53 protein-coding genes (2 of these 53 only partly in view) are annotated in these 57671 nt (G+C 54.5%); 23 read left to right on the top strand and 30 right to left on the bottom strand.

From position 1 onward, the window contains the following. Positions 1–1180 carry the 3' portion of a TonB-dependent siderophore receptor gene (locus tag ACS603_RS02890; protein WP_474943731.1) on the top strand. 923 nt of this gene lie to the left of the window's left edge, so the window shows 1180 of its 2103 coding nt (coding positions 924–2103); its start codon lies beyond the left edge, outside the window; the stop codon is at positions 1178–1180. A gap of 459 nt (positions 1181–1639) precedes the next feature. Here ACS603_RS02890 and ACS603_RS02885 read toward each other — a convergent pair whose 3' ends face one another. Beyond that, positions 1640–3325 carry an alpha,alpha-trehalase gene (locus ACS603_RS02885; RefSeq protein WP_474943730.1) on the bottom strand — a complete coding sequence of 562 codons (1686 nt, stop codon included), beginning with the start codon at positions 3323–3325 and terminating at the stop codon, positions 1640–1642. Between the two features lie 355 nt (positions 3326–3680). Between ACS603_RS02885 and ACS603_RS02880 the strand changes: the two genes are divergently transcribed. Continuing rightward, entirely contained in the window at positions 3681–5039 is a 1359-nt protein-coding gene (locus tag ACS603_RS02880) for a glycoside-pentoside-hexuronide (GPH):cation symporter (protein WP_315686018.1), read from the top strand. A gap of 97 nt (positions 5040–5136) precedes the next feature. Continuing rightward, positions 5137–6519: a carbohydrate porin gene (locus ACS603_RS02875; protein WP_474943729.1), complete on the top strand. Its 1383-nt coding sequence runs from the start codon at positions 5137–5139 to the stop codon at positions 6517–6519. Between the two features lie 13 nt (positions 6520–6532). Here ACS603_RS02875 and ACS603_RS02870 read toward each other — a convergent pair whose 3' ends face one another. Continuing rightward, positions 6533–7489 (bottom strand): AraC family transcriptional regulator, encoded by a 957-nt coding sequence (locus tag ACS603_RS02870; protein WP_474943728.1) that lies wholly within the window; start codon positions 7487–7489, stop codon positions 6533–6535. A gap of 116 nt (positions 7490–7605) precedes the next feature. Between ACS603_RS02870 and ACS603_RS02865 the strand changes: the two genes are divergently transcribed. Further along, a complete protein-coding gene (locus tag ACS603_RS02865; protein WP_315686015.1) occupies positions 7606–8796 on the top strand; it encodes an MFS transporter in 1191 nt (396 codons plus the stop codon). Positions 8797–8933: 137 nt separating this feature from the next. Here ACS603_RS02865 and gap read toward each other — a convergent pair whose 3' ends face one another. From gap to hpaX, 4 genes are all read right to left on the bottom strand, one after another. Next, the gene (gene gap / locus ACS603_RS02860) at positions 8934–9944 is read right to left on the bottom strand and encodes a type I glyceraldehyde-3-phosphate dehydrogenase (RefSeq protein ID WP_182061435.1); all 1011 of its coding nucleotides are present in this window, start codon (positions 9942–9944) and stop codon (positions 8934–8936) included. A 78-nt stretch (positions 9945–10022) separates the two neighbouring features. Next, positions 10023–11003 carry a GlxA family transcriptional regulator gene (locus ACS603_RS02855; protein WP_446493381.1) on the bottom strand — a complete coding sequence of 327 codons (981 nt, stop codon included), beginning with the start codon at positions 11001–11003 and terminating at the stop codon, positions 10023–10025. 52 nt (positions 11004–11055) lie between these two features. Beyond that, positions 11056–12252 carry a DUF2235 domain-containing protein gene (locus ACS603_RS02850; RefSeq protein ID WP_474943727.1) on the bottom strand — a complete coding sequence of 399 codons (1197 nt, stop codon included), beginning with the start codon at positions 12250–12252 and terminating at the stop codon, positions 11056–11058. A gap of 138 nt (positions 12253–12390) precedes the next feature. Next, complete coding sequence (hpaX, locus tag ACS603_RS02845; RefSeq protein ID WP_315686011.1) at positions 12391–13779, bottom strand: 4-hydroxyphenylacetate permease; 1389 nt, start codon at positions 13777–13779, stop codon at positions 12391–12393. A 265-nt stretch (positions 13780–14044) separates the two neighbouring features. Here hpaX and ACS603_RS02840 point away from each other — a divergent pair, with 265 nt between their 5' ends. The 17 genes from ACS603_RS02840 (at position 14045) to catA (ending at position 27945) form a co-directional block, all read left to right on the top strand. Next, complete coding sequence (locus ACS603_RS02840; RefSeq protein WP_014070613.1) at positions 14045–14518, top strand: MarR family winged helix-turn-helix transcriptional regulator; 474 nt, start codon at positions 14045–14047, stop codon at positions 14516–14518. Between the two features lie 333 nt (positions 14519–14851). Further along, the gene (locus ACS603_RS02835; RefSeq protein ID WP_474943726.1) at positions 14852–15976 is read left to right on the top strand and encodes an amidase; all 1125 of its coding nucleotides are present in this window, start codon (positions 14852–14854) and stop codon (positions 15974–15976) included. A 99-nt stretch (positions 15977–16075) separates the two neighbouring features. Beyond that, entirely contained in the window at positions 16076–17203 is a 1128-nt protein-coding gene (locus tag ACS603_RS02830; RefSeq protein ID WP_474943725.1) for an acyl-CoA dehydrogenase family protein, read from the top strand. A gap of 22 nt (positions 17204–17225) precedes the next feature. Beyond that, positions 17226–17585 carry an IacB protein gene (locus tag ACS603_RS02825; protein WP_166715748.1) on the top strand — a complete coding sequence of 120 codons (360 nt, stop codon included), beginning with the start codon at positions 17226–17228 and terminating at the stop codon, positions 17583–17585. Between the two features lie 11 nt (positions 17586–17596). Next, on the top strand, positions 17597–18109 hold the full coding sequence (locus ACS603_RS02820; protein ID WP_315686006.1) for a nuclear transport factor 2 family protein: 513 nt from the start codon (positions 17597–17599) through the stop codon (positions 18107–18109). A gap of 19 nt (positions 18110–18128) precedes the next feature. Continuing rightward, a complete protein-coding gene (locus ACS603_RS02815) occupies positions 18129–19442 on the top strand; it encodes an aromatic ring-hydroxylating oxygenase subunit alpha (RefSeq protein WP_474943724.1) in 1314 nt (437 codons plus the stop codon). Further along, entirely contained in the window at positions 19442–19921 is a 480-nt protein-coding gene (locus ACS603_RS02810) for an aromatic-ring-hydroxylating dioxygenase subunit beta (RefSeq protein ID WP_315688708.1), read from the top strand. Before ACS603_RS02815 ends, ACS603_RS02810 begins: the two co-directional genes overlap by 1 nt. A gap of 10 nt (positions 19922–19931) precedes the next feature. Beyond that, the gene (locus ACS603_RS02805) at positions 19932–20666 is read left to right on the top strand and encodes an SDR family NAD(P)-dependent oxidoreductase (RefSeq protein ID WP_474943723.1); all 735 of its coding nucleotides are present in this window, start codon (positions 19932–19934) and stop codon (positions 20664–20666) included. A gap of 9 nt (positions 20667–20675) precedes the next feature. Continuing rightward, complete coding sequence (locus ACS603_RS02800) at positions 20676–21608, top strand: PDR/VanB family oxidoreductase (protein ID WP_474943722.1); 933 nt, start codon at positions 20676–20678, stop codon at positions 21606–21608. A gap of 10 nt (positions 21609–21618) precedes the next feature. After that, positions 21619–22113, top strand: a complete 495-nt coding sequence (locus tag ACS603_RS02795) for a flavin reductase (RefSeq protein WP_166715737.1) — start codon at positions 21619–21621, stop codon at positions 22111–22113. 29 nt (positions 22114–22142) lie between these two features. Further along, positions 22143–23456 (top strand): MFS transporter, encoded by a 1314-nt coding sequence (locus ACS603_RS02790; protein ID WP_474943721.1) that lies wholly within the window; start codon positions 22143–22145, stop codon positions 23454–23456. Continuing rightward, positions 23453–24136 carry a 3-oxoacid CoA-transferase subunit A gene (locus tag ACS603_RS02785; protein WP_474943720.1) on the top strand — a complete coding sequence of 228 codons (684 nt, stop codon included), beginning with the start codon at positions 23453–23455 and terminating at the stop codon, positions 24134–24136. Before ACS603_RS02790 ends, ACS603_RS02785 begins: the two co-directional genes overlap by 4 nt. Continuing rightward, positions 24133–24795 (top strand): 3-oxoacid CoA-transferase subunit B, encoded by a 663-nt coding sequence (locus ACS603_RS02780; protein WP_474943719.1) that lies wholly within the window; start codon positions 24133–24135, stop codon positions 24793–24795. The genes ACS603_RS02785 and ACS603_RS02780 overlap by 4 nt, the downstream gene beginning before the upstream one ends. A gap of 12 nt (positions 24796–24807) precedes the next feature. Continuing rightward, on the top strand, positions 24808–25587 hold the full coding sequence (pcaD, locus tag ACS603_RS02775) for a 3-oxoadipate enol-lactonase (protein WP_474943718.1): 780 nt from the start codon (positions 24808–24810) through the stop codon (positions 25585–25587). Beyond that, positions 25571–26686 carry a muconate cycloisomerase family protein gene (locus tag ACS603_RS02770; protein ID WP_474943717.1) on the top strand — a complete coding sequence of 372 codons (1116 nt, stop codon included), beginning with the start codon at positions 25571–25573 and terminating at the stop codon, positions 26684–26686. The genes pcaD and ACS603_RS02770 overlap by 17 nt, the downstream gene beginning before the upstream one ends. Positions 26687–26695: 9 nt before the next feature. Continuing rightward, positions 26696–26983 (top strand): muconolactone Delta-isomerase, encoded by a 288-nt coding sequence (gene catC / locus ACS603_RS02765; protein ID WP_182061420.1) that lies wholly within the window; start codon positions 26696–26698, stop codon positions 26981–26983. A 35-nt stretch (positions 26984–27018) separates the two neighbouring features. Next, a complete protein-coding gene (gene catA / locus ACS603_RS02760) occupies positions 27019–27945 on the top strand; it encodes a catechol 1,2-dioxygenase (protein WP_474943716.1) in 927 nt (308 codons plus the stop codon). Between the two features lie 161 nt (positions 27946–28106). On the opposite strand, the gene ACS603_RS02755 is transcribed toward catA, so the two are convergent. Both ACS603_RS02755 and ACS603_RS02750 read right to left on the bottom strand, forming a co-directional pair. Continuing rightward, positions 28107–28427 (bottom strand): AzlD domain-containing protein, encoded by a 321-nt coding sequence (locus tag ACS603_RS02755; RefSeq protein WP_182061411.1) that lies wholly within the window; start codon positions 28425–28427, stop codon positions 28107–28109. A gap of 1 nt (position 28428) precedes the next feature. Beyond that, the gene (locus ACS603_RS02750; RefSeq protein WP_446493366.1) at positions 28429–29169 is read right to left on the bottom strand and encodes an AzlC family ABC transporter permease; all 741 of its coding nucleotides are present in this window, start codon (positions 29167–29169) and stop codon (positions 28429–28431) included. Between the two features lie 120 nt (positions 29170–29289). Here ACS603_RS02750 and ACS603_RS02745 point away from each other — a divergent pair, with 120 nt between their 5' ends. After that, positions 29290–29604, top strand: coding sequence for a cupin domain-containing protein (locus tag ACS603_RS02745; protein WP_474943715.1), 315 nt, complete (start codon positions 29290–29292; stop codon positions 29602–29604). 17 nt (positions 29605–29621) lie between these two features. Here ACS603_RS02745 and ACS603_RS02740 read toward each other — a convergent pair whose 3' ends face one another. From ACS603_RS02740 to nifL, 14 genes are all read right to left on the bottom strand, one after another. After that, the gene (locus ACS603_RS02740; protein WP_474943714.1) at positions 29622–30524 is read right to left on the bottom strand and encodes a LysR family transcriptional regulator; all 903 of its coding nucleotides are present in this window, start codon (positions 30522–30524) and stop codon (positions 29622–29624) included. A gap of 105 nt (positions 30525–30629) precedes the next feature. Beyond that, entirely contained in the window at positions 30630–32918 is a 2289-nt protein-coding gene (locus ACS603_RS02735; RefSeq protein WP_474943713.1) for an FdhF/YdeP family oxidoreductase, read from the bottom strand. A gap of 698 nt (positions 32919–33616) precedes the next feature. Next, positions 33617–35128 carry an EAL domain-containing protein gene (locus ACS603_RS02730; RefSeq protein WP_474943712.1) on the bottom strand — a complete coding sequence of 504 codons (1512 nt, stop codon included), beginning with the start codon at positions 35126–35128 and terminating at the stop codon, positions 33617–33619. A gap of 195 nt (positions 35129–35323) precedes the next feature. Beyond that, on the bottom strand, positions 35324–36337 hold the full coding sequence (locus ACS603_RS02725) for a fimbrial protein (RefSeq protein WP_474943711.1): 1014 nt from the start codon (positions 36335–36337) through the stop codon (positions 35324–35326). A 17-nt stretch (positions 36338–36354) separates the two neighbouring features. Continuing rightward, positions 36355–38856 carry a fimbria/pilus outer membrane usher protein gene (locus ACS603_RS02720; RefSeq protein ID WP_474943710.1) on the bottom strand — a complete coding sequence of 834 codons (2502 nt, stop codon included), beginning with the start codon at positions 38854–38856 and terminating at the stop codon, positions 36355–36357. A gap of 11 nt (positions 38857–38867) precedes the next feature. Beyond that, positions 38868–39545 carry a fimbrial biogenesis chaperone gene (locus ACS603_RS02715; protein WP_182061403.1) on the bottom strand — a complete coding sequence of 226 codons (678 nt, stop codon included), beginning with the start codon at positions 39543–39545 and terminating at the stop codon, positions 38868–38870. Positions 39546–39590: 45 nt separating this feature from the next. After that, positions 39591–40109, bottom strand: a complete 519-nt coding sequence (locus ACS603_RS02710; protein ID WP_182061402.1) for a fimbrial protein — start codon at positions 40107–40109, stop codon at positions 39591–39593. Between the two features lie 107 nt (positions 40110–40216). After that, on the bottom strand, positions 40217–40735 hold the full coding sequence (locus ACS603_RS02705) for a helix-turn-helix transcriptional regulator (RefSeq protein WP_182061401.1): 519 nt from the start codon (positions 40733–40735) through the stop codon (positions 40217–40219). 458 nt (positions 40736–41193) lie between these two features. Next, a complete protein-coding gene (locus ACS603_RS02700) occupies positions 41194–44376 on the bottom strand; it encodes a response regulator (protein WP_474943709.1) in 3183 nt (1060 codons plus the stop codon). Between the two features lie 2 nt (positions 44377–44378). Beyond that, positions 44379–45008, bottom strand: a complete 630-nt coding sequence (gene evgA, locus ACS603_RS02695) for an acid-sensing system DNA-binding response regulator EvgA (protein ID WP_182061399.1) — start codon at positions 45006–45008, stop codon at positions 44379–44381. A gap of 582 nt (positions 45009–45590) precedes the next feature. Beyond that, positions 45591–46100, bottom strand: a complete 510-nt coding sequence (locus ACS603_RS02690; RefSeq protein ID WP_182061398.1) for a nitrogen fixation protein NifQ — start codon at positions 46098–46100, stop codon at positions 45591–45593. Next, on the bottom strand, positions 46100–47506 hold the full coding sequence (gene nifB / locus ACS603_RS02685; protein ID WP_474943708.1) for a nitrogenase cofactor biosynthesis protein NifB: 1407 nt from the start codon (positions 47504–47506) through the stop codon (positions 46100–46102). Before nifB ends, ACS603_RS02690 begins: the two co-directional genes overlap by 1 nt. A 166-nt stretch (positions 47507–47672) precedes the next feature. Beyond that, the gene (gene nifA, locus ACS603_RS02680) at positions 47673–49247 is read right to left on the bottom strand and encodes a nif-specific transcriptional activator NifA (protein WP_182061396.1); all 1575 of its coding nucleotides are present in this window, start codon (positions 49245–49247) and stop codon (positions 47673–47675) included. Beyond that, complete coding sequence (gene nifL, locus ACS603_RS02675; protein ID WP_474943707.1) at positions 49244–50731, bottom strand: nitrogen fixation negative regulator NifL; 1488 nt, start codon at positions 50729–50731, stop codon at positions 49244–49246. The genes nifA and nifL overlap by 4 nt, the downstream gene beginning before the upstream one ends. Before the next feature lie 357 nt (positions 50732–51088). On the opposite strand from nifL, the gene ACS603_RS02670 reads away from it, so the two are divergent. Further along, complete coding sequence (locus tag ACS603_RS02670) at positions 51089–51619, top strand: flavodoxin (protein WP_182061394.1); 531 nt, start codon at positions 51089–51091, stop codon at positions 51617–51619. 87 nt (positions 51620–51706) lie between these two features. Here ACS603_RS02670 and nifM read toward each other — a convergent pair whose 3' ends face one another. The 8 genes from nifM to nifN form a co-directional block, all read right to left on the bottom strand. Continuing rightward, entirely contained in the window at positions 51707–52501 is a 795-nt protein-coding gene (gene nifM, locus ACS603_RS02665; protein WP_474943706.1) for a nitrogen fixation protein NifM, read from the bottom strand. Then, the gene (locus ACS603_RS02660) at positions 52498–52941 is read right to left on the bottom strand and encodes a nitrogen fixation protein NifZ (protein WP_315685964.1); all 444 of its coding nucleotides are present in this window, start codon (positions 52939–52941) and stop codon (positions 52498–52500) included. Before ACS603_RS02660 ends, nifM begins: the two co-directional genes overlap by 4 nt. Beyond that, positions 52938–53195, bottom strand: coding sequence for a nitrogenase-stabilizing/protective protein NifW (locus ACS603_RS02655; RefSeq protein ID WP_074779443.1), 258 nt, complete (start codon positions 53193–53195; stop codon positions 52938–52940). The genes ACS603_RS02660 and ACS603_RS02655 overlap by 4 nt, the downstream gene beginning before the upstream one ends. A 2-nt stretch (positions 53196–53197) precedes the next feature. Continuing rightward, on the bottom strand, positions 53198–54337 hold the full coding sequence (nifV, locus tag ACS603_RS02650) for a homocitrate synthase (protein ID WP_315685960.1): 1140 nt from the start codon (positions 54335–54337) through the stop codon (positions 53198–53200). Positions 54338–54347: 10 nt separating this feature from the next. After that, entirely contained in the window at positions 54348–55550 is a 1203-nt protein-coding gene (gene nifS / locus ACS603_RS02645) for a cysteine desulfurase NifS (protein WP_315685958.1), read from the bottom strand. A gap of 15 nt (positions 55551–55565) precedes the next feature. Then, the gene (gene nifU, locus ACS603_RS02640; protein ID WP_474943705.1) at positions 55566–56405 is read right to left on the bottom strand and encodes a Fe-S cluster assembly protein NifU; all 840 of its coding nucleotides are present in this window, start codon (positions 56403–56405) and stop codon (positions 55566–55568) included. Positions 56406–56612: 207 nt separating this feature from the next. Then, complete coding sequence (locus tag ACS603_RS02635) at positions 56613–57077, bottom strand: NifB/NifX family molybdenum-iron cluster-binding protein (protein ID WP_474943703.1); 465 nt, start codon at positions 57075–57077, stop codon at positions 56613–56615. Further along, positions 57064–57671, bottom strand: the 3' portion of a protein-coding gene (gene nifN, locus ACS603_RS02630) for a nitrogenase iron-molybdenum cofactor biosynthesis protein NifN (protein ID WP_182061387.1). The gene runs 778 nt beyond the window's last position; 608 of the gene's 1386 nt are visible here — the last part of the coding sequence; the start codon falls outside the window, past its right edge — the gene reads right to left on this strand; it ends in the stop codon at positions 57064–57066. The genes ACS603_RS02635 and nifN overlap by 14 nt, the downstream gene beginning before the upstream one ends.

The following is a 57671-nucleotide window of genomic DNA, read 5'->3' as shown; positions in this document are numbered from 1 at the left end:
TGTGGACACGCATCAGCGCAGCGCCTATTCCACCGGGCAGGGAAGTGAAGTGTATGAGCTTAACCGTTTTGCCTATACCACGGATGAAGACCTCCAGAGCTTCAACATGGATAACCAGGTCACCAAAACGGTGGCGCTGGGCGAATGGCAACATCATCTGCTGGCGGGGTTCGATTACCAGAAGCTGAACTCCCACTTCCACTATCGCTACGCCTCCGCTACACCGGGCATCGATATGCGCCACCCGGACTATTCACAAATTCATGAAAGCGAGCTGGGTTTAGATACCGCGCAGAAAAACCGCCTGAGCTATCAGCAGAACGGTTATTACGTGCAGGATCAAGTGGTATTTGGCGGGCTTAACCTGCTGGGCAGCCTGCGCTATGACGATTACCGCTCTGTGACTACCAACTACCTGCAAAACGGGGATAAAGCGTGGGTTGCACAGGATCGTGTTACCAAACGTCTGGGCGCGTTGTATGCCTTCGACAATGGCATTTCGCCGTTTATCAGTTACTCCGAAGGATTTGCCCCGGTATCGCCGCAAGGCACGCTGACGGCCCAGGACGTCAAGCCAACGACCAGTAAACAGGTGGAAGGCGGGGTAAAATATCTGCTGGAGGACTTCGCGACCACGCTGACTGCCTCGGTATTTAACATTCGCCAGAAGAACGTGGTCACAACCGATCCCGGCTTCCTGAACTACCGCCAGACCGGCGAGGTGGAATCTGAGGGGGCGGAGCTTTCAGCTATCAGTCGCCCGACGGACAACCTGACGCTGGTGGCCAACTATGCGTATACCCACGCGATTAACACCGAGGATGATAAGTACAAAGGCAAACGCCCGACCCAGGTGCCGGAGAATGCGTTTAACCTGTGGGGCGATTACACCTTCGACAGCACGCCGCTGAAAGGGGTGAATATCGGTGTCGGGGCACGTTATACCGGGCCAATGGAAATTTCGCCAGCCAACGACGCGGGCAAACTGGGCGGCACCACGCAGTATGATCTGGCGGCGTCTTACCGTATGGGCGAACTCCTGCCGTCGCTTGCGGGACTAACGCTGAAGATGAGCGCGCAGAACATCACCAACAAAGAGACGCTGACCTGCTACGACGCCAGCAACTGCTGGATAGGCCGCGACCGCACCTGGCAGCTGGGAGCAAGTTACAGCTTCTGATGCCCGGTGGTTTTCTCCCTCTCCCTCAGGGAGAGGGTTGGGGTGAGGGGGAACATACGGCTGTGGTGGTCATTCCGTTCACTTTATGTTCCTTGCTACTTTGTTACTACATTACCGGTGAACGTGCCAGGGTGGCTCACCGCCACCACCCTGGCGACCCGGGCTCCCGGCAAGAAAATCGCCGCTTCGCGGATTGTTCGCCCCATCCCTGGGACTCACCCCTTCGGGGCCAGCGCAGGCGCTGTCCAAAATTGCTCCCGGCAATTTTGTCCTCAGCGTTTGCTCCAGGCTAATCGGGGAAGGGCGGATGAAACGTCCCTGTAAAGCCGCCCTCGCCGCGCATCCATGCGCGTCGCCCCGGCCTTCCGTAAACGCTTCGGCGATTTTCAGCCGGACCACGGCACCGCTGTAAGCCTTTTATTTCAATGGCGTAATATCATCGCTGAATAAAGACAAACATTACTGCGCCACATTTTTCGCCGGAGTCGCGACCTTCTCATTTGCCGCAGGCTGATTCTCCGGCACACTCTCGCACGGCTTCTCTTTCGGACACACTAAATCCAGCATTTTCAGTGTCACGCCGTTCGTCCAGCCGAAGCCGTCCTGCAAGGGATACTCTCCGCCGCCGCCACCTGTGCCAGTGGTAGAAACATCATACTTCTCAACCAGTTTCTGCTCGCGATCGTAGGTATGCTGTACATTTTTCAGGAACCGCCAGGTGACATCCATTGCCACCTTGTCTTGCCCGTAATTCTGTAACCCTTCCGTCGCGATCCACTGCAATGGTGCCCAACCGTTTGGCGCATCCCACTGTTGCCCGCTGTCGATTGTGGTCGTCGAAATGCCGCCAGGTTTCAACAGCCGCGCAGAGGCCGCAACTGCCACTTTATCCGCCCGATCCTGCGCCGCTGCTTTCACAAACAGCGGGTAAAGGGCAGCAGCGGTCAGCTGATTACGCACCTTTTTGCTTTTCAGATCGTAATCGGCGTACCAGCCCTCTTTTTCATTCCACAGATGCCCCTCAATGGCTTTCTGGCGTGCGGTTGCCAGGGCGTCATATTTCGTCGCACTGGCTGTATCCCCAGCGTCCTGGCTGGCTTTTGCCAGCAGCTTTTCCATCTTGTACATCAGCGCGTTAAGATCGACTGGCACAATGCTGGTGGTGCGGATCGTGCCAAGCTTTTGCGGATCATCCATCCAGCGGGAGCTGAAATCCCAGCCGGATGCCGCGGCGGAACGCAGATCGCGATAGATCTCCGTTGCCGGGCGGTTGGGATTCTTTTTCGCGGTGGTCACATCATCAAGCCAGGACTCCGGGCGCGGCGTATCACGGTCGTCCCAGTAGCGGTTAAGAATGGTGCCGTCATCCAGTTTCACCACCCGCTTACTGGCTTGACCCGGCTGGAGTGCGTCCACGCCATCCATCCAGTACCGATACTCTTTTTCCATCTGCGGGCGGTATTTTTTCAGCGCATCGCTGTCGTGCGTGGCTAACAACTCAACCATCAGTGCGAAGAACGGCGGTTGCGAGCGGCTCAGGTAGTAGCTGCGGTTGCCGTTTGGGATATGCCCCCAGGTATCAATTTCATAGGCAAAGTTGTCCACCATATCGCGGATTTTGTCCCAGTGGTCGCTTTCTGCTAAACCAAGCATGGTGAAATAGCTGTCCCAGTAATACACCTCGCGAAAACGACCGCCGGGCACCACATAAGATTTTGGCAGCGGCAGCAAAGAATCCCATTTACTGGCTTTGTCAGTGGTCCGCGTCAGAACCGGCCACAGCCCGTCGATATGCGCCCGTAAACTCTGTCCAGACGGTGGGACATACTTTTCACCTTCCGTTGGCAGGGTAAAGTTCATTTCCACAAAATGCCGCAGGTCGAAACCGGTCTGAGTGTGCTGCATCCGGTAATCCGCCAGGATAGTCAGGGGATCGCTTTTAGGAACCGCATCGGCAAAGGTCTTTTGATCGGGAAAGAGTTTGGCACTCTGGACATCGTTAAAAAGGGGCCCGAGCAGTATGTCAGGGGGCGTCGACTGGCCGGTTGCCTTGTCTTCTGCGTAGCCAGATAAGGTGACGCCCAGCAGTGCGCCGCCAAGCGCGAGCGATAAAAGTGTAGGGTGGCGCATATGAGGTTTTATCATCGGTTCTCTCCTGTATTTGCTGAGCAGCGTGACCGCTGTCATCAACCACGTGAAAACCTTAGACGAATATCGAGATATTCGCGTGTCGAATATCCCATTTTTTGCAGACTCAGACAATTTACCGTTGCGTTTAGGTCCACGTCGAATAATTGAAATATTGACCGGGAGAATAATTACGACATTATTTAATATAGAGTGAAGAGCACTCTTGCGGTCATTTCATTATTTTAATTGTCAGGATCACATAAAACAAAAAACATAATCTTGTAGTGAAAAAACATAATGGATAATCGTGCGACTCTCAGCGAAATTATCGCCGACAACAGAAACCGGTTTCATAAAATGAGGTGAATGTATGGCGATGACAGAACGAATTCCAGTAAAAGAAAAAATAGGTTATAGCCTGGGGGATGCGGCAAGTCATATTGTATTTGACTCGTCAGTGGCCATTCTGGCGTATTATTACACTGATATATATGGTCTGCCACCCGCAGTCATGGGGACCATGTTCCTGCTGGTCCGTTTATTAGACGCAATAACTGATCCGATAATGGGTGCGATTGCGGATGCAACGTCAACGCGCTGGGGGCGTTTTCGCCCGTGGCTGTTAGCAATGTGTATTCCCTTTGCAGTAAGTTGCGTGCTGGTGTATTCCATTCCTGATTTTACCGAAACTGGAAAAATCTATTATGCCGTCGGGGCGTATATCTTTATGACCCTGATGTATACCGCCATTAATATCCCTTACTGCTCACTTGGTGCGGCGTTAACCTCCGACCCACGCGAAAATCTCTCGTTGCAGTCCTGGCGTTTTGCCATTACCCCCATTGGTGGCGCGCTGGGAACCGCCTGCATTCTGCCGCTGGCGGATTATCTTTTCCCAGGCGATCGAGCCACCGGCATTCAGGTCGCAATGGGCATTTTTGGCGTGATTGGCTGCCTGATGTTCCTTGTCTGCTTTCTCACGACCAGAGAGCGGGTTCAACCCATTAAAGAAGAGAATCTGAACATCTCCCGAGACGTTAAGATCCTCTTTCGTAACGACCAGTGGCGCATTTTGTCGGTCTATAACTTCATGATGCTGGTCGCGGTGGTGATCCGTGGCGGCGCTGTGGTTTATTTCGTCAATACGGTCCTGAACAAAGGCGCGGACATCATCTCATTCTTTATGCTGGGCGGAATGCTGGCGTCAATGTTTGGCTCAGTACTGGCGCAACCGTTCGGGACTCGCTTTTGCAAGGTTAAACTGTCGTTCTGGATCAATATTCTTAACGCCGCGCTTGGCGTAGCGTGTTTCTGGCTCCCGTTGGAGTTCTGGATTATTCCGTTAATTGCCCACGTCCTGATTCAGATAGTGCAGGGCGGAAATGGCGCATTGCAGTGGTCAATGATTACTGATGCAAATAACTATGGTGAATGGAAAACGCAGCGTCGAATAACGGGTATGAATGTCGCTGCCAATATTTTTGTCATTAAATTGGGTGTCGCAGTTGGTGGGGCAATTCTGGGATGGGTACTGGCCTGGTTCAATTATGAATCAAACAGTGAAGTACAGCCTGAATCCGCAGTGCAGGGTGTTATTCTGTTATTCACTCTCATCCCATCGTTCTTTTATTTGCTTACGGCGCTCTCAATTAAGTTCTATGGTCTGACGGAAAATGTGATGAATGGCGTAGTCCGTGATTTGAATAAAGGTGAATTCGCAAAAGAATAAAATAACAATTGATGTATTAAGCCGGTAATACAGTTGTATTACCGGTATAGGGTAGTACCACTCAGGACGTAATGAATAATTCACGAGGATGGAATCCATGAGAGTTAAGTCTATTGCTCTGGTCATTAGCGCTTTTTGTACCACAGGCGCTTTCGCAGCAAAAAATACCCCGACCCTTGAAGAAAAACTGGCGAAACTGGAAGCTCGCCTTGAAAGCGCAGAAAATCGCGCGGCGCAGGCAGAAGCGCAAATTCAGGTTCTCCAGCAACAGCAGGTTGTGGCCGCGCAGAAACCTGCCAGCGTGAATGTGGAATCAGCGGAGCCAGTAGCCCAATCAGCTGTACCAAAACTGACGTTATCAGGCTATGGCGATATTAAATTCTATGGCGACGTCGAATTTAACATGGATGCGGCCAGCAAAACCGGCAGCCTGACATCAATGAAAACCACGGCCAATAAAGACTGGGCACCTGGCAGCAATGAGCGCTGGGACATCAACGGCCGTCTGTTGCTCGGTTTTGACGGTTATCGCCGGATGGATAACGGCAATTTTGCCGGTTTTTCCGTGCAACCGCTTGCCGACCTGACCGGCAAAATGAACCTTGATGATGCCGTGTTCTTCTTCGGAACGGAAAACGACTGGAAGGTAAAAGTGGGTCGCTTTGAAGCCTATGACATGTTCCCGCTGAACCAGGACACCTTCGTAGAGTACTCCGGCAACACAGCAAACGACCTTTACAGCGATGGCTACGGCTACATCTACATGCTGAAAGAAGGGCGTGGGCGTAGTGACAGCGGCGGAAACTTCCTGCTCAGTAAAACGGTTGATAACTGGTATTTCGAGATCAACACCTTGCTGGAGAACGGCAGTACGCTGTTTGTCGATAAGCAGTACCACGGCGTTGATCTCGATAACGAGAAAAACGTGGCTTATGTACGTCCGGTCATCTCATGGCAAAACGGGGGCTTCTCAACCGCCATCGCGATGGAGAGCAACCTGGTGAACAACGCCTATGGTTATCGCGATGCATCTGGCAAATGGGTGGATCAGTCCGATCGTACCGGTTACGGCCTGACGATGACCTGGAACGGCCAGAAAGCCGACCCGGAAAATGGCGCGGTGATCAACCTGAATACAGCCTACATGGACGCCACGGATGAGAAAGACTTCACGGCGGGTATCAACGGGTTATGGCGCAAGTTCGAGCTGGGTTACATCTATGCGCATAATGAAATCGACAAATTTGACACCGCCAGCTTCAACGCCGACTGTGACAACGACTGCTGGATAACCGATCCGGGCGATTACGATATCCATACCGTTCACGCTTCCTATCTTTTCGATAACGTCATGAAGATGAAGAACTTCAATATCTATCTGGGCGCGTATGCGTCCTGGGTTGAAGCGCATCCAAACCAGGGCGACAATAATAACGACTCCCGATACGGCGGCCGCGTACGCTTTAAATATTACTTCTGATACCCCCTGACAGTCAGACCTCTTCCGGGGTCTGACTGGATTCCCGCAGTGAACCCGGCGCCTGGCCGACAATGCGTTTGAATGCCCGGCTAAACGCGGCAAGTGACCCGTAGCCAAGACGCAGCGCTACCGTTTCGAGCGGTTGATGTTCGTGACGAATATACTGAATGGCCAGCCGCATCCGTAGTTCTGAAAGGTATTTGGCCGGGGTGGTGCCGGTCGCCGACAGAAAACGCTCGGCGAAGACGGAACGTGACGTTCCGGCCTCTTTTGCCAGGTCCGCAACGTTCCAGTTTACCCCCGGCTGTTGATGCATGGCATAAATCGCGCGGCTTAAACGTGGATCGCGCAACACCTGGACCCATCCGGTCGATTTCCCGCATCCGGCCTCCACCCAGCCCCGCACAATCAGCGCGGCCACCACATCGGCAAGGCGTGCCAGAATGCCGGCAAAACCGACCTGCCGGGTCATGGATTCTCGCTCCATTGCGGCGAGCAGCGGATGGATCTCCGGCCACGTGGACATCAGGCGGCTTACCATCATCACTTCCGGCATCGCTTTGATCAGGGGTTGCATCCCGCCAAGCTCAAAATCCATGCAACCACTGAATATTACCGTGTTCTCGCTGTCCGGGCAGGGTTCACAGGTGATAGCGCAGACTGAGTTGCAAATCGGCTCACTCGGAAACGCGCTCACCGGCGTGATGTCGGCATCTTCGTCAGAAAGTAAGGCATGGGCGTTGCCGTTTGGGATGAACAGTGCATCGCCGCCGCTCAGGGCAAACGTCGCGCCACTCTCCATGCGCAGCAGTGCGGAGCCGTGGCTCACAAAATGGAATTGCGCTTTGCCGGGCGCCTGATGAAACGCCACACCAAAGGGGGCGCTGGCTTCAATGCGGCGATATTTCACACCGGAGAGGCGCATTCCACGAAGAAGCTCGCTGATCAAATCGGGTGACGGGTTGCTCATGTCTTCACTTTCGGACGAATAATCAATAATCAAAGATTATATGTCATAGATCGTCCAGGGGGAACTCACTATGCTTTTGCGACAGTTGTCACATTTTTCTAACGGGAGAACAACAGATGAATTCATGTGTCGCGGCGAGAGAGGCCATTGCACCCGCAAAGCCCGCCTGGCGAGCTGTCTATTCACTGGGTCTGGGGGTCTTTGGCCTGATAACGGCAGAGTTTTTACCCGCCAGTTTACTGACGCCGATGGCGGCCAGTCTTGGCGTAAGCGAAGGGATGGCCGGGCAAGCCGTTACCGCAACGGCGTTGGTGGCACTGGTGACCGGGCTGCTGATTACCTCGGCCACCAAAAGTATCGACAGGCGCTGGGTACTGATGTTTTTCTCAGTGCTGCAAATCATTTCCAGCCTGCTGGTCGCTTTTGCGCCAACTCTGCACGTGTTGCTGCTCGGGCGTCTGCTGCTGGGCGTTGCCATCGGCGGTTTCTGGGCAATGTCTACCGCCACGGCGATGCGTCTGGTGCCTGCCGATAAAGTGCCGAAAGCGCTGGCGGTGATTTTCTCCAGCGTGTCGATTGCCACGGTGGTTGCCGCACCGCTGGGTAGCTATCTCGGCAGCCTTATTGGCTGGCGTAACGTTTTTATCCTCTGCATTCTGCCAAGTATCCTGGCGCTGCTCTGGCAGCTGTGGGTTCTGCCCTCTATGAAGCCGGAAAGCAGCGGTAGCCTGGGGACGCTGTTCCGCGTGCTGCGCCGTCCTGGCATGATTGGCGGGATGCTGGCGACTATCCTGATTTTCAGCGGTCACTTTGCCTTCTTCACCTATCTGCGTCCGTTCCTTGAAACGGTAGGACAGGTAAGCGTTGAGAGCATTTCGCTGATCCTGCTGGGCTTTGGCGTGGCGAACTTTATCGGTACGTCGATTGCCGGGCATCTGCTGGCACGAAATCTGCGCCTGACACTGGCATTGGTCCCGTTCGCGATGGGGATCCTGGCGCTGATGATGGTGGCGTTCGGGCACCTGGCGATGCTGGATGGCTTACTGGTGGCGCTCTGGGGCTTTGCGTTTGGGCTGGTGCCGGTAGGCTGGTCTACATGGCTTGCCACCACCGTACCGGATGAAGCAGAAAGTGCAGGGGGGTTGCTGGTGGCATCCATCCAGCTGGCTATCAGTGCAGGTGCGGCCGGCGGCGGCGCGGTATTTGATCTTAATGGGGCCAGTGGCGTATTTGCCGGAAGTGGCCTGCTGCTGGTAACAGCAATGGTGATTGTGTTTATGGGCGTGAGGGTGAAGGCGGAAGAGTAACGCGTCAGCCATTGTAGGCCCAGTAAGCGTAGCGCCACTGGGCTTGCTGGTACGTTCACGCGTATTGTGGTGACAGTGAGGCAAGGAACATAAAGCGAACGGTGGCCCTATGTTCCTTAACCTCAATCACCTGTCACTCACAACCCTTTCTTATCCATCAGCACTGCCAGGTCCACCAGGCGATTCGAGAATCCCCATTCGTTGTCATACCACGCGAGGATCTTGACCATATTGCCGCCAATCACCAGCGTGGAAAGGCCATCAATAATGGAGGAGCGTGGGTCGCCCTGATAATCACTTGATACCAGCGGCTCATCGCTATAACCCAGGATCCCTTTTAGCGGACCGCTGGCAGCGGCTTCGCGGAAGGCGGCGTTAACCTCTTCAGCGGTCACGTTGCGACTCAGCGTTACCGTTAAATCCACAATCGACACTACCGGAACCGGTACACGGAGTGAATACCCCGTCAGTTTGCCATCCAGCTCGGGAATGACCTTGCCAAGCGCTTTTGCCGCACCGCTGGAGTAAGGCACAATCGACAGAGCCGCAGCTCGCGCGCCGCGCAGATCTTTTTCCGGCTGGTCGTGCAGCACCTGGCTGTTGGTGTACGCGTGGGTGGTATTCATCAGCCCGTGTTCGATACCAAATGTCTGATGCAGTACCTGTGCCGCCGGTGCCAGCCCGTTGGTGGTGCAACTCCCGTTACTGACGACAAAATGCTGAGCCGGGTCGTAATTCCCGTGATTAACGCCCATCACCACCGTCAGGTCATCGTTCTTGCCCGGGGCAGAGATGATGACGCGTTTCGCGCCGCCGCTGGTGATATGAACCGCCGCTTTTTCGCGCTCGGTGAAAAATCCGGTCGCTTCGATAACCACGTCTACGCCCACATCACGCCAGCGAATGTTTGCCGGATCACGTTCGCTAAACACCCTGATGCGCTGGCCATCGACCTGCAATGCGCCGTCTGCCGCTTCAACGGATACCGGTAACGTACCGAGCAAGGAATCGTATTTCAGTAGATGGGCGAGGGTTTTGCTGTCCGTCAGATCGTTAATTGCCGCAATCTGAATATCCGGGTTACCCAGTGCAGCGCGTAAGAAATTACGTCCGATCCTGCCGAAGCCATTAATACCGACCTTAACCATGATTAACTCCTTATCTGTGTTGTCTGGAGTCAATGTAGGCTTTAGGTGAAATGGCGTAAATGACAAAAAAGGATCACATTACGCCATCTTGCGACAGTGAAAACGCTGGCGATATTCCCCCGGGGTGAGGTGAAGCTGTTTTTCAAACACCCGACGCAGATTAATGCTGCTGCCAAAACCACTTTTTTCGGCAATGCGATCCAGGGTTTCCGCTGTCTGTTCCAGGAGTTGTCGTGCCGCCGCCAGCCGTGCCTCGGTGACATACCGCGCCGGGGAGGCTCCGGTTTCACGGGTGAATACGCGGGTAAAGTTACGCGGGCTCATGGCGACTTTTTCTGCCAGGTTTTCAACGCACAGGTCGGCAGTGAGGTTTTGCAGGATCCAGCGTTGCAGGTCATTTATCGGCCCGGAAGCGCCAGGCTGATGCAGGTTATAGCGGCTGAACTGAAGCTGCCCGCCGGGGCGGCGCAGGTACATCACCATGTCCTGTGCAACGTCACGGGCAAGGCTAAATCCATAATCATCTTCAACCAGCGCCAGCGTCAGGTCAAAGCCGGAACTAACGCCGCCGGATGTCCATATCGGACCATCCTGAATGTACAGCGGCCCACCTTCAACATTGATTTTAGGGTAGGTGGTCTGCATGGTTTCCAGCAGTCGCCAGTGGGTCGTTGCCCGTCGGCCATCAAGCAAACCGGTCTGCGCCAGCAGCATGGCGCCGCCGCAAATTGATGCCACACGGCGCGCGTGCGGCGCTGCCAGGTGCAGCCAGTCGACCACCGCAGTGCTCTCCAGTTCGTTCATCCCGCGTCCGGTAATGATGATGGTGTCGAGCGGCTCGCGGGGATCAAGCTCTGGCAGGCGGTAGTCCGCCAGCAGGTTTAACCCGGACTGGCCGTGGATCACCTGGTGAGGCTGAGTGGTGGCGATAATAATGCGATAGCAGGGATGTTGCGGGCCTTCCGGGTGCAGCCGGTTGGCCTGCATCAGAATGTCGGCGATACCGGCGGCTTCAAATAACATGCCGCCATCCGGGACGATAATCAGGATCTTCTTCATGTCCTGAAAAGTACCTTTATCGCAAAATAAGTCAAGAGGTGGCAGTGCTTAATCAGGGATGGGTAACAATCCCGTTCAGCGGTTGCCAGCTGGCATTCACATAAGGCTGTATCGACGCCGGGCGATACAGCTGCGCCCCCCACATCCCGGTGTTGTCCTGCACGGGAAGCGGAGTCGGCCAGGCCATTCTCGATACTGCAGAGCTGTGGATAGCAAGGTCCGGGCTGTCGGGACGTCGGAGCTGCCGGACGCCCAGCTTGTAAGGTATCTGGTACCACTCGCAATGGATAGGCCCTTTGAAATCCACGTTAACCTGCACAGGATCCAGATGCACGCCAAGCTGACCCAGCTCGGTGCGGATCCACAGATAAGCGCCGTTCGATAATCCGGTTCCATTATTGGTGCTGCTGTAACCGCCACCGACATCTGCGTGGATCCCCGGAAAATAGATCTGCACGATATTGTCGCGTTTGTCCCAGAAGGTGGGGGTAAAATCCAGACGCATTTCATCAATGGCAATGGCCTGTCGGCCATATTTGACGTGCTCCCCAAGCGCGGTGCTGGCAAATTTAAAGGCATCGATACGGGCGTCTTTAATATATTCAGGAATACCCAATGAGCCCACGGTTTCCCAGACGGTAACGGCTTTAATCGGCACAAAATAGATAATCTTGTTCGGATCAACCTGCTCATGCAAAAACATCGGGGCATCGCGGATAATTCGGTCTAACAGCGAACCGTCAACGTTGGTTTTTTGCCGGTACTGCCGCCATACCGCGGTTCCCAGACGGTAGGCTTCCTCTTTGTCAGTGAGGTCGATTTTGTTTTTATCCAGCAGCCCGCATTCGCCAATCATCCCTGCCAGAGCGCGTGCCGTGTAGGCTCCCCGGCTAAACCCGATAAGAAAGATATCATCATCTCTGTCGTAATTACGGCAGATGAAGGTATATCCACGCACGATGCGTTCAATGATCCCCGCACCAAACACCCCGCCCAGCATTTTATCGAGCCAGTTATTTGAATCCCCCACGCCATGAATGTACTTACTGACCTGCAAAACCACTCCCGATTTATTTCTCAGCGTTTTTTCCTGCTCATTGCGCACAAACATATCGGGAGTATCGGCGGTGCCATCCAGCTCATTAAATAGCCGCAAAACATTTGTGTAATCGGGGATATCGTCCTTGTTATCGTCGTTATTCGGTCCATTCCACGTACCATCTGCACAAAAAATAATGTTTTTACTCATGATGTTTTTTCTCACATAACGGGAACGGGAACACCACCCAATTTTCGGCGTGGTTAACAGGGTTAACCCTCATGAGTATTGATGATCTTTGCGATTAAAACCCGAAACGATACATACCGTTTCGGGTCCGGGACTTGCTTAATGCGCGGGTTGCGCCGCGTTTTTTGCCATTGGGATCGCGGCGATAATCACCGCACCCAGCACCAGGAATCCGGCCACCATAAAGATCCCGGCATTGAAGTTCCCCGTGGTGTCTTTCATCAGGCCCATCAGCAGCGGGCCAAGCGCGGCGCCAGTCATCCCGGTGGCGTTGATCACCGCAATGCCCACCGCGCGGGCGCGCACGGAGATAAACCGGTCAGGTGTCGTCCAGAAAATCACCATTGCAGCAAAGGCGCCAGCAGAGGCCATCACAATCCCGGTGAACTGGAACAGCGGCGTGGTGCTGGTGGCGGTTAACATCCAGCCTGCGGCTGCAAACAGATAGGGGAGCAGGGTGTGAATTTTACGTTCGTTCAGCCTGTCCGAACGCTTACTCCACCAGACCATCGCGATGATGGTACACACCTGGGGAATGGCGCTCAGAATGCCGATGGTCACGTTGCTGCTGGTTTCGTTAATACTGCGCAAAATCAGCGGCGTCCAGACGCTCAGCGCGCTAAGGGTATTGGTCAGGCAGAAGTAAGCCACGGTGTAGAGGATAATGACCGGGGTAAAGAGTTCGCGCGCCAGACTGCGCTGCGCCACAGGCGCGGTATTTGCCGCGAGCTGAGTCTTTCGCACCGCCACTTTGTCCGCCTCCAGCATCTCGTTCAGGCAGGCTTTGTCATCATCCGTTAACCATTTGGCTTTTGCCGGGCTATCGTCCAGCCAGAACCAGACCACCAGGCCCAGCAGCACGGACGGGAACCCTTCCAGCAGGAACAGCCACTGCCAGCCTTTCAGGTTCAGCAGGCCGTCCATATTCAAAATATACCCGGATGCCAGCGAACCCAGCGCCATGGTCACCGGCATCGCAATCATAAACAGCGCGTTGGCGCGGGCACGATAGTGCGCCGGAAACCAGTAGGTTAAATAGAGCAGCAAACCGGGCAGAAAACCGGCTTCGGCAATCCCTACCAGCATTCGCAGCACGTAGAGGCTGTTTGGCCCGGTGGCGAACATGGTGGCGGTAGAAGCAATCCCCCAGATAACCATCAGGATAGCAATCCAGCGGCGCGCGCCGACAATACTCAGCATCACGTTACTGGGGATCCCGCAAATAACATACATCACATAAAACAGGGTGGTGGCCAGGCCAAACATGGTGCTGGTGAGCCCCAGATCTTTGCCCATCGTTAACCCGGCAAAGCCAATGTTGATGCGGTCGAGGTAGGAAAAGACGAACAGAATAAATAAAAAAACAATTAAACGGCGGAACAGCTTTTTGATAACGGCTTGCTGGCGGGGATCCAGCGTGGTATCTCCCGCGGCAGGCGGGGCCAGCGTTCCGTTCTGAGTCTGTTCTACAGAGGCATTATCGTTCATGAAAGCTCCACATTGCGTTTTTTAGTATGAGTGTGCAGGTCGGGTAACGTATAGAAAATCGCCATATGAAGCGTCAAATTAATGTTCAAAAAATGATACGTATTTGTTAATTACATAGCATTTGTGAATCATAATGAGACAGGGATCGCACCCTGAACTCCCCGGAGCGTCGCCAGGGGTTTTACAGGCTGCGATGGTGCTATAGCCGTCACAGATTCGCAGAGTATAATCGCGTTATCTGCCGCTTTTTTTGGTAAGGAAACGCATGAGTAATATAAAAAAAACAGCCGAAGAACAGGCCACCGATCCTGCCTTCCATCGAGAAGAATTTCCCTTCTACTGGATTGTTAATGTCTATGCGCGCTACACACAAATCATGGAAATTACACTGAAAAAAGCGCAGCTGGATGTCTCTGGCTTCCGGGTGTTGATGGTGACGCACCAGTACGGTAAAGCGAGCATTTCACAAATTTCCGAATACGCGATGGCAAAAATGCCGACGGTGACCAAAATCGTCGGGCGGCTGCGGGAGGATGGCCTGGTGACCACCGCCAGTAGCGAAAATGACGCCCGGGTAACGGAAGTGATGCTCACCGACGCCGGGCGGCAAAAAGTGGAAGAAGCCATGGCCCAGGCGGGAAAAGTGTTCGAGAAAGGCTTCAAAGGAATGACCCGAAATCAGGTTGCCAAAATGAACCTCTCCCTGGCAAAAGTGCTCGATAACCTTAACGAGCTATAAGCCAAAAAAACCGAATGACAAATTTGTGACCTGCGTTGAAAATCGATTTAACTCGTTGTAAATAATCACCTTTTATTCAACCACTGTTGCAAGTGATTGCAACAGTGGTTCTCGCCGCTTTCGTCTTTTTTGCTTTATTTTTCATCACTATGAGTGATTGGCCCTGCACATATTATGGTTAATAAAATGTTGCAGTCACGTAAAATTAACGTGAAACATTACTTGAATTTTCATCTAATTCTTCCATGATTGACCTAACGTTAGTCAGGACAAAAAGACAGCAATGACTGTCAGCCTGAATGTGATTCAACATTTCTGGTCAAGGTGTCAATCATGAAGCAAGTTTCAGAGAGCAATGGTTATACTGAGCAGTTCATCCTCGGCGAAGGCGATCTGCGCTTCGCCGTCAAAGACACGCTGGATATCGCCGGATACCGCACTCAGGCGGGTTGCCCGGCGCTGGCAACGTCGCCTGCCGCGCACAGCCATGCAAGCGTAGTGTCGCAATTACTGGAAAACCGTTGCGTACTGACGGGCAAAACCACGCTGCATGAACTGGCCTTCGGGGTAACGGGGATCAACCCGCGCTGTGGTACGCCGGTTAACCCGCGTTTCCCGGCGCTGATCCCGGGTGGCTCATCCAGCGGCTCGGCGGCGGTCGTTGCCTCCGGCGAGGTGGATTTTTCACTCGGCACCGATACCGGCGGCTCCGTGCGGATGCCGGCGGCCTGCTGCGGCGTGATGGGCCTTAAGCCTGGCTATGGCGTGTTAAGCCGTCAGGGCGTTATGCCTGCCGAAAGCTCTCTCGATTGCGTGGGTGTCTTTACCCGTAATGCCGCAGTGCTGCGCCAGGTGATGACGCGCCTGTCGATGCCTGTTGACGCCCCGCTGAATTCCTTGCCGCCGGTAGCGTATGTGCTGGCGGCGGAGCCCGATATCGACGCCTTAATCCTGAACTCACTCTCACAGACCGGGGTTTCTGTGCAGGAAACCACGCTGCCACTGCTGGAAGAGGCGCACCGCGCAGGGTTAACGCTTATCAGCCATGAAAACTGGCTGGCATTAGGCCCGCTACTGGCAAGCGATGACGTATCACCGGACGTGGCGTCCCGTATCCGCGCCGGAGCAGACGTCAGCCGCGAAGCGCTGGAGCAGGCAGAAAAGATCCGCGTGGCCTTTAGCCAACACCTTGATGCCGTACTCGAACAGACGCCGCTGCTGGCGCTGGCCACGCTGCCAGAGCTGCCGCCCACGTTACAGGAAGCACAAGATCCACTCGCTGTCGTCAACCTGACGCGACTGGTACGCCCGTTCAATCTGAGCGGTCATCCCGCACTCACGTTGCCGGTGGGGGAGATCGACGGCCGCCCTGTGGCTCTGCAACTGGTCGCCCGCAAAGGGCATGATGGCCTGCTGGTGCAGGCCGCCGAATGGCTCACGGCGCGACGACGCCACTAGCCACCCCCTGTTTTCATTTTCCTGATTTCTCAGTGAGTACGACTCATTGCGGCCCCGTTCGCCCTCGCGACAGCCGCGGATAACTATTCGGAGGTCGCTATGTCTGCTGTACAGGTTCGTGAAGAGCTGGTTTCGCTGCTGAGTGATGTTGCCGCACGCAGCCCTGATTTTGAGCACCAGCGCCATATTTCTGACGATGTGATCGCCCGTTTCAGAGAGGTGGGCGTATACCGCGCACTGGTGCCGAAAATGTACGGCGGTGATGAATGCTCTCCGGCGCAATTTTGCGAGCTGATAGAACAAATCTCTACCGCCGATGGCTCTGCCGGATGGGTGGCAAGCTTTGGCATGAGCCCGTTTTACCTGGGCGCACTGCCGCCGGATACCCTGAAAGAGCTGTATCGCGATGGGCCGGACGTGGTCTTTGCGGGCGGCATTTTCCCTACCCAAAAAGCCACCCAGGCCGATGGTGGTTATCGGGTGAGCGGTCGCTGGAGCTTTGCCAGCGGCAGCATGGGGGCCACGGTGCTGGGCGTGGGCATTTTGCCGGAAGGCGATCAGGCACTGCCGCGCATGGCGGTACTTCCCCGTGAGCGCGTACAGATTGATCCCGTCTGGGACACCGTCGGGCTGGCCGGTACCGGAAGTCATGACCTGGTGGTAAACGATGCTTTTGTTCCTCAGGAATGGACCTTTATTCGCGGTGGCGCACTGAACCTTGAAGGGCCGCTGTACCGCTATCCGGTGCTTTCCCTGGCGACCCAGGTGCTGTCGGTGGTGGCGCTCGGCGTGGCGCGTGCCGCACTCAACGAGATCTACGCCATCGCTCATCGCCAGCAGTCCGTCACCGGCGCGCCGCGTCTGGCCGACCGGCCGCAGGCGCAGATGCAAATTGCCCGCTGCGAGGCGGAACTGCGCTCAGCGCGCGCCTGGTTTTACGACGCCATCGACGACGTGTGGCAGCGACTGCTGGCGGGCGATGACGCCAGCTGCGAACAAATTAACGCGCTACGTCTTTCCTCAACGCACGTGACCCGCGTGGCCGCCGATGTGGCGCGTCAGGCGCTGGCGCTCAACGGGATGAGCGGCATCACCATGCGTAGCCCGCTGCAACGCTACGTGCGCGACACGATGGTTATTACCCAACACGCCTTTATGGGCGACCTCTCGTACCTCAATGCCGGGACGGTCTTTTTCGGCGGCAAACCGCTGCCGGGTTACCTGTGATTTTTAACGAAAGGAGCAACACATGAGCCAGTCAACCACCTTACGCGTGCTGTTTTGTATTGGGGTGAATCAGAACTTTTTTGACGCCAGCGCGACCGAGGCAAAACAGGTCTGGGCCGCCTTTGGCGTGATGATGAAAGGCATCGACGAGACGCCGGGGATCCGCGTGATCGGCAACATGGATGACGACCAACTGATGGTCGGGCCATCGACCACCGCCCCCTGGACCACCTACGTGCTGGCGGATGCCGAGCGCCTGGAAAACGTGGCTGCCGTCTGCAACCTGTTCCGCACCACGCCGGTAGGCGACAGCGGCAGCAAGCTGTGGAAGTACTGCAAAATCGAAGCCCGCGTGGGCCGTGAACTGATTATCCAGAACTAACGGAGCCCGCGATGAACGCCCAGGATGCGCTGCGTTTACAGCAGCTTGAAGACAGCCAGGCCGCCCGTGTCTGCATTAGCGACTACATGCGCCTGTGCGACAGCCTCGACAGCCCCGAAACCGTGCAGGCCATTGGCGCCTTGTTTACTGCCGATGCCTGCTGGGAGGGCATCGGTGAACCTTATGCCACGCGTCTGGGACGCCATCTGGGGCGCGAGGCCATCGTCACCATGATGGCGGGTTACGTGCGTCAGCCTGCGCACTTCGCCATGAACGCCCATTTTTTGTGCTCAGAGGCGATATGGCATGAGCCGGACGGGCAGTTGAAGGGCCGCTGGCTGATGCTGCAAACCTCGGCGTTCAGTGCCGGTGGAGCGCACCTGAATGCGGCGGAAATCCGCGTCACTTTTGTGCGCGATGCGTACGCCATGGCGATGGCCCATTTCACGACCCGCAATCTGTTCAGCAGGCCGGTTGACCACTGGCACGCGGCGGATGTGCTTCCCGTACCGGATAAAAAATAAGACTTGCAGGAGACTGGACATGCAATGCGATCACCTCATCAACGTGAAGAACATCGATACCACCACGCCAGCCACGCCGACTACGGCGGAGATTGCGGCACTGGTGCAGCACGACCGGGTACACACCTCGCTGTACACCTCGGAAGCGCTGTTCAGCCTGGAGCTGGACAGGATCTTCAGCAAAACCTGGGTGTGGGTCGCCCACGCCAGTGAAATCCCGGACACCGGCAGTTTTAAAACCACCGAGATCGGCACACAGCCGGTGATCGTGGTGCGCGATCGCAAAGGCACGGTTCACACCCTGCTGAACCGCTGCCGCCACCGCGCAGCGACCGTTTGCGAACACCGCAGCGGCAAAACCAACAGTTTTGTCTGCCCGTACCACGGCTGGGGCTATGCGCTGGACGGCAGCCTGCGCGGCGTGCCGCACCCGGAAAGCTACGCCGACCAGCTGGAAAAAGGCGAGCTGGGGCTGGTGTCGTTACGTACCGAACAATATGCCGGGATGATTTTCGCCACCTTTAACGACCAGATTGAGCCGCTGGAGGATTTCCTCGGCGTGGCGAAGAAGTGGATGGATCTGTTTATGAAACAGGGGGCAGGTTACCCGATCAAAACCGGCCCGGCACACCGTTTCCGCTTCCCGGGCAACTGGAAAATCCAGCTCGAAAACACCACTGACGGCTACCACTTCCCGGTGGTTCACCGTTCGTTTTTAAGCTCGGTCGATAAGCAAACAGAAGAGATGCTGAATTTTGTGGATGGCAGCGGCTACGTCGAAGACTTAGGCAACGGCCACAGCGTGATGGTGATGATCCCGGAGCTGGTGGATCTTGACGCTAACCTCGATGCGCCCATCCCGGAGCGCTTTAGAGAGCTGGCAGACGCTCTGCGCAAAGACCACGACGAAGAGAAGGTCCGGCGTATTGTGCGTGCGGTCGGCGGCTCCGGTTTTAACCTCAATATCTTCCCGAACATTGCCTGTTCGATGGCGTTCTTCCGCGTGCTTCAGCCGGTGTCCGTCAACGAAACCGAAATTCACCATGCGGTGATCACCATGGATGGCGGGCCGGAAATCGCCAACCAGGCGCGTCTGCGTCTGCACGAACACTTCCAGGGGCCGATGGGCTTTGGCACGCCGGATGACTCCGAAGCCTGGGAGCGCGTTCAGCGCGGGGCCACCTCGGGCAACGATCTCTGGATCATGCTCAACCGTGGGCTGGCAGGGGAATACCGCTCCGACGATGGCCTGCGCAGTGACGTGAGCGCTGAAACCGGGATGCGCGCCGCCTACCAGCAGTGGAAAAAGCTCATGACGGAGAACGCGCAATGATGACGCCTGATTCAGCACTCTTTACCGCCATGTCGGTAATCAATCTCGAAGGTGATTTGCTCGATCAGGGCGAATTCAACACCTGGCTTGAACTGTGGCAGCACGATGGCCTGTACGTGGTGCCAATTGATCCGGCCGAAACGGATTTCAAAAACACCCTCAACTACGCCTGTGATGACCACCACATGCGGGAAAAACGTGTGAAACGTCTTTACAGCGGGGAGTCGATCTCCACCACACCACGCGCCCGTACCTTGCGCACCCTGTCGCGCTTTCGCGTGCTGGGATCCGCCGAGGACAGCATTGTGGTGCGCGGGGCGCAGTCCCTGTGGGAGCACCGTAAAGGCCACAGCCGCCACTACGCGGCGGACATTACCTGGCACCTCCAGCAGCAGGATGGCCGCTGGCTTATTCAGCAAAAGGTGATCCGCCTGGTGAACAGCGACGATGTGCTGCACAGCATCGGCTACATCCTCTGAGGAGCTGACCATGACGCAAACCGTATTAGTGACTGGCGCTGCCGCCGGTCTGGGACAGGTTATCGCCGCCACACTGCTCGGGCAGGGCTATCAGGTGGTGCTGACCGACGTAGACGCCAGCCGCGCACAGCAGGCGGCAGATGAACTGGATAATGGTAAGGTGCTGGCGCTTGGGCTGGACATCCGCCAGCCGCAGGATTTTGCCCGCGCGCTTGATGCCACCCTCGACCACTTTGGCAGCCTGCAGGTGCTGGTAAACAACGCCGCGCTGACGCTTGCCACACCGGTGATGGAGATCAATGTCGACGAGTTCGACCGGGTTATCTCTACCAATCTGCGCGGCACGTTTATCGGGTGTCAGACGATGGGGCGCTATTTTGCCGGCCGGGGCTATGGCCGAATCATCAACCTGGCGTCCCTGGCCGGGCAAAACGGGGGCACGGCCTCCGGGGCACACTACGCCGCATCCAAGGGCGGCATTTTAACGCTGACCAAAGTCTTTGCCCGCGAGCTGAGCAAATCCGGCGTGACGGTAAATGCCATTGCACCGGGCCCGATGGATCTCCCCACCGTTCACGCGCTGGTCCCGGAAGAGAAGATGGCCGGGCTGCTGCAAATGATCCCGGTGGGCAAACTGGGCGAGGCGGAGTTTGTTGCCCAGGCCGTTGCGTTGCTGGCTTCACCCCAGGCGTCGTTTGTCACCGGGGCGACCTGGGACATCAACGGCGGCCTGTTTATGCGTTGAGGAGTGAACATGCTGACATTACAGGTTATCCGACGCGAGGTGCAGGGCGACGTGGTGTTGCTGACCCTGGCGCATTCTGAGGGCATCGCACTGCCGGCGTTTCGCGCGGGGGCTCATATCGACCTGCATCTCAGCGCCGACCTGGTCCGCCCGTATTCCCTTTGCGGCGATCCGCAGGACCGGCAGCACTATCAACTGGGCATCCTGAAAGAAGGGCGCTCAAAGGGCGGATCTCTTGCGGTACATGCCCTGCGTGAAGGCGACGCCATTGCGGTCAGCGAGCCGCGCAATCTGTTTGAGCTGGAAGACCGCGCGGCGCACACCCTGCTGATTGGCGGGGGAATTGGGGTCACGCCGATGCTGGCGATGGCTGCTGAACTGCACGCCGCCGGACGTTCTTTCGCACTGCACTACTGCGCCCGTTCGCGTGCGCAGGCGGCGTTTGTCCCACAGCTGGAACGTGCCCCTTACGCAGCACAGGTGCAACTGCACTTCAGCAACGAACAACGGCTGAACCTGGCTGCGGTGCTGACCGATGTGCCAGCGCAAACCCACGTGTATGTATGCGGCCCCACGCGGCTGATGGATGCCGTCAGTGAACAGGCGCAAACCCTGGGGTACTCGTCGGGCCAAATCCATCAGGAATGTTTCAGCGCTGAGGTGCAAACCGGCGGCTCGGCCTTTGATGTGGTAGCGGCCACCAGCGGTATCACCGTGAAGGTGCTGGAAAACCAGACCATTGTCGAAGCCCTGGCCCAGGCCGGGCTGAAGGTCAATGTCTCCTGCAAGCAGGGGATCTGCGGCAGTTGTTTAACCGACGTGCTGGAAGGGGATGTGGATCATCGTGACCACTATCTTACCGATGAAGAGAAAGCCGACGGCGATCAAATCCTGCTGTGCTGTTCCCGCGCGAAGTGCGGGCGTTTAGTTATCGATCTGTAAGGGGATACCCATGACTCTGCAAACTGAATTTCGTAATGCGATGGCACAGCTCGGCAGCGCGGTATCGGTGATCACCACCGACGGCCCGGCGGGAAAATTTGGCTTCACCGCCTCTGCCGTGTGTAGCGTGACCGATCAGCCACCAACCCTGCTGGTCTGTATGAACCGCAACTCTTATGCCCACGAACACTTTCGCCGCAACGGGGTGTTGTGCGTCAACGTGCTCTCCAGTAGCCATCAGGAGTTATCCGGCGTGTTTGCCAACGCGAGCCTGCGCTCAGACCAGCGTTTTCTGCATGACAGCTGGCAGGTGATGAGCAGCGGCGCGCCGGTGCTGAGCTCCTCAGTGGCCAGTTTCGACTGCCTGATAGCCGATTGTCATGAAGTTGGCAGCCACTCGGTTTTTTACTGCCAGGTGCAGGCCATTCGCATCAGCGAACAGCCGCGTGGGCTGGTCTATTTTAACCGCCGTTACCATGCCGTCGGGCATGACATTGAGGCTTAGCCTTTTTCCCGAATACAGGGGAGTGCGTAATGAGCAATGTCGTCACAGAAAACAACATCACAACCGGGGTGAACCAGGATGCGGGTCAGATGCGCAAGCTGGTGATCGCCTCGGTACTGGGGAATGCGCTCGAGTGGTATGACTTTTTCCTCTATGGCACCGCAGCGGCGCTGGTCTTTGGGCCGCTGTTCTTCCCGGTCGGCGGCGATCCTCTTCAGGGGACGCTGCTGGCGTTTTCCGGTTTTGCGGTCGGCTTTCTGGCGCGTCCGCTGGGTGGCATCGTCTTTGGGCACATGGGTGACCGCTACAGCCGCAAGATGACGCTAATCATGACCTTAACGCTGATGGGGGCGACCACGTTTGTGATTGGTCTGCTGCCGGTCTATAGCCAGGTTGGCATCTGGGCGCCGCTGACGCTGATTATTCTGCGCTTTTTGCAGGGCGTAGCCTCGGGTGGCGAGTGGGGCGGTGGCGTGCTGATGTTGAGCGAAAATGCACCGGCATCGCGCCGTGGGTTCTACACCGCGTGGAGCCAGATGGGCGTCTCGGGCGGGTTCGTGCTGTCGGCATTTGCCTTCTGGCTGGTTCAAAAACTCCCGGAGTCCGACTTTATGTCCTGGGGCTGGCGTGTACCGTTCCTGCTGAGCATTGTCATCTTTCTGGTCGGGGTTTACATCCGTAAAAACATCCGCGAAAGCAAGGCGTTTACCCAGGCGAAGCCGGAAGATAAACACGAAAAAATCCCCCTGCTGGTCCTGGTGCGTGAACACCCGAAAGCGCTGCTACAGGCCATCGCCCTGCGCCTGCCGGAAAACGGCGCGTCGTACATCTTTTTCACCTTCTCCGTGGTGTATGCCAGGCACATTGGCATCAGCACCGGGGACATCATCAGCGCCGTGACCCTGGCGATGCTGGTGGAGTTTTTCTCCATTCTGTTCTGGGGCGCGTTGTCGGATCGTATCGGCCTCAAACCGGTCTATTACATCGGCGTGATTGGCCTGCTGGTGATGGCCTTTCCGTTTTTCTGGCTGCTTTCAACCGGGAGCTACGGCGCGATCATGCTGGCCATGTTCCTCGGCCTGCCGTTTTGCCACGGAGCGATGATCGGCACACAGCCCTGCATCATGAGCGATCTCTTCCCGGTGCGGGTGCGCTACTCCGGGCTGGCGCTGGGGCATGAGGTGGGGTCGATTTTCTCCGGCGGATTAGGGCCGATGCTGGCGGTGGCGTTGCTTATCGAGTTCGACGCTGCCTGGCCGGTTTCCATTCTGCTGGTGGTCTACGCACTTCTGGCGTGGGTTGCGCTACGTAGCCTGCCGTCTCAACACGAGGAAAAACAATGATTGATAAAAGGATGTCGGACATCGACAGCGCGGTGGCGGACGTGTTCGATGGTGCGGTGGTGATGGTGGGCGGCTTTGGCCCGGCGGGGCAACCGTCGGCGCTGCTGGACGCGCTGATCCGCTGCAAACCCCGGGGGCTGACGCTCATCAGTAATAACGCAGGCAATGGCGACTACGGCCTGGCGGCGCTGCTGAAAGCCGGATGCGTGAAAAAGGTGATTTGCTCCTTCCCGCGCCAGGTGGACTCCTGGGTGTTCGACGACCTCTATCGTCGCGGGGAAGTGGAGCTGGAACTGGTGCCGCAGGGCAATCTCGCGGCGCGGATCCAGGCGGGTGGCTCGGGTCTGGGGGGCATCTTCACGCCAACCGGGTTCGGCACGGAGCTGGCGCAGGGCAAAGAGACTCGCCGTATCGACGGGAAAGATTATGTGTTTGAAACGCCCCTGAAAGCCGACTTTGCCCTGATCAAAGCGCTGAAGGCAGACCGCTGGGGCAATCTGGTGTACGACAAAACCGGGCGTAACTTCGGCCCGATTATGGCCACCGCGGCGGCCTGCACCATTGCGCAGGTGAGTGAAACCGTCGCGCTTGGCGAGCTTGATCCCGAAGCCGTGGTCACGCCGGGGATTTTTGTGCAGCGCGTGGTGCAGGTCTCGACGGCACTTAAGGAGTCTGCGTGAATAAATTAACCCATCAGCAGCTGGCGCAGCGTATTGCGCGCGATATCCCGGAAGGGGCGTATGTCAATCTCGGCATCGGGATGCCCACGCAAATTGCGAATTACCTTCCGCCAGACCGCGAAATTTTCCTGCACAGCGAAAACGGTATTCTCGGCATGGGGCCTGCGCCAGCACAGGGAGAGGAAGACCCCGAACTCATCAACGCCGGAAAACAGCCCGTCACGCTGCTGGCGGGCGGCTGTTATTTCCACCACGGCGACTCCTTCACCATGATGCGCGGTGGACATCTCGATATCTGCGTGCTGGGGGCGTATCAGGTGTCCGAACGTGGCGACCTGGCGAACTGGAGCACTGGTGAACCTTCCTCTATTCCTGCCGTGGGCGGGGCGATGGATCTGGCGATTGGTGCGAAAAAAGTGTTTGTGATGACCGAACACCTGACCAAAAACGGTGCCTGCAAAATCGTCAACGCCTGTACTTATCCGCTTACCGGGATGGCCTGTATTGACCGCATTTATACCGACATGGCGGTAATGGATATCACCGACAGCAGCGTGGTGGTCCGCGAGCTGTTCGGCGATATCACTGCCGACTATCTGCAATCTGTCACGCCCGTTGCACTGACGTTCGCGTTACAGACTGACGAAGCCACGGCGTAACGGAGGGTGGCGATGGATCTCGAATACCGACTGGATGGCGACAGCACGCTGCCGTTACTGGTGCTCTCGAACTCGCTGGGCACCACCTGGGAGATGTGGCAGGCGCAGCTGCCCGCCCTGACAGAGCATTTTCACGTGCTGCGTTACAACACGCGCGGGCACGGCCGTTCGCCGTTAGCGCAACATGACCTCAGCCTGGCCACGCTTGGGCAGGATGTTATTTCGCTGCTCAACCATCTTGGTGTGGAGCGCGCCTTTTTCTGCGGGATATCCCTGGGCGGCCTGACCGGGCTATGGCTCAACCGCCACGCGGCGGGGCGTTTTCATCGTCTGGTGGTGGCGAACACCGCCGCCAGAATCGGTGAAACAAGCGGGTGGTTGCAGCGCGCAAAGCTGGTGCGTGAGCAGGGTATGGCACCTGTGGCCGGCAGTGCTGCCGACCGCTGGTTTACGCCAGCATTTCGACAGGCTCATCCGGCGGTGGTGGAAAACCTGGTGACCGCCCTGGCCCACACGCCCACAGAGGGTTATGCCGCCTGTTGTGAAGCGCTGGCGCGCGCCGACCTGCGCGATGAGGTGCCAGCCATGCAGCGCCCGATGCTGGTGATTGCCGGAGAAGACGATCCGGTAACCACCACGCACGATGCCGAATGGCTGGTGGTGGAAGCCCCGCACGCGCACTACCTGGCGTTGCCTGCTTCGCATCTGTCTAACGTCGCCTGTGCCCAGGCATTCAGTCAGCACGTCATCTCTTTCTTAACTACCGGAGCAGAACATGAACATCACGATTGAATCCATCGCCTGCTGGCTGGTGGATATCCCGACTATTCGGCCACACAGGCTGTCGATGACCACGATGGGCTGCCAGACGCTCGCCATCGTGCGCATGACCTGTGCGCAGGGCGTGGTGGGCTGGGGCGAGGCCACCACCATCGGCGGCCTGAGTTACGGGGCCGAAAGCCCGGAGGCCATTAAATCGGCCATTGAAACCTACCTGGCACCGCTGCTGTGCGGCAAAAGTTTCAGCGGCCCGGCTGTGCTGGCCGAAACCATGAACGCCAGCGTGAAGGGCAACACCTTTGCGAAGTCCGCCCTCGAAACCGCGTTCCTTGATGCGCAGGGAAAAACACTTGGCGTGCCCGTCAGCACATTGCTGGGGGGCGCGCTGTGCGAACGGCTGCCGGTGCTCTGGACGCTGGCGAGTGGTGATACCGACAAAGACATCGAAGAGGGCAAACGCCTGCTGGCGGAAGGCCGACACAACGCCTTCAAACTCAAAATTGGCGCCCGCGAACTGGCAACAGATGTTCGCCACGCCCTGGCGATCAAGGCGGCGCTGGGGGATGAAGTCAGCATTCGGGTGGACGTTAACCAGGCCTGGGATCTCACCACCGCAATGAAAGGAATGCGCCAGTTGCAGGACGGGGGGATAGACCTCGTGGAGCAGCCCATTCCGCTGTGGGACACGCAGGGGTTAATCACCCTCAGCCAGCGCTTTGAGGTGCCGATTCTGGCAGATGAAGCGCTGGCGACTCGCCATGACGGTTACGCCCTGGCGCGTGGCGGCTTCACGGGCGCTTACGCGCTGAAAATTGCCAAAGCGGGCGGCCCGGTGCAGGCGCTGAAGCTGGCACAGGTGGCCCAGGCGGCGGGCGTGGCGCTCTATGGTGGCACCATGCTGGAAGGCTCGCTGGGAACCGTTGCCTCACTCCATGCCTGGTCAACGGTCAGGATGCAGTGGGGCACGGAGATGTTTGGCCCGCTGCTGCTGAAAGACGACATCGTGGTGCGCCCGCTCGATTTCAGCCAGGGGCAGGTGAGCGTACCGCAAGGCCCGGGCCTGGGTATTGAGATTGATGACGATAAATTGCGCCATTACGCGCGTCAGTAAGGGGTTCATATGCTGTTTAAAGTGGAAATGACGGTCAACATTCCCGCCTCACTGCCAAAGGTGCAGGCGGATGAAATTAAAGCCAAAGAGAAAGCCTATTCGCAACGGTTACAGCGCGAAGGCAAATGGCTGCATATCTGGCGGGTGGTGGGGCAATACGCCAACGTCAGCATCTTTGACGTTGCGGACAATCAGGAGCTGCACACGCTATTAACAGAGTTACCGCTCTACCCGTATATGGACATTACCGTACAGCCGTTATGTGCGCATCCGTCGTCGATTGATAACGAAAAATAGTAAAAACCGTACCCTACAATAACGAGGAACATGCAATGTCCAAAAATCCTGCACATCAGTCTGAACTGGAAACCTTACTCGCCATCAGCAGCGGTCTGAATGCCGACGGCGGAAACGATCGTTTTAAGAACATCATGCACCAGCTCCTGAGCGACCTGTGCCAGACCATTAAAAAATTCGACATCACCGACGAAGAGTTCTGGGTGGCGGTGAACTACCTGAACGAACTGGGTGAGCGCAAAGAGGCGGCGCTGCTGGCGGCAGGGTTAGGGCTTGAGCACTATCTGGATATGCGCGCCGATGAAAAAGAGACCGCAGCCGGAACTGAGGTGGGCACCCCTCGCACGATCGAAGGGCCGCTGTATGTGGCCAATGCGCCACTGAGCGAGGGGTTTGCGCGCATGGATGATGGCAGCGAAAAAGCAGAAACCATGTGGCTGCACGGTAAGGTGACTGACCTTGACGGTAAGCCGGTTGCGGGGGCGATTGTCGATATCTGGCACGCCAATACGCATGGCGGCTACTCGTTCTTCGACCCGTCACAAAGCGAGTACAACCTGCGTCGCCGTGTTAAAACCGGCGCGGACGGCCGCTACGCGGTACGCAGCATTGTGCCATGCGGTTATGGCTGCCCGCCGGATGGCCCAACGCAAAAACTGCTGACCGGCCTTGGTCGTCACGGCAATCGTCCGGCGCACGTGCATTTCTTTGTCTCGGCACCAGGCTTCAAACACCTGACCACCCAGATCAACCTCAATGGCGATCAATACCTGTGGGATGACTTTGCCTTTGCAACCCGTGAAGAGCTGATTGCCGACCCGGTGAAAATTACCGACAGCAAACTCGCCCGCAAGCGCGATATCAACGCGCCGCATACGGAGGTGAGCTTTAACTTTTCGCTGGTGCAGGCAGCCGAAAATGCTGAGGAGTCGAGAGGGAAACGCTCACGCGTGAAAGAGTAACACCGGCGGGCAGCATCCCGGTACATCAACCCGTGGAACTCACAGCCCGCTGCGTGCTGCTTGTAAAGCAAGTGCGATACAGAAATGTTTCATGAAATCAGCCCTCTCCTCAAAAAGGAGAGGGCGTTGGCAGTACCTGCATTTTCGCAAGTCACTGCACATCACATCAAAAAATAGCTCAGACCTGAAAACGCCACCATTCCCGCAAGCACCGTCGCGAAAAGGCTGCGCGTCACTATCCCGGCTAATGCAGCAACCGTCGCCGCCAGCAGCGAAATGCTGACCCCGGACGGTGTCAGCGCCGGTTTACCCAGCAGCTCGGCGGTGATAATGGCGGCCATAATGGCGGCTGGAATAAAGCTCAGCCACTGCTGCAACGCCGGAGCAAGACGAAAACGGGAAAGCAGCAGAATAGGCACGGTGCGCATCAGTGCGGTAACCAGCGCAGAGATAAAAATCGCCAGCAGGATATTTCGTTCCATCTTATTTCCCTCCCTTGCTGAAGAGGCGCAATCCCAGGGTGGCAAGCGTGGCCGAAACTGATGCCGCGATAATCACCACCAGGCTGATATCCATCTGGTGGGCGGTCAGCAGCGTAATCACCACGGCGGCGGCGATGCTGAATGTCTCCAGCGCTTTTCGGTGGCTGGCAAACCACAGCATCAGCACCAGTCCAATAAACATCGATACCAGACTAAAGCTCAGGCCTTCCATCAGCGATGGCGGAAGGGCAGAGGCAAGCCAGGCGCCGACCACACAGGCGAGGATCCAGTTCAGCCAGGCGGCGACATTAAGCCCAAGCATCCAGGCAAACGGAACGGTGCTGTGCTGGCTGCCGCGCTGCACGGCAACGCCGAAGGTTTCATCGGTCAGTAACAGGCCACTGATCAGTTTTTGCAGGGTGCTGTGTTCGCGAAAGAAAACGCTCATTGCGGAGCTCATCAGCAGATAACGCAAATTCACCAGAAAGACGCTGAACACCACCGAGGCCACTTCTGCCCCGGCAGCCCACAGTGAATAGAACAGAAATTGTGCCGAGCCGGTATATAGCACGCTTGCCAGCAGTGCGGTTTGCAGAGTGGTAAACCCGGAAAGGGTGCCGATAGCGCCAGCGGCGAAACCAATACTCCAGTAGCCAGGGATCGTGGGCAGGCAGGCGGTGATCCCTGCGCGAAACTCCGCGCCTGCCTCATCTTTGTGTGAGGCCTTTGTTTTCATCAACATCAGTATTTCCTGTACCAGTGCATTAAGTCAGAATCGTGATAATCATTTGATCTATTGATATTTGTGAACATCAAACGGTGAGGTACAACTAACTTATCATGTCCTGGCCGAAGTGTTCCGATGAAAAAGAGTTCAATTTTTAGTGTGGTAGAAGGGCTGCCGCAGTTCTGGCAGTCGCGCATTCTGGGGCAGGTTGGCGATGCCAGCATTAAAGTTATCAGGATGGGCGGAGAGGGGATCCCCCCGGAAGTGCATGACGATTTCGATGAGTGGCTGCTGGTACTGGAGGGTGAATTGCCTCTGGTGGTGGCGGAAAACGTGTTCACCCTGGCTGCCGGAGAGTATATCGTTGTGCCGCGTGGCGTAACGCACCATGTCCCTGCGGGGAGTGTCGGCACGCTGTTGCTGGTGGATATTAACCCACCGGGGCCGTAATGCTCGCCCGCACTCCGCTATTGGTAACTCTCGTTTTCCTCCGTATAAATCTCCTGAGCGTCGGCAAAGCAGCGCAGCGCCAGGGATGACACCGGCTCCTGCTTACGCATAATCAGGCCAATAGGGGCGTCGATATTCGAGTCGGTTATCGGGGTAATCAAAAAGTGGCTGTTTAAGTTCTCAAGCCCGTTATTCAGCGGCATGACGGCACAGCAGATGCCACTTTCTACTGCCTGGATTATCTGAAACGTTGAGTCGCTCTCAAACACATAGGCCGGGGTGATCCCGGCGGACTTAAAACTGACGTCCATATGGTCGCGATAGTGCATCCCTTTGCTCAGGAAACCCAGCGGGAAATTCACCAGGTCCTGCCAGCTGAGCGTTGTCTTATCCATCTGGAAATGGCGGGAGTCGTGCAATAAGCCCATTTTGGTTTTCGGCAGCTGAATAACATTAAAGACGCTGGTGTTAATATTATTCAGATAGCAAATCCCCAATTCCAGCTGATTACTGTTTACTCCTTCGGCGATTTGTTCTGACGACATGGAATACAGGCTAAATTTTAGTTCAGGGTATTTTTGCGTCAGCAGGCGAATAAAGATCATCGGGTCAACGCTTGCCAGCGGAACCATGCCAAGACGCAGTTCACCCACCACTTGCCCTTTGCACAGGGCGGCCTCCGCCTGAAGCCCATCGTGTGCGGCAAGCAGGGCGCGCGCCCAGGCCAGGATCCGTTCTCCCTCAGGCGTAAAGCCCTCAAAGCGTTGCCCACGGACGATCAATACCAGACCCAGTTCCTCTTCCAGGCTGCGAATACGCATGGAAAGCGTCGGCTGAGTGATATTGCATTGCGATGCCGCCTTACCAAAGTGACGGGTTTGATCCAGGGCGATCAAATATTTTAATTGTTTTATGTCCATTATTTTTCTCTGATCGGGCAGGTGCTACGAGTATTACATAAATGCGGAAGGAATTGAGAAATCCCCCTTATTCATTGCCGGAGCGTTGAATAAAGGGGATTGAGATCAGAGCATCCGGATTTCTTTTGAACGCAGGGTCACGCGAACAGGCACGGACTTATAGGACGGAGTACCACTGTCTTTATCGAGATAGTTAAGCGGGACCAGCACGTTAGCTTCCGGGTAGTATGCGCCAACGGAACCCGAAGCAATGCTGTAGGCTACTACGGTAATATCTTCCAGGCGCTGAACACTCCCCGCCAGCGCGGTTTCGATATCCACGCGATCGCCGTGCTCCAGACCCAGACTATCCATATCGCCTTCATTCATAAACAGAATATCCCGGCGGCCAAAGACGCCGCGATAGCGATCGTCCAGCGCATAGATGGTGGTGTTGTACTGGTCGTGGCTGCGAAGCGTAATCAGGCGCAGAACGTTGTCGCCTTCGCCTTTGGCATTCTCATCCACGCCATCGAACACCGAGAACATTGCTTTACCGGTAGCGGTAGGCCAGATGCGCTGGATTGGCGGCAGCGGCATCCGGAAGCCGCCCGGCACACGAATGCGGTCGTTATAGTTGTCAAAACCGGGGATGGTTTGCTCGATTAACTCACGGATCAGATCGTAGTCCGCCACCAGTTCCATCCAGTTTACTTTGGTCTGTTTCAGCGTTGCGCGGGCCATACCCGCAACGATTGCCGGTTCAGCGCGAATCAGCGGGGAGGCGGGTTTCAGCTTACCGGAGGAGGCATGAACCATCGACATGGAATCTTCTACGGTAATGGACTGACGCCCCGTCTGCTGCATATCCAGCTCGGTACGGCCAAGGCACGGCAGGATATAGGTTTCTTTGCCTACCAGCAGGTGAGTACGGTTCAGTTTGGTGCCCACGTGCACACTCAAATCCAGAGTATGCATCGCCGGGAATCCATTCTCGTGATCGGGCATCGCAACCGCAAAGTTACCGCCGAGGCAGATAAGGGCTTTTGCATGGCCGTCGATCATCGCCTGCGTGGCCTGCACGGCATCGTGGCCATGTTTGGCTGGCGCGTCGAAGCCGAAAACGTCCTTAAGGCGTTCAATAAACGCTGCCGTAGGTTTCTCGGTGATCCCCACTGTGCGGTTGCCCTGCACGTTAGAGTGGCCACGAAGCGGACAGATCCCCGCGCCGGGTTTGCCAATATTGCCGCGCATTAACAGCACATCGGCAATCAGCCGCACGTTCGCCGTACCTTTGTTGTGCTGGGTGATCCCCATACCGTAGGTGATAATGGTGGCGTTCGATTTCGCGTAGGCTTCAGCCACGCTTTTCAACGCGTCCGGCGTTAACCCGGACTCGCGCTCAATGGCCTCCCAGGAGGTTTGCGCGATATCGTCAGCAAAAGCAGAAAACCCCTGGGTGTGTTCGGCAATAAATTCACTATCCAGCACGCCACCGCGTTCCTGTTCCATGTGCAGAAGATGTTTGGCGATCCCTTTTAATGCCGCGGCATCGCCACCTGCTTTCACCTGGAAATAAGTCGATGCAATATCGGTGGAGCTGTAGGTGGCCATTTCAATGACGCTTTGTGGGTCGGCGAAACGTTCAAGGGCTCTTTCACGCAGCGGGTTAAAGACGATAATCGGCACATTGCGGCGCGCCAGTTCGTGAAGCGTACCCATCATGCGCGGGTGGTTTGTGCCCGGGTTGTGACCAATGGAGATAACCAGTTCTGTTTTGTCGAAATCATCCAGTGAAACGGTGCCTTTCCCGATACCGATTGAGCGCGGTAAGCCGACGCTGGTGGCTTCATGGCACATGTTGGAACAATCAGGAAAGTTGTTCGTACCGTATTCACGGGCAAACAGCTGGAACAGATAAGCCGCTTCGTTCGATGCTCTGCCAGAGGTATAAAACTCAACCTGGTCTGGCTCAAGCCCGCGCAGGACTTCGCCGATCCGCTCGAAGGCGTCTTCCCACTCAACAGGGCGGAACGTGTCGCTTGCCCGGTCGTAACGCAGCGGGCGGGTCAGACGACCATAGCCTTCAAGTTCGTAATCGGATTTTGCCAGCAGGGAGGTGACAGTGTTTTTCGCCAGGAATTCCGGGGTGACGCGCTTACTGGTGGCTTCCCACGTCACGGCTTTTGCGCCGTTTTCACAGAACTGGAACGTGGATTTGTGCTCTTTATCCGGCCATGCGCAGCCCGGGCAGTCAAATCCATCGGGCTGGTTGGTGCGCAGCAACGTGACGGGAGCGTCCAGCGCATCCATCTGCGTGCGTACGGCTATTGCTGTTGCTTTTAAGGCACCCCAGCCACCGGCAGGCCCGTCATAATGTCTGATCCCGGGAACTGAACGTCTTTTCTTATTCATGCGAACTCCTGACTATTCTGGTCATGACAAAGCGCGGCCAGGTTAACCATAAATAAATTGTGGTTAATTAAGAGGGCCACTAAGGCAGTGGATTGGGGTAATAAACAGAAGCAATGAATAATCGTTGTGTAACTCATTACATAACCGATGATAAATTTCATTTAAAACACACCGTTTGCAGCGGTTAACAAAATCAATGCCTTTGATTTAAAGAAATTATAACAGGAATTTATCATCTTCATAATAAATGTTATCTATCACTTATTAAATTTAACCTATTTGCACTTTACAGCGGATTTCAGAGTCGTATTCAGCGCGCAAAATCCCTTTCTGCAGTCGGGGTGAAATATGAATAAAATCAGCGTTAAGCGATAAAGTCAGGGGATGACAAAATGGCTCTGTTCCGAAAGCCCGAAAAGAGAGCGATGGCGATTTCTCTGCAGGAATTATTATGTGCAGGGGAATATGTTAATTATATTTCAATGTCGGCGCTGAAATCTTACAGTCTGACATAATAAAAGTTCACCAGACCGTGCTTATTAATGGTATTTCCCATTCTGCAATGGAAAGCCGTATTTTCAGTCGGTTTCACTCGCACTTGCCCGGTTTGGTAATGATGTTATTTCCAATGAACTGTGGCAGCGAAATGACCTGTGACTGCGGGATTTAAGTATCGTCACGCTGGTCATTCCTTCTTTTCACAGGGTTGAGTGCTGCAACTTGTCAAAGAAAACTGCGGCCTCAATGGGTCTGGAAAAGAAGTAACCCTGTAAAAAACTGACCCCCATTGCGACCAGTTTCTCTCGCTGCGAGGCGCTTTCCACTCCTTCTGCAATGGTCAGGCAGCCCCTGTCTTTTGCAATAGCGATGATATTGCGGACGATGGCCTCTTTGCCCTCGTCTGTTTCAATTTCTTGGGTAAAATGTTTATCAATCTTGATGTAGCGTGGGCGAAGCTGCATCAACAGCTTATAGTTGCAGTGGCCTGTACCAAAATCATCTGCCGACAGAGTCACCCCCAGCATATCAAGTTGCTGACAAATTTCTCTGACGAACTCGGAATCTTCAATGGCGACTCTTTCGGTAATCTCTAGCCCAATACGTAATGCCGTATCCACCGTTTTATCCCTGAACGAATGACATGCGTTTAACAGGCCATGGTCTGTAAAATCCGCAGCCGAGACGTTGAAAAATAACGTCGTTAATGGAAGCGATTTCAAATCCAGCGACTCAAAGCTTCGAATTACCGATTGGATGCCTAATTCGGTGATGCGGCTTATCAGCCCATTTTTTTCAGCCAGAGGAATAAACCGATCCGGCGAAATATTACCCCATTTAGGGTGCTGCCACCTCATCAAAATCTCACCTGCAACAATATTGCCGCTGCGAGCCTCTACAATCGGTTGGATGAAAGGCTTTAGCTGGTTATTATCGATCGCCTCTCGTAACATAAAAAACATAGATTGACGATGGATAAGGTATTTGAAAAATAATACAGAGAATATCCCAGGAATTAAAAAGGTTATTAAGAGTCTGTCATGCTCATTCTGCCAGAAAGTGACAAAATCAAGTGGTGCTAATGGTAGCGCACTGACACTATATTTAAATTGTGTGGAAGAATATGTGATCTGATCTTCTGGTAACAGATTTGTGAAAATATTTCCATTAGCATCCAGTGAAACACCATTCACCGTCATGATATAAGAGTAACTTTCGCGATATTTTTTAAGTTCATTTTGGACATAATAATTATCCAGGCCTACCATGACACTGCTTTCTCCACGGAGCGCGTGGTAGACCAACAGTGATTTAGAAGGCTTGACGGAGTTGTCGCTCATCAAAAAGAGTGATTTAGCCGGGGGCGAATGTGCATCGGATGCGAATTTCACACCGCCAAAAATTGAAGAACAATAAAGGTGTTTCCCGTGCAGTAAATTAATGGTTGTTACATCCGGTATCGTAGCAACCAGCTTACGTATTTCAGTCTGAACTTTTTTACTGCATTGACCATTGAGTAGGCCTGTCGCACGATCACCGGCTATTTTGGCATTGCTAATAATGCTGTCCAGTTCAGCAACGATAGTCTGGAGATGGCCCAGGGTATGTTTTTTTTGATTTATCAAAAATTGATAAAAAAGAAAACCCGAACCGACTGCACAGAGAATAAAAAAAAGTACTATGCAAATAATAAGTCTATTATGGTAACGCATACGGCTCCAGATGTTTTCATTCGAAATGAAAGTCGTAAATGAAATTTATTTGATAAATAATGCCCCCCATCGGTCTGTAATTATCAGAAGGCAACTACATCTTTAGGCAAAGACGTAAATAATAATAAGCCACTGCTGATGCTAATTTCCGGCGTGACCCGCTGAGACCCCTGATTTCCTCTGGCGTTAATATTGCTATTGATACGTCATGGTAAATGACAGCACGCCGTTAGCAGTACCAGTAGTGATCGTATCTCCGGTCTGATAATAGCGCGCCTTTAGCGGTACGCTGAAACTACCGCCTGTTGCGGAGGTCCCAACGGCGATATCGGAACCCAACGCCATCGGCAGATTGTTATAAAGCAGCTGTATCCCCACGCCAGTCGCTGCGTTATTGCCGCTGGTAGTATTGATTACCCCTCTGCTGGCATCAAAAATACTCCCCTCCATTTTCACGCTAACCTTTGTTCCGGCGTTGCAGGCCATTGGCAGGCTGAACGATTGGGTATATGCATCCCCGGGCGTGGAACCCTTGCCGCTAAATGCGTTTTTATCCACCTCTCTCATATCAACAGGTATTGATGTCGTGGTTAGATTACAGGCCGGGGTCGTTACCGTGAACGCATTGATACTGACATCAGCGTCGGGGGATTGCCACAGCAGCGAGTTGTTCAGCAAAACCAGCGCACCTACCGTTTTCGCAGTTATCGTTCCGGATCCCGTTTCCGTTGCGGTTTTATAAAACGTGACTGTCACGGAGCCATTCAATGTCGGGCTGACCATTCCACTCGTGTTCTCACAGAGCTTAGCGGTATTGAGATCGCCCCGAATAGTATTACTTCCGGTTACTGCTGCGTTGCCGCCAGCACATTTTGTCGTGGAACCCGAGATGGCATAACCAATACCGGCGACATTGGTTTTATACACTCGCCGGCCGTTCACCATCGAATCAAATGTGCCGTTCGCCATCACGCCGAAAACCTGATTAGAGATCACGCCCTGATCTGAATTGAAACAACTAAACGCATTGATCGTTGGTGTCACGAGCTGTGTCCCGATAACCGCGCCTACAGGAAGATTGCGCGATATCGTAATATTCTGTGGCGAGACAGCGGTTGACGGTGTTGTTGTTGTGCAATCCCAGGCAAGGACCGTACGAGAAAACATCCCCAGTGCAGCAAAAATCAGGGCAGTTAAAATAGGTTTCATTTTTCTTTCTCTCCGGCTCAATGACATTGCGCAGTAACGTTGTGCGTTTTGTCAGAGGTCTGTGTTATCTGATAGGTCGCACTGCAGCTTTGGCCACCCCAGCGAACCTCAACGGTACCTTTTTCTGGCGCGCCGTTTAGCCAGACCCTGTTGTGATCGTCCACAATGCCATTCGCCACGTTATCTCGATTTTTAATAATGGCCGTTGCCCCGAACGGGATCTCACTTCCAGTCAATTGCAGCAAGACTTTGTAACCCGTTACGGTGGGGTAATCCGCTAGCGCCAAAGCACCTTTTGTTGGTACTACCGTTCGCGTATCATTGAGCACATCGGTATTGTTATTCAGCGTTGCGGTATCCAGCGACAGGTTGTTCTGTCGATATGGCGTAACGTACGGCACCACCGCAAAACCTTTGCTGTCGGTGTAAATACCGCTATTGTTTGCCACTTTCACTCCGGCAGCGTTATCCGCTTTCACCAACGCCAGGGTCTCGCCAAGAGGCTGAGTCGCGGCGATGCCGTATGGATGAACCACCAATCCGCCCATCGCGCCAACGGAAAACTGGCGGTTATCACGGGAATAGCTATAGCCCAGCTGATACTCCCCGTGGTTGCCTTTATAATTGGCGGAAGCGCTGCCCATCGCGTCGGAGCCTTTGCTGTTATAACCTTGCTGCACGTTCCAGCTCAGTTTTTTATCTTCCAGCGCAGAACCGGATAATCCCATCTGTGAAACGCTATCGCCTTTTTTGTTGCCGTTAGCAGAAACGGTCATCCAACTGTTTGGCAAAAAACGCGATAGCGGGATCTGCATCGTTAAAGCGACGATATGATCGTTTTCATTGCGCCATGGCCCCTTTGAGTAGCTGTAGTTCAGGCCGTAATTAATATTGTTAACGCTGGTGTTGTATCCCACGTTAACGCTACGCTCGCTATCGCCTCCCCAGTAATCCTGCTGCCAGGCTGAGAGATTCAGGTTGCCCCAGTCGCTAAGCCGTTGATTCAGTGTTATCTGGGCCTTACTGCGTTTATTTCGCTGATAGCGCCAATTGTCATCAAGCTGCATCTCATCGTTTGCAATACGAAACGGATTCACATCTCCGTTTGCTTCCTGAAAATCGCGAAAGCCCGATGAAGAATAACGATAACCGGTCAAATTCAAAGACGTTCCCGTCGTCGCGAAATCTTTGGCATACTGCGCGCGTAGCGAAACACCTTCTTGCGTCTTTTCAGGCAACTGCGAACGAGCAAACGTGGTGTCAAAAGAGAGCGAACCAATATCCCCAAATCCCTTACCTATACCCAATGCGCCGGACCAGTAATCTTCAGAAACTATTATCCCGCCATACACCGTTGTATCCCACGGCAAGCCGTAGCCCAGGGTGCTTTGCAGGAATATCGGTTCCTTATCCTGGTAGCTTGCCGCGCGATATTTCCCCGCAGCTAGCGCATACCTGAATTGACCTTCGCGCTGCATCACCGGTACCGCAGAAAACGGCTGGATAAACTGATGCACGGAGCCGTCCGCTTCACGAACCGAAACTTCGAGATCGCCGCTGGCGGCGGTGGGATAAAGATCGTCGATCATAAAAGGTCCCGGGGGAACATATGACTGCCAGATAATATTCCCGGCCTGACGTATGGTCACCTGAGCGTTGCTCTGCGCGATACCGCGAACCACAGGTGCAAACCCGCGTACGCTTTCTGGCAGCATCGAGTCATCTGAATAAAGCTGCACACCACGGAAATTCACGCTGTCGAAGACTCCAGCCTGGGTATAACCATCGCCAACGCTAAACTGGCTTTTCAGCAACTTGATATCTCTCTCAAGCGAGGTGCTAATTGTGTTCCAGCGGCTCATTCCATTGCTGTTGTTATAAGTTGAATAATTACGGAGCCGCCAGGGACCTGCATTGATACCGTTACGCAGATTTAAATAACTGTCGTTGTGCGATGCGGTATCACCACGGTTATTCGCAGCTGAAAAGTTGTAATTTACAAACAGCATATTCAATCCGTCATCCCACTGCTCCGGCGATACAGAACCCTGAGGATCTCGCCGCAGATACTCCTGCGGAACCGAGATTTCAAGCCGCATGCCGTCAAACTGAAAATGGATCTGACTCCCCGGCAGGAGCTCGCTGATATTGTCGATCGTCGCCGATTCACCCATATCCATCCAGCCGGGCTGTGCGTTGGGTTTTACTCCCCAGCGCGTAAAATCTTCCCGTTTCAGAGTCGGTGATAAGGCACTTTCATTCCCGACGAATGAGATATCGCGTGTTTCCACGTAGCTACCATTAAGATAAATTTCTACATGGTAGACTCCGGGAACCTGCCCGTTGGCTTTGCTAAAAAGGGAGATGTCAATTTCTCGTGGAATATTTCCGCGAGTTTCAATAAAGTCTGGCGAGAAATAATCCTCAGCCAACCCTGGTTGAACGCGTAAACACAAAAAAATAATCAAAGATAACTGAGTTGTTTTCGCAAAACCTGACACCACATTGACCTGAGACATGGATGATTAACCTAAAAATTAAATTTATGTTCAGCCGTGATACCTCCGAAATCATTGATCGCACGCCATGATATTTCACCACCAGTTAACGCCGACTGAGATAGCGATACGGTTTGAAATGGTAAAACCATTGGAGGTTTAGCTAATTCTTTTCCATTCACTTTCACATGATAAAGCGACACGCTGTAAGGTGACGGATTATGCACATTCAGTTTCCCATCAGCGACTGAAAAAGTTAATTGTTGATATGCCAGTGAAGGATCTCCTTTTAGGCCCGCAGGGCGATAAAAAATCTTCATTTTACTCTTTACCGCAATCAGCAACTCGTTTTTAGCATCCGCCGATGATGACGGTATTGATTTAATATTTAGCCAATACACGCTTTCCCGATCCTGAGGCACAGAATTACCGATTAACATTACGCGAACCGAATTCTGTGCATGTGGATTTAGTTTAAATAAAGGCGGCGTGGTAATAAATGGGCTATCACCATCGTCACTGTTTTCATTGTTACTTACCCATGACTGAATTAGATATGGTGTATTGTCCGGGTTACTCACGCTGATTGCCGACTGACTACCGCTACCATTATAAATAAGTCGGGTGCCGCCTATTTCCACACCACTGATTGCCGCGGTAGAGATAAGGAATAAACTCACGGCGATTTTTTTAAATACATTCTGTAACATGAAGAGGTCCTGAGAGAATAACAAGGGCCACAAATGGCCCTACTTTTACTGGTAAGTCACGGTAAATGATGTCGAAGAGTTTGCTGTTCCTGCACCAACGACTCCCGTTGCCATATATTTAGCAAAGTAAGTCAGCGTGTTATTCACATCTTCCAACAGATTCACCCTTGCTGAGGAGGAACCAACCGGAATCAGCGTCGTACTGTCCTGCTCATAGAGAGCAACCCCGACGTTAGTTGCAGTTTGCCCGTTGCTCAGTGCCAGAATGGAGGGATTCGTGGTGTTGGTCGTGCCATCAAAGCGAATACTGGCGCTGGAAATACTGGCCGGGCAGGATTTCAGCACAATGTTAAAACGTTTCGCCGCCGCCGTAGCGCTATTACCTCCGGCAAAGGCTGCGGTTGAAATGGTGCCGAGTTCAACAGGTTGAGCGATAGACGTTGTGTCGACCACGCATGCCGTTCCCGTGATAGTGCCGGTAAAATTAATTACCCCATCAGCAGCATTTACAGCCTGAAAAACAGACAGAGACACAAGAGCAGAAATCAGTGCAATCTTTTTCATATATAAATCCCATATAGTTAATTAAATTTTAAGAAAACAAATGTGAAACTCTAAAAAAGCCATGTGAATGTTACATTCATAAAACCATTTCTAATAAAGCATATTAATCACTCATATTCATAAGAGCTCTGTTTATAGAGCTCACTGCGCGCAATGTTCTGATACAGCGCAACACGATTACCTTGCTGTAGTTTAAAAATCAGACTGCGACGATGTGCATAAAACGTTTTTATTGTCATGCCTAATTGCTGGCTAATCTCTTTGACATCCAGCCCTTTTTGCATACAAGAGAGCACCTCTTCCTCACGCTGAGAAAGTGAATATTTCACTCTGTAATTATATTGTGAGTTCTTTACCAGCAAACAGGAGAGAATTTCATTCAGTCGACACTTCTTGTCAATAAAGACAAAGTCAGGCATATGCTTTAAGGCATAGTAGTCAAGATCGTTGCTGATAAAAAGAATAACTTTTTTCCCTGGTATTATGTTTTTGCGCACCTCGGATATGCATATCGTTTCAATGTCTATAATACAATAATTTTCATCAATCAACTCCGGCGTTAACAACTCACTCATGCCGATGATAAAAAAATAATCATCAGAAAAAATGGAACCTGACAAATCCATAAAATTACCTTCCAGGCATAATCCTCTTTATTATTTAGCGTCAGTAATCCCTCTCATGTTTCAGTGTGAAATTTACAGAAATTATATGTTTATAACAGCACAAAAGTAATGGATTTCAGACCAGAGGTTAAAAACGATCGTTTCTACTATCTTTTCAGAATTAAAAGAACATTAATCCATAAAAAGCCGGTGAAAACGAATTAAAGCACCAGTTAAAAATAAAAATATGGAATTTAAAGCTACCATGAAACATAGGTGCAACTTAATGATCTATGGTTGTTTGATAGCCAAAACTTGTAATAACCATCAATTTAGATTTTTCTTAGGCAATATTCTATTGTCACTTAACAAAAGATACTGCACCGGAACAGGGCTAATTTTACCTGGTTAACAGTAGATCAACATCAGCGAGGGCTTATTATTCTGTCATCAAGTGCCTACATATGTAGGAAAAGGGGTTATTGTTGAAATTGTTCAATGGATTGGTCCAGCTTATTGAGCGAGCTTTCGATGCGGTTCAAAAAGTCGAGCAGTTCCGCCGCAGAAACAGCGTCAGGCAATCGTTCTTCTAGCATATGGGCAACAGTGATGAGTTCATTAATCCCCAGCAATTGGGCTGTACCGTTAAGGCGATGAATATGATATTTCACTGATGGATAATCTTCGTCACGTGCGGCTGCTCTGGCTGCTTCTAAATCGTGTCGATTTTCACGCTGCGCATCATGCAGTGCCGCGAGCATAAGCCCCCGATTGCCTTGCGCCAGCACCGCCAGACGCTTCTCATCGAACACAGCTCCATTCGTCTGGCCTACTCCGGCTAGCAGGCTAGAGATCTGCGCGAGAGTAATTGGCTTAAATAGACAATCGTTCATTCCCGCCGCAAGGCAGCGCTCACGCTCATGCTGCTGCGCTGTAGCGGTCAGACCCCAGATGGGAAGGTCGCTCTCAAATCTTCTCACCTCACGGGTAAGCGCAATACCGTCCATCACGGGCATGTTAAGGTCGGTAATCAATAAATCGTAACGGTCCTGATGAAGATAGTGTAATGCCTCTTCGCCGTTTTCCGCTTCATCCACAGTAATTCCCAGTGAGTCGAGCTGACGTTTCAACAGTAGACGACTGGAAGGGTGATCGTCGGCAATTAATACTCGCAACGCTTTGCCAATAAACGGAGGCGGTGAGGGGTCGGTTTCAAGGACTTCAGCGAGTGCATCATATGAAATTTGCACTGGCAGGCTCAGCGTCACGCTGGTTCCCTGATTAAGTTCACTTTGCAGATCTATCGTGCCCCCCATCTGCTTCATCAATGCTTTTGCAATAGCCAATCCTAGCCCTGATCCGCGATGAAATTCCCCCATTTTCCCCTGACTGAAGGGCATAAAAAGCGACTTTTGTTCTTCGCCGCTGATGCCGGGTCCCGTGTCGTTTACAGATATTACCAGTATCTGATTCAGCTTCTTCGCCGAGATCTGAACGTGTCCATGACGGGTAAATTTCACCGCATTGCCGATAAGATTAATCAGTACCTGTCCCAACATCTGTGGATCTAGCTGCATAGCTTCTTTTGGATCCAGATGCGAGTTATAGCGCAGTCCTATCCCTTTCTGCCCGGCAAGCGCGGTAAAAAGTAGTACTTTTTCTTTGATCATCGCATCAACATGCACCCACTTCGGCATCACTTCCTGCAAACCGGACTCAATCTTCTCCAGATCGAGGATCTCACCAATTAGTTTCAAGAGTGAGCGCGAAGCTATTACGGCATGATCGACCGAGGTTTTATCTTCAGGGCTGAGGTTTGTCGTTGAGTTTTGCAGCAGTTCCAGAAATCCCACAATGGCACTTACTGGGGTGCGGATCTCGTGGCTCATATGAGAGAGGAAGTTTCGTTTCTCTTCATTCGCTTTCTGCGCCTTGTTCTTTTCTATCACCAATAAACGCTGCGACTCTTTTCTTCTACGTGCCTGCCGTACCAGGTAGAGCACCCAGAGTAAGGTGCTGACCACCAGCAGCGTAGCGAGGGTCGCTACCAGGTAGAAGGGCCGGTTATACAACTCCCAGGTATCTATTTGGACGTCCGGCAGACGTACCCATTTACCGACAATCTGTAAAACTTCCTTCTGGGGGATATCGTCAAGAGCCTTATCAAGGATCTGCCTTAATTCAGGCTCTGAGCGGGGAACAGCAAAACTGATTGCCGCTGGTTGCACTTCCGGTAACGGGAGCCATGCCAGCCTATCGGGATAATAATGTTCGCTGAGGTAGCGGGCCGTCAGCTGATTAGAGATCGCCGCGTCCACTTTCCCCGTTGCAACAAGATTTAATGCCACGCTGGAGTTTTCTACTTCTTGCCAATGGATATCCGGATGACGGGCTTTCATTTGCATCAGTAGCGGATGATCCGCGCTTATCGCCACGCGAGCCCCTGCCTTTAACCCTATCGCCTGAGCGTCCTCTTTTCTGACAACGGTGACAAACTGGGTAGTAATAAAAGGATGAGTGAAGGTGAGGGCGTTTTGGAGGCTCAAATCATAGGCGGCTGCCTGTACAATATGCCAGTTGCCCTTTTTCATCTCCGAAAGCATATCTTCACGCGAGTTGACGACAACTGTTTCGTATTGCAGGCCGGTTTGCAGACTAATCAGATTAAGAATATCCCCTACAATCCCCCGTACTTCCTGATTATTGTCGGCCATGGTGTAAGGCGCAAACCACGGATTAATAATTACCCGCAGCGTTTTATGTTTTTTTAGCCACTGTTTTTCACGAGGCGTCAGATTGAGCGGTTTGAGCAAAAAAGAGAGATTGCCTTTGTCGATCATCGACTGCGCAATTTGTCCATGCTGATTTTCATCTATTGCATTGACGGTGCTATTAATGATGTTCAGCAAGCGGTCTTGTGCCGGTAAGAATAAAAAGTGGCTCATTTTCTGCGGCGAAGGCCAGTATTTAACCGTACTCAATGCCTGGCTGAACTCCTGGGAAAGCCAGGTGCTTGTGGTCAGCGAATCCCCCATAAACCATCTATTCTGCCCGGTAATAACGGAGTTCAGCGCCTCCTGATAACTGGCGTAATTGGCTATTTCGGCATTCGGAAACGCCTCATGGATGAAATCAGCGCCAGGATAGCCCTCAACAACAGCAATGCGACTAGTTCGCGGACTTTGCAAGGGACTCATAACGTTAGAGAGCGAGGTCACCAGCACGGGCCAGGAATGCACCAGAGGCTCCGAGAGCTGAATACCCTCCTCAGCAAACGGAAACGTATCAAGACCGGTCAACACCGTGTCAATCTCACCCGCACGCAGTGCGCGGATCGCATCAGCGCGATTTTTATAGCTCAACACGGCGATGCGGATATTTAGCGAGTAATGAATTAGCATCAGATAGTCAGCATTCATCCCCCTGTAGCGCCCGCTGAGCGTGGTTTGCACCAACGGAGCCTGTTCCGGTTGATAAACCCCGACGCGTAGCACTCTTTTCTGCAACAACCAGCGTTTGTCATCCTCGCTCAAGTAAACCGGTACCGGCGTAATGTAACTATATCCCGACAGCTCCAGCTCAATGGAGGGGGTATTCTGAGCATAAGCAGTACATCCGCTGAAAACCCAGAGGAGTAGGAGTATTACAAGCCGTAGATCCATGTTCAGGTCAGCTTATTCTGATGGGCAAAAGAGAGGAGTTCGACTAACGATTTGCAGCCTAATTTTTCCATTAATCTTGTTTTATAGGTGCTTACCGTTTTACTGCTAATATACATCGCTTCGCCGATCTGTGTATTATCAAGGCCGCTCAGCATATAGTTCATTACTTTCATCTCCTGTGCGGAGAGAGATTCAAGACGCTGGTTATCCGTGAGTGTCGCAGACGGTTCTTCCAGGAAAAAAGGAAAGTAGCTATAACCATTTTGCGCCGCATTAATCGCTGCAAGAATATTTTCCATATCCTGTTTTTTACTAATAAAAGCATTCGCGCCAGCTTGCGCACAGCGTTTACTGTAATATCGATCGTTTTTTGCAGATACTACGATTAACACACCGGTAAAACGCTGCGCCCTGAGTTTCTCCACGAGCTCAACGCCATTTATGCCGGGGATTTCGACATCTACAACGATGATATCCACCGCTGTTTTCGTCAACTCCTTTAGGGCCACATCCCCACGCTCAAACTCTTTGATAATGATAATGTGTTGTTTTTCCAACACGCCACGTATGGCCATGCGCGCCAGGGGATGGTCATCCACAATAACGGCGGTAGGAAACAAAGGCTCATTCATAGGCTACCTGAACGCTGTAAATCGTCGAAGACAACATACACAGGATGATATCCTAACGATACGGCTTACTGATTTATAAATTAATTTTTTTTGTACCAGCTCACGTTGTACCGGTCAATTAAAACGCATTTTCGTTTGAGCATTTTCCCAGTAATGATTAACTAACTCCTCTGTTTGTACCTGGCCATTATACTCGTATGCCAGTATTCTGACCTTCTCGCCATTGATTAGTACACCCCGGTGTTAGAAATGTCTCCATAAGTCACATGAGGACATCCCCATGAAGAAGCGATTTTCCGCCGAACAGGTCACAACTTCTCTTTTGGTTTGGCAATGCGATATTAATTCTCAGTGAGCATAACCATTTCTTGTTTAACTATTACGCTGTTTTTACTCATCCATGTACTCATTTTTGACAGCGTTGTTCCGGGATGAGTTGAGACCCCATGAAATGGATAAAAACAACGTAACTGCTTGGTTTTTATGGGTTTATATATTCTCATGAGACGGCGAATTAAATTCAGACCTCGATAGATGTCCACTCATATCTCTTTGCAACCTGGGTTTCGTGAAACATATATTTCAGGAATCTGAAAAACAGATTTCGCGTTCGCAGCAGGCGTCGCAACTTGGGGAGCGGCAAATAAGCTCCCCAGCAGAATGCAGGCAGCGCTGACGATAAAAAAACTTTTTCCAGCGCATATTTTCACTGTTCATTTCTACCAGCAGAGGAAAACAGTCACTCATTAACTCGCGCAACTCCTGACGCGAACTTAACCCCAGATCCTGCCACAGGTGGTTAAACGCCAGCGAAGCACTGGCGATAATGTTGTGCATCGGTGCCGCGCCTGACACCATATAGCCCGCCAGCCACTGCGCCAGTTGTTGCTGTTCGTCGCTACGGGTGGCATTCAGCTCGCTCATCAGTTTTTGGCGCAGCAAACAATCGGCGGGCATCGGCTGCGTGGGGGGATCGAACTGCGCCTGCAGGGCATGCCATTCGGTCACCTGCAAGCCCATCATCAGCGGATAACAGCCTTCTCCGTGCGCATAGAGCCACAGCAAACGCCGCAGCCAGTCGTGAACAGGCATTATGCCACCCCCATTGACGCGGGATCGGACTGCACCTTTTTCCGCCACTGCTGCCACCAGCTGGTCAGCGCCTCGTTAACCGGCTCCCAGGCGTGATCGACGCAGGGTTGAATGCCGCGCGCTTCCAGTTTCTGCCACGGCCCGTAGCCGATACGGGCGCAAAATACGGCTTTCACATCGGCCAGCAGATCCAGAACCGCGTCCATCCGCGCGTCGCTGTCCTGCGGTTCGCAGTTGTCGCTTCCCTGACAAAATTTCGGCGTAAAGCGTTCGTTGACCAGCACCGCACCCGCCGCCGACAGGCTGTATATGCTAAAGCGATCGGCATGACCAAAGTGGCAATCAATCGCATCGCCACGCGTGGAGGCGACCGCCACCAGACAGGCGTCCGGTTCTTCCGATTCGCCGCGCGTGGCAATGCTGGCATGCAACTGCGCCCGGTGGTAAAGCGTTGGCAACCACGGCTGCGGTAACTCTTCAACCGGCGTCAGGGAAAACTGCTGGCTGCGATCTTCGCCGAGCATACCGATCGCGTCAGCGCGGCACTGCTGGCAGTGCGTCATCTGCGGCATCACCTCGCCGCAACGCTCACGCACCTGGGCTACCATCTGCGCATCAGGCTCCGGCTGTCCGTTCAGACCGAACACCGTACCGTGCTCCGGGCGGGCGATCAGCGGCATAATATTGTGAATAAAGGCGCCGCTGGCACGCAGTTCGCGGCTGACATCGATCAGAACGCCATCGTTGATGCCGGGGATCAATACCGAGTTGATCTTCACCAACACGCCTTTGGCTGTCAGGCGACGCACGCCTTCAAGCTGGCGGGCAATCAGGATCTCACCGGCTTCACGTCCGCTGTAACGTTCACCGTCGAGCCACAGCCAGGCGTAGATTTGCGCCGCGATATCGGCATCCAGCGTATTGATCGTCACCGTGACATGGTCAACGCCAACATTCACCAGTCTCTCTACCGCATCCGGTAGCATCAGCCCGTTGGTGGAGAGGCAAAGTTTCAGGTCGGGGAGCTGTTCGCGCACCATTTCCAGGGTGGTGAATGTGCGTTGAATATTGGCCAGCGGGTCGCCAGGCCCGGCGATGCCCACCACCGACAATTGCGGGATCGCCGCAGCCACATGGCGCACTTTGGCTACCGCCTGTTCCGGCGTCAGCAGCGACGACGAGACGCCGGGGCGCGATTCATTACTGCAATCAAATTTGCGGTTGCAATAGTTGCATTGCAGGTTACAGGCAGGCGCGACCGGCAGATGCATACGGGCATAACGATGATGGCCGTTTTGCGAGTAGCAGGGGTGCGACGCCACCTTACCGGCAACGACATCAGATAAAGGTTCACGCTGCCCGGTGTGACAGCGTGAACCGCCAGCGGCGGATGTGCAGGAAGTCATGGGCGTACCTTGGTTGTGTGGTCATAACCTCCTGTTGCAAAACCTGTACCGCTTGCCATCATTGTAACTTACTGAAAATTAATGTTTTAAATTCAGCGTGTCATCGTCTGTTTGTCGAGTTTGTGGCGTTTGGCCGACAATGTGCTGAATGTCACAAAATACAGCGCTACATTCGCGGCATGGTGATGTCCATCGTCTGAATACGGTAAGCCACCTGGCGCGGGGTCATTCCCAGCAGGCGTGCTGCTTTTGCCTGTACCCAACCGGCTTTCTCCAGCGCGGCGATCAATCTTTGTCGCTCGTCGAGATTCTGATCAAGCCAGCTCTCTTCGCGCGGTGCGCTGGGTTGCGGCGGTTTTGGCAGAGTTTCACGGTGATGAAACAAAATCACGTCGCGATCGATCAGCCCGCTTTCCGACATCACCGCCGAACGCTCAAGGCAGTTTTCCAGTTCACGCACGTTTCCGGGCCAGCTATAGCTCATCAGCAAACGGATCGCGCCATCGCTGATGCGCAGTGTGCGGTTCTGGTTTTGCGCGATTTTGCGCACCAGAAAGTGCGCCAGCTCGGCAATGTCCTCCTGGCGCTCGCGGAGCGGGGGCAGGGAGATGGGCATCACATTGAGGCGGTAGTAGAGATCTTCGCGAAAATTCCCCTGCCGCACTTCCTCTTCCAGATTGCGGTTGGTGGCGGCAATGATCCGTACATTCACCCGCAGCGTTTCGTCACCGCCGACGCGTTCCATTTCGCCTTCCTGCAAAATACGCAGCAATTTCGCCTGAAACGAGGCGCTACTTTCGCCGATCTCATCAAGAAATAACGTTCCTCCATCCGCCAGTTCGAAGCGGCCTTTGCGCTGGCGTACCGCGCCGGTAAACGCACCTTTTTCATGGCCGAAGAGTTCACTCTCCAGCAGCGTGTCGGGTAGCGCCGCGCAGTTGAATTTGACGAACGGTGCAGCAGCGCGCGGTGAATTGTGGTGGATAGCATTGGCTATCAGCTCTTTACCGGTCCCGCTTTCGCCACGCACCAGCACGGTGGTGTCCCAGCGCGATACCTGGCGAATAATTTCCAGCGTCTGGCGCATGGCCGCGCTTTTACCGACCATGTTTTCAAAACCAAACGATCGCGACGGTGCGCACCCACGCTGACTGGCGATCTGCGCGGCGGCCGCTCGGGGTGAGGGCGCGACGCTGGGCGGCGTCATCAGGCGGACGGTTTGCACCACCAGATTGGCGACAGTTTCCAGAAAACGAGTGCAGGCTGGCAGCCGCTCCTCGTAGCGGGCCATCGGCTGAGCTGCCAGCACGCCGATAGGCTGCGAGTTTGGTCCTATCAGCGGCACGGCGATAAACGGCAGGCTGTAATCATACAATCCAAGGCGATCGAGAAAACGCTGGTCGTCGGAAACGCAGGGCAGCACCAGAGATTGCCCCTGCGACAGCACCGTGCCTACCAACCCTTCACCCGGGCGGTAACGAATCTGCGAACTGCCTGGAATGAGCTGCTGATCGGCCTCCTGCAGGGCTTCAATGTTAAGGATCGCTTGTTGGCTGTCGTACAGACAGATCATCCCGTGCTGCATAAAGGCATTGTTGTGCAGCACGCACAGCACTTCCTGTAGCGTCTGCCCGACCTCCGTCGCCCGGCTTAGCACCTCGCTGATACGCTGCATGGCGGTAAACTGCTGGGAGAGGTCAAAGCGCCAGACGGTTGTACCCGACTCCGTTCGCTGAGTCATAGTGAGCCTCCGGTCAGAGAGTGAAATAACGGGAAACGCAGGGTCAGGCAGGTGCCTCCCTGAGGGCGGGAGGTCAATTCAATTGCGCCGCGATGGTGGGCGACCAGCGTCTGGATCAGCCGCAGCTCCATGCCTTTACCGGGGGCATTGAGCGCATCGGGGGAATGGGTGTAGCGCACCTGAGTCAGCGGTACATTGTCGTTTAAATAGAACGACAGCCAGCCGCTCTCTTCGCGGGCGTAAAGCTGAGTCTGTACCGTGAAATCACGTAGCTCAGCGGCAATATCCAGCGTTCTGTCGAGCCACAGGCTCAGGCAGGCAAGCAGTTGTGTTCGCTGACCAAAGCCCACCAGATAGGGCGATTCCAGCTCAATTTGCAGGTTTTCGCCCTGGTTATATCGGAGGTGATACAGAGCGAGCAGATCGTCAAGGAACGGCTGGAGCGGCCAGACTGCCGGGCATTCCAGCTCCAGCGACGGACGGCACCGTTGCAGCCGCGCCATCGCTTCTTCGCCTTCACGCCAGGCGGCATCCAGCGCCAGATTGCTGTGATCGTCGCCATTTAAACGACGGGCGGCGGCCAGCATATTAATTGGGCAATTGAGTTGCACCAGCGCGGCGTCCAGCGATTCGCGGATCGCCGCCAGCAATTTACCGCTGGTTATCTGCTGCTTCAGACGGTCGAGACGCCCCTGTTCCTGTTGTTGCTGCTGCTGGGTATTGTCGGTGATCACCACCAGCGTGCGCGGCACGGCGTTATCAATAAAGTAGCGGCCCGCTTCCTCACTGACGCCCGGCAGCGCCCAGCAGGTGATGGACAACCAGCGTACTGTGCCGCGCAGCGCTACCGGCAGCACCAGGCCCTGCGCCAGCTCCGCTTTATGGGCGGAAAAATTGAGTTCGGTCAGCAGCTCTTTACCGCCGCAATCGGCGCAAAAAGTTTTATAGGCGAGGTTATCCATCACTACCTGATCGCGTTCATCCACCACTACAACCGCCGCCGGAATATTATTCAAAACGGCTTCAGTCAGCGTCATATGATTACGCAGCCGTTGTTCCAGCGCGTAGCTGGTACTGATGTCGCGCTGCATGGCCAGGTAATGTTCGAGTTTGCCGAGCGTATTAAACAGTGGGGTGATGTCGATCTCCACCAGAAACAGGCTGCCGTCGCGGCGACGATTGATCAGTTGCCCGCGCCACGGACGGTGTTGCAGCAGGGTGTGCCACATATCCTGGTAGATTTCACGCGGCGTCTGTTTACTGGCGAGCAGGCGCGGGTTTTGCTGCAACAACTCTTCCAGCTCATACCCCGACTGGCGGCAAAACGCCGGGTTGGCATACAGAATGTGGGCATCGGCATCAGTCAGGGAAATCGCAACGGGAGCCTGTTCAACCATGGTGAAAAACAACCCGGGATGCTGTTGTGAGAGCGCTCCGGCGATCTCGGCGGGCGCTGCGGCGTCCATCATCATATTCAGGGTCATCACAAACTCCTGTGGTCAAAATGGGAATGTCGCAGTTATGACAATTTGTGCCACCTGTCGACTTTCGTCCGAACATAAACGGACAATCATTAACCATGCAAAGGGTGCGCCTTTGGTCCTTGTTACTCGCTGTAAGATTGATCCAGATCCCTGTTTGCCGCCGATTTTTACCCTTTTGCCCTCTGGCTGTGCGTGGCAACGCCCAATAGTGTGGATAAAAAAGCGCCGCTCTGGTGCATAACGGGCCAATACAGTGCAGCGATTGCCCGGCAAAAAAGCTGGCACAGCCTTCGCAATATCTTCGGTGATAGCTGCCTGTTCAGGGCGGATTCACACTTTTTCTCACAGGAGCATGCGATGGCTAACATTGGAATTTTTTTCGGTACCGACACGGGCAAAACCCGCAAGATTGCCAAAATGATCCACCAAAAACTGGGTGCAGCGGCCGATGTGCCGGTGAATATCAACCGTACCGATCTCGACACGTTTCTTTCTTACCCGGTACTGCTGTTAGGGACGCCGACGCTCGGCGACGGGCAACTGCCAGGGCTGGATGCGGGTTGTGAGGACGCGTCATGGAGAGAGTTTGTCGCTCAGCTTGAGATCAACAGCCTGAGCGGTAAAACCGTGGCGCTCTTCGGTCTTGGCGACCAGGTGGGTTACCCGGATAACTTTGTCAGCGGCCTGCGCCCGCTGTATGACGCGCTGAAAAACAGCGGCGCGCAGATTGTCGGCCACTGGCCGAATGAAGGCTATGAATTCAATGCCTCATCGGCGCTGGAAGCGGATAAATTTGTCGGATTAGTGATCGATCAGGACAATCAGTATGACCTGACCGACGAGCGCCTGGATGCCTGGCTGGAAACGCTTAAACCGATATTGTTGTAAGTGATGTTGCCGGGTAACACGCGTTACCCGGCAACATAACCGGTTCGACAGGAAGGCCTGTTACCGGTATTTGTTCTGAAGGTGAAATTAATCCGCCATCACGCTGCGGGTTAACGCTGCCAGCCACGTGCGCTGGTACTGCTGCTGGTTCTGACGAACCAAATAGCTTCGTGCTTTTTCCAGTGCTTCCTCTTGCGGCATTGGCGCGGCGTCACGGATCGCTTCGCACCATAACAGATGCCAGCCGAGGCCGGTTTTGATAGGGGGGCTAAGGCCATTTTCCGCCAGCGCAAACAGCGCGGCGTCGAGTTCGGGATAGAGCAACCCCTGGCTTATCCAGCCCAAACGTCCGCCTTCAAACGCGCTGGGGCAGTGGGAGTAGCGCTGCGCCAGCCGGGCAAAGTATTGACGCGAGATGCTAATATCCTGATGAAAATGGCGGATCTGGCGCTGCACTGCGCCATCGTCGTTATCGACCGTCAGCAACAGGTGAGATGTCAGCCGCTGCGGCGGGCGCATAAACTGCGCCTGATGTTGCTGATACCAGGCCAGCACCTGTAAATCGTCCGGCAGAGGGGCGCGCCCGGCAATCTCGGCGAACTGCCACTCCATGCGGGCATGATGCCGGACCACTGTCTGCCGCTCGTCAGCAGAAAAATGCCCACCATCCAGCCAGCTTGCCAGCGAGGTTGCGACACTCTCCAACACGCTATCCGGCAGGGAGGTGCCAGCGGCAACCTCCACCACAGCCTTTTCCAGCTGGCACTGGCGGGCGAAGGCATCGTCAAACGCGGTTTGTTGATCGGCAGGAATGTGTTCCGGTTCGCACTGCCAGCGTGTTATCGCCAGCCGCCGTCGGGCGAAGCGTTGCCACGGCGTCATGCGTCATCCTCCAGCAGGGTAATGGCGCCAGCGGGGACCAGGAACCAGCGCCCGAAAAACGTGACGGTGTAACTCTCCCCATCTTCGCCCTGGTCTGTTCCTTCAATACGGCCGTGCTCTCCGGCGGCGATCACCACTTCGCCATTTACCGACAGCGCGTGGCGGCAGGCAACACGATCGCCATACTGAAACTGCCCGGCGTGCCACGGCACGGAAAGCGGCAGTAGCTCCTGCTCGCGGCAGCCAACCACCAAATCATCATCGAGAAAATGCACCTGATAGATAATCTGATCCATCAAAAATGTGCCCCATTCGCGGACAAAACCGGTACTGCCGCGACGAACCAGCAGGTCGCCGCGCGCAAAGCCGCGCATGGTGCCGTCATTGCGAATGGCGCGGGTAACGCGCACTTCTTCGCCAAAATCGAATTTTTGTCTCATGAGGTATGCTCCGGAAGGTAGTGCTGATAGCTTTCCGTCAGCAACCGGCGCGCCAGTAGCCACGGGGCGCGGGGCGCCTCTTCAAGCAAATTGCGCAGCGGTACGTTTTGCCGCAGCCGCTGGTGAAACTCCCGCAGCACCGGCAGACAGCAGTGGCGCAGCACCAGCGGGTCATATGGCACGCTAAAGAATTCAAAAAAAGACTCGGCGGTATCGAGCTCATCCACGCCGGGAATTTGATAAAACCACTCCATCGTCAGCCCCTCGCAAAGTGTGCGGATTCCCCGCACAGCGCATCGTAAATTGCCACCAGTTCATCCTCTTTCGGCGTGCGTTTCCAGCGCTCGGCAAAGCGGCGGATCTCCGGCAGCAGCAGATCGATTTGTAGGGTATCGAGGTGATACCCCATGCGGGCGAAGACGCCATCCACCGCCTGGCGACCGGAGTGTTTACCCAGCACCAGCCGATACTCGCGCCCCATCAGTGCCGGATCAATCGCCTGATAGCTTTCGCGATCGCGCAGTAGCGCGGCGACATGAACGCCGGATTCATGGGTGAAAACCTGTGAACCTACCAGCGGTTGCTGCGGGTCAATTGCCCGCTGTGTCGCGTCGGCCACGGTCTGGCACAGGGACGGCAGGCGCGTAAAATCAACACCACAATCCTGTTGCAGGCAGCGGCTCAGGCTCAGAGCAACGGTTTCCAGCGCGGCATTACCTGCGCGTTCGCCCAGCCCGAGCACGGTCGTGTTGACGCTGGTGGCTCCGGCGCGCACCGCCGCCAGCGTATTGGCGGTCGCCAGCCCCAGATCGTTGTGCGCATGCATTTCGATTTCGCCCGGCCAGTATTCACCAAGCGCCTGAATGCGGGTGGTGGTGGTAAAGGGATCGAGCAGGCCGAGAGTGTCGGCGAAACGCAGTCGTTTCGCGCCCGCTTCGCGGGCGATATCGGCAATCTGGTTCAGCGTCTGATCGCTGGCGCGTGAGGCATCCTCGCAGCCGACACAGACCTGCATTCCCAGCGTCCGCGCTTGTGCAATCAGCGTACCCAGTTTATCGAGCAACTGCGGCAGCGGTTCGCGAAGTTTGTACTGACGCAGCTTATCCGAAGCGGGCAGGGAGATATCCACCCAGTCCATACCGAGATCTGCGCTCTGGCGGATCTCGTCGTGGTTCATCCGACACCAGGACATCAGCGTTGCGGCGGGCACATGCCGGCGCACCTGCAAAATGCGCTGGCGCTCCTCGTCGCCCATCGCTGGCGTGCCAACTTCGAGCGCGGTAATGCCCGCAGTAAACAGCGCCTCGGCGATGGCGATTTTCTCGCTGGCGAGAAACGCGACGCCCGGACTCTGTTCGCCGTCACGCAGGGTGGTGTCGTTGATAAGCACATTCATACTCGCCGCCTTAGCCGTATAACGGCGCAAATGCTGATTCAGCCGCCCCGGGTTTTCCCTCCTGCCAGTAGGGCGAGAGCATCCGCAGGCGGGCAATAATCGTTGGCAGGGTGTCGATCACGTAGTCGATCTCCTTCTCACGCGTGTAGCGCGAGAGCGAGAAACGAATACTGCCGTGCGCGGCGGTGTAAGGAATGTTCATCGCCCGCATGACATGCGAAGGCTCCAGCGAACCGGAGGTACAGGCGCTGCCGCTCGATGCCGCAATTCCCACCTGGTTGAGCAGTAATAAAATGGCTTCCCCTTCGATAAACTCAAACGCCAGATTGGTGGTGCCTGGAACGCGCGGCTGGTTGCCGCCCATTACCATCACGGAAGGGACCTGCGCAATAAGCCCTTCCTGCAGTCGATCGCGCAGTTGTGCCAGCGAGGATGCACCTGGCAGATGGATCTGCGCAAGTTCGCAGGCTGCACCCATGCCGACAATCCCGGCAATGTTTTCCGTCCCTGCCCGGCGTCCGCGCTCCTGATGGCCGCCGCGTAGCAGCGGACGAAAACGCGTTCCGCGCCGCAGATAGAGGCAGCCGACACCCTTCGGCCCGTGCAGTTTGTGCGCCGAGCAGGAGAGCATATCGATCTGCGTGCGGCCAATATCCAGCGGAATTTTGCCGACCGCCTGTACCGCATCGCAGTGGAACAGCGCGCCGTATTCATGGGCCATGGCCGCCATTTCAATCACCGGAAACAGCACGCCGGTTTCGTTGTTTGCCCACATCACGCTCACCACCGCCACTCGTGTGCTGAGCGCCTGGCGGTACTGCTCCATATCCAGCGCACCGTCGCTATTCACACCAATGCGGTGGATAAGGTAACCCTGACGCTCCAGATGTTCACAAACGGCGAGCGTGGCCGGGTGCTCCACTGCAGTGGTGATAATTTCCCGGCGCTCCGGCATCAGTTCAACACAGGCGTGCAGCGCGGTTGACGTGGCTTCGGTTGCGCAGGAGGTGAAAATAATCTCGCTGGTATGATCGGCCCCAAGCAGGGCGGCAACCTGTTGGTGCGCGCGCTCAAGGGCCTCACGGGAAGGCGTGCCGAAATCATGAATCGAAGAAGGGTTGCCATAATGCTCGGTCAGAAAGGGCATCATCGCTTCCAGCACCATTGGATCGATTCGCGTGGTGGCGTTGTTATCCAGATAAACCTGTTTCATGCTCTTTCCCCTCTGTTAATACACTGCGGCTTCACCAGCCACGACTTCCATATAACAGCCGGTGCGTTCCATCAGTTTTTGCTGTAACCAGGCGAGCGTCATGTCGGTCATCATGCAGCCGCTACAACTGCCGGAGAGGCTGACCGTGACTTTATGATTTGCCACGCTGAGCAGCGTCATATCGCCGCCATCGGCCTGAATATGCGGGCGCAGTTCAGTGATGGCATCAACCACTTCCTGCCAGTGCGGATCTTTGGTTGTCGTAACCGGCGCGGCGACCTGTGGGTGCTGCGCGAGAATATCCGCCAGCGCCAGTTCGATTTTTTCATGACACGAAGTACAGCCGCCGCCTGCTTTGGTGTAGTTGATCACCTCTTCCAGCGTGGTCAGCCCGTTACTCAGCACCGCGCGGCGAATCTGTCCTTCATCCACGCCAAAGCACTTACAAATCAGCGCGCCTTCTTCGTGGTCTTCTTCCAGCGTTTCGCCGCGGTAGTTGGCGATGGCAGCGCGTAGCGCTTCCTGGCCCATGACCGAACAGTGCATTTTTTGCGGCGGTAAACCGTCAAGATAATCGGCAATTTGTTGGTTGGTGACCTGTTCGGCCTGCGCCAGTGTGCGGCCGATAATCAGTTCCGTTAAGGCGGAAGAAGAGGCAATTGCGCTGCCGCAGCCAAAGGTCTGAAACCCGGCCTCAAGAATGGTTTCATCTTGCGGATCCACTCGCAGCATCAGCCGTAACGCATCGCCACAGCTTAACGATCCCACATCACCCACGGCGTTGGCGTTTTCCACCACCCGGGCGTTACGGGGATTAAAAAAATGATCTTTCACTTTCTCGGAGTAATTCCACATGCTTTTGGCTCCCAGGATGTATGACGGAACGCGCCGGAGCGCATTACACCGCGTCAATCAACAGCGGGTAATATCGTAGAAGCAAAAGCAGTACCAGAAGATGAAATCGTTATATTTCAATAAGATGATTTTGGAGCCTGACATAAAACTGCGAACTATGTCGCAGTTTTATGTTGGCTTTGTCACAGAGCTGACACAGAAAAGGCATCAGCGCTCATCCTCTTCCTGCCACTCATCTTCCAGCAGTAGCCCGGCAAAGCGATCGGTATTGCGGCTGCGCGCACTTCTTCGCTGCTCTTTGTCGTACCAGTAGTGTTGGATTTCCTGCAACAGCCCGACAATCGTTGTATCTGCCGGAACGCGCACCGCGCGCACGCCGACCTGTAAAAGCTGGCGAAAAACCGTCTCGCCGATCGCCACGCAGTAGAGCGTCACACAATCCTCCAGCGCGCTAATCCGGCTGGTCAGTTTCTCCTGCTGATGGCCGGGCAGTACCGAGAAATCCACCACCCGCAGCAGGGTGACGTCATCCTCTTTGACGCCGTACACCACCAGCCGCGGCGTGGAGCCGAAATGCTGATCGACATGGTGGTAATCGGAACTGGCAAAGGCCACTCTCATCGACCATTCACTGTCGCAAATGGTGCTGAATTGTCGGCTAACATGTTGCATAGTCACCTCCCGAAGATGCAGGTTCGTAAAAACGCTGGCGCAGCGGCGAGTGATAAGCGGCAAGATGATGGTGGCGATCGCGCAGTGCATTCGCCAGCTCAAACAAGGTGTCGCGCATCCCGGCGTAACCCTGGCGCACGCGGCGAAATTCGCCCAGACGGTCGAACAGGGGGAAACCGGCGCGCACCAGCGGAATGTTGAACTGCCTGGCCAAATCCGCAGCGTGAGAATTGGACACCAGCAGTGATGCAGGCGTTTTGCACAACAGATCCTGCATATCCTCCAGATCGCCGATGATGACGTTTTCGACCGGCAGATCCTGCAACCCTTTCTGGCTCACTGGCGCCACCACCGGGCCGGGAACCATGCCCATATCACGGGCGAAATCGCACCAGGCGGCGAGCAGATCGCCCTCGGCGGCCAGCGCGACAGGCGCGCCCTGTAACCACATATGGCAATCGATCATCGCATCCTGCAATTGCCCGCGCTGGCGCTCGATCCACGCCGGAACATCACGCCCGGAGAGGCGCTTCAGTTGATGAATAAACGTATCGCACTGGCTCATGGTCATCAGGTGCGGCAGCGTGATGACCT

This window comes from Enterobacter sp. Li2LvB3, assembly GCF_056156645.1.
Note: the sequence above shows the minus strand (reverse complement) of the source record. Positions and strands in the feature narration are given on the sequence as shown.

What these genes read in the sequence shown, in the direction of transcription:
- ACS603_RS02885 (WP_474943730.1), bottom strand. Translation starts at nt 3,325, where the DNA reads ATGATAAAACCTCATATGCGCCACCCTACACTTTTATCGCTCGCGCTT.
- ACS603_RS02880 (WP_315686018.1), top strand. Translation starts at nt 3,681, where the DNA reads ATGGCGATGACAGAACGAATTCCAGTAAAAGAAAAAATAGGTTATAGC.
- ACS603_RS02875 (WP_474943729.1), top strand. Translation starts at nt 5,137, where the DNA reads ATGAGAGTTAAGTCTATTGCTCTGGTCATTAGCGCTTTTTGTACCACA.
- ACS603_RS02870 (WP_474943728.1), bottom strand. Translation starts at nt 7,489, where the DNA reads ATGAGCAACCCGTCACCCGATTTGATCAGCGAGCTTCTTCGTGGAATG.
- ACS603_RS02865 (WP_315686015.1), top strand. Translation starts at nt 7,606, where the DNA reads ATGAATTCATGTGTCGCGGCGAGAGAGGCCATTGCACCCGCAAAGCCC.
- gap (WP_182061435.1), bottom strand. Translation starts at nt 9,944, where the DNA reads ATGGTTAAGGTCGGTATTAATGGCTTCGGCAGGATCGGACGTAATTTC.
- ACS603_RS02855 (WP_446493381.1), bottom strand. Translation starts at nt 11,003, where the DNA reads ATGAAGAAGATCCTGATTATCGTCCCGGATGGCGGCATGTTATTTGAA.
- ACS603_RS02850 (WP_474943727.1), bottom strand. Translation starts at nt 12,252, where the DNA reads ATGAGTAAAAACATTATTTTTTGTGCAGATGGTACGTGGAATGGACCG.
- hpaX (WP_315686011.1), bottom strand. Translation starts at nt 13,779, where the DNA reads ATGAACGATAATGCCTCTGTAGAACAGACTCAGAACGGAACGCTGGCC.
- ACS603_RS02840 (WP_014070613.1), top strand. Translation starts at nt 14,045, where the DNA reads ATGAGTAATATAAAAAAAACAGCCGAAGAACAGGCCACCGATCCTGCC.
- ACS603_RS02835 (WP_474943726.1), top strand. Translation starts at nt 14,852, where the DNA reads ATGAAGCAAGTTTCAGAGAGCAATGGTTATACTGAGCAGTTCATCCTC.
- ACS603_RS02830 (WP_474943725.1), top strand. Translation starts at nt 16,076, where the DNA reads ATGTCTGCTGTACAGGTTCGTGAAGAGCTGGTTTCGCTGCTGAGTGAT.
- ACS603_RS02825 (WP_166715748.1), top strand. Translation starts at nt 17,226, where the DNA reads ATGAGCCAGTCAACCACCTTACGCGTGCTGTTTTGTATTGGGGTGAAT.
- ACS603_RS02820 (WP_315686006.1), top strand. Translation starts at nt 17,597, where the DNA reads ATGAACGCCCAGGATGCGCTGCGTTTACAGCAGCTTGAAGACAGCCAG.
- ACS603_RS02815 (WP_474943724.1), top strand. Translation starts at nt 18,129, where the DNA reads ATGCAATGCGATCACCTCATCAACGTGAAGAACATCGATACCACCACG.
- ACS603_RS02810 (WP_315688708.1), top strand. Translation starts at nt 19,442, where the DNA reads ATGACGCCTGATTCAGCACTCTTTACCGCCATGTCGGTAATCAATCTC.
- ACS603_RS02805 (WP_474943723.1), top strand. Translation starts at nt 19,932, where the DNA reads ATGACGCAAACCGTATTAGTGACTGGCGCTGCCGCCGGTCTGGGACAG.
- ACS603_RS02800 (WP_474943722.1), top strand. Translation starts at nt 20,676, where the DNA reads ATGCTGACATTACAGGTTATCCGACGCGAGGTGCAGGGCGACGTGGTG.
- ACS603_RS02795 (WP_166715737.1), top strand. Translation starts at nt 21,619, where the DNA reads ATGACTCTGCAAACTGAATTTCGTAATGCGATGGCACAGCTCGGCAGC.
- ACS603_RS02790 (WP_474943721.1), top strand. Translation starts at nt 22,143, where the DNA reads ATGAGCAATGTCGTCACAGAAAACAACATCACAACCGGGGTGAACCAG.
- ACS603_RS02785 (WP_474943720.1), top strand. Translation starts at nt 23,453, where the DNA reads ATGATTGATAAAAGGATGTCGGACATCGACAGCGCGGTGGCGGACGTG.
- pcaD (WP_474943718.1), top strand. Translation starts at nt 24,808, where the DNA reads ATGGATCTCGAATACCGACTGGATGGCGACAGCACGCTGCCGTTACTG.
- ACS603_RS02770 (WP_474943717.1), top strand. Translation starts at nt 25,571, where the DNA reads ATGAACATCACGATTGAATCCATCGCCTGCTGGCTGGTGGATATCCCG.
- catC (WP_182061420.1), top strand. Translation starts at nt 26,696, where the DNA reads ATGCTGTTTAAAGTGGAAATGACGGTCAACATTCCCGCCTCACTGCCA.
- catA (WP_474943716.1), top strand. Translation starts at nt 27,019, where the DNA reads ATGTCCAAAAATCCTGCACATCAGTCTGAACTGGAAACCTTACTCGCC.
- ACS603_RS02755 (WP_182061411.1), bottom strand. Translation starts at nt 28,427, where the DNA reads ATGGAACGAAATATCCTGCTGGCGATTTTTATCTCTGCGCTGGTTACC.
- ACS603_RS02750 (WP_446493366.1), bottom strand. Translation starts at nt 29,169, where the DNA reads ATGTTGATGAAAACAAAGGCCTCACACAAAGATGAGGCAGGCGCGGAG.
- ACS603_RS02745 (WP_474943715.1), top strand. Translation starts at nt 29,290, where the DNA reads ATGAAAAAGAGTTCAATTTTTAGTGTGGTAGAAGGGCTGCCGCAGTTC.
- ACS603_RS02740 (WP_474943714.1), bottom strand. Translation starts at nt 30,524, where the DNA reads ATGGACATAAAACAATTAAAATATTTGATCGCCCTGGATCAAACCCGT.
- ACS603_RS02735 (WP_474943713.1), bottom strand. Translation starts at nt 32,918, where the DNA reads ATGAATAAGAAAAGACGTTCAGTTCCCGGGATCAGACATTATGACGGG.
- ACS603_RS02730 (WP_474943712.1), bottom strand. Translation starts at nt 35,128, where the DNA reads ATGCGTTACCATAATAGACTTATTATTTGCATAGTACTTTTTTTTATT.
- ACS603_RS02725 (WP_474943711.1), bottom strand. Translation starts at nt 36,337, where the DNA reads ATGAAACCTATTTTAACTGCCCTGATTTTTGCTGCACTGGGGATGTTT.
- ACS603_RS02720 (WP_474943710.1), bottom strand. Translation starts at nt 38,856, where the DNA reads ATGTCTCAGGTCAATGTGGTGTCAGGTTTTGCGAAAACAACTCAGTTA.
- ACS603_RS02715 (WP_182061403.1), bottom strand. Translation starts at nt 39,545, where the DNA reads ATGTTACAGAATGTATTTAAAAAAATCGCCGTGAGTTTATTCCTTATC.
- ACS603_RS02710 (WP_182061402.1), bottom strand. Translation starts at nt 40,109, where the DNA reads ATGAAAAAGATTGCACTGATTTCTGCTCTTGTGTCTCTGTCTGTTTTT.
- ACS603_RS02705 (WP_182061401.1), bottom strand. Translation starts at nt 40,735, where the DNA reads ATGGATTTGTCAGGTTCCATTTTTTCTGATGATTATTTTTTTATCATC.
- ACS603_RS02700 (WP_474943709.1), bottom strand. Translation starts at nt 44,376, where the DNA reads ATGGATCTACGGCTTGTAATACTCCTACTCCTCTGGGTTTTCAGCGGA.
- evgA (WP_182061399.1), bottom strand. Translation starts at nt 45,008, where the DNA reads ATGAATGAGCCTTTGTTTCCTACCGCCGTTATTGTGGATGACCATCCC.
- ACS603_RS02690 (WP_182061398.1), bottom strand. Translation starts at nt 46,100, where the DNA reads ATGCCTGTTCACGACTGGCTGCGGCGTTTGCTGTGGCTCTATGCGCAC.
- nifB (WP_474943708.1), bottom strand. Translation starts at nt 47,506, where the DNA reads ATGACTTCCTGCACATCCGCCGCTGGCGGTTCACGCTGTCACACCGGG.
- nifA (WP_182061396.1), bottom strand. Translation starts at nt 49,247, where the DNA reads ATGACTCAGCGAACGGAGTCGGGTACAACCGTCTGGCGCTTTGACCTC.
- nifL (WP_474943707.1), bottom strand. Translation starts at nt 50,731, where the DNA reads ATGACCCTGAATATGATGATGGACGCCGCAGCGCCCGCCGAGATCGCC.
- ACS603_RS02670 (WP_182061394.1), top strand. Translation starts at nt 51,089, where the DNA reads ATGGCTAACATTGGAATTTTTTTCGGTACCGACACGGGCAAAACCCGC.
- nifM (WP_474943706.1), bottom strand. Translation starts at nt 52,501, where the DNA reads ATGACGCCGTGGCAACGCTTCGCCCGACGGCGGCTGGCGATAACACGC.
- ACS603_RS02660 (WP_315685964.1), bottom strand. Translation starts at nt 52,941, where the DNA reads ATGAGACAAAAATTCGATTTTGGCGAAGAAGTGCGCGTTACCCGCGCC.
- ACS603_RS02655 (WP_074779443.1), bottom strand. Translation starts at nt 53,195, where the DNA reads ATGGAGTGGTTTTATCAAATTCCCGGCGTGGATGAGCTCGATACCGCC.
- nifV (WP_315685960.1), bottom strand. Translation starts at nt 54,337, where the DNA reads ATGAATGTGCTTATCAACGACACCACCCTGCGTGACGGCGAACAGAGT.
- nifS (WP_315685958.1), bottom strand. Translation starts at nt 55,550, where the DNA reads ATGAAACAGGTTTATCTGGATAACAACGCCACCACGCGAATCGATCCA.
- nifU (WP_474943705.1), bottom strand. Translation starts at nt 56,405, where the DNA reads ATGTGGAATTACTCCGAGAAAGTGAAAGATCATTTTTTTAATCCCCGT.
- ACS603_RS02635 (WP_474943703.1), bottom strand. Translation starts at nt 57,077, where the DNA reads ATGCAACATGTTAGCCGACAATTCAGCACCATTTGCGACAGTGAATGG.